Origin of the sequence: Bacteroides sp. ET71 (genome assembly GCF_023336905.1) — a bacterium.
Lineage (GTDB): Bacteria > Bacteroidota > Bacteroidia > Bacteroidales > Bacteroidaceae > Bacteroides.
Map to the genome: position 1 here is coordinate 1 of NZ_JAMBLS010000012.1, position 57,671 is coordinate 57,671.

Genomic DNA, 57,671 nt, shown 5'->3' on the forward strand with positions numbered 1-57,671 from the left:
TGATAACCAGAAAATAAAGCTCCGGAACTGTACACATGCTAAAGAGAAACGCTGATGACTGGTTATTTTTCATTACAAAAGAAAGGAACGGTCAGCCATGCCTCCACTAAATAGTCAGGTAGTAGATTGTATCATCCAAAGATAAGGAGTAACAAGGATTTAACGGCTGTTATAGAGTGAAGTAGCAGCCTGGTATTCCCAATACTTACACTCTTGTTTTACAATCCTTTATTTATCAAATCATTAGAAATGGTTTCTAGAAGAAAACCAGTAGAAACCGCCTGATTTTCCTTTTTCATAAGTATCTGCATTGCAGCAGAGAGCAGGTAAGGACCAAGTACAACCATATGCTTAGTTATGAAGCTTTTATAAGACACCGAGTTCGGCGGGGACTCTGGTAGTTTCCTACGTGGGTATGCATCAGCAGGAAGTTGAAATCCAGCCGAATGTGACAGTCCGGATGAAGACCAACGCCGAACTGCTGGACGAGGTGATGGTGGTGGCTTATGGTACGGCCAAGAAGTCATCGTTTACGGGTTCGGCTTCGACCATCAGTAATGAGAAACTGGAGTCACGTCCTATTACGAATGTGACGAAAGGTCTGGAAGGACAGGCTACGGGTATCTTGACGACTTCGGGTTCCGGCCAGCCGGGCGAATCGGCTTCGGTCATTATCCGTGGTTATGGCTCTATCAATGCTTCGTCAAACCCGTTGTATGTAGTGGACGGTATTCCTTACGATGGTTCTTTGTCGGACATCAATCCTTCTGATATTGAATCTATGACTATCTTGAAGGATGCTTCGGCCGGTGCGTTGTATGGTGCCCGCGGTGCCAATGGTGTGATTATGATTACAACCAAGCAGGGTAAAGAGGGTAAGACCAATGTGACGTGGCGTTCTACCGTAGGTTGGTCGTCGCGTGCCATTGATGAGTATGCCATGGTAGGACAGAAGGACTTCGTGCAGTTGACGTACGAGGCTCTGCGCAATGGCTATGCCTTTACCAACGGTTATACTTGGGCGGAGGCTGAGGCTGCTGCCCGCGAGGATTTAGGCGGAACGCTGGGCGGCGAACTGTATAATCCGTTCAAGAATTATACGTGGGATAATATTATTGATCCGGCCACAGGCATGGTACGTGCCGATGCTCAGTCTGCATGGAATGAAAACTGGATGGATGCTTTGTTGCAGAAACGGGCTTTCCGTCACGAGCATCAGTTCCAGTTGAGTGGTGGTACGGAGAAGACCAAGTATATGTTCTCACTGGGTTATGTGAACGAAGATGGTATCTTGACGACAACGAACTTCCAGCGTTACAGTGGCCGTGCCAATATCACGTCCGAGGTGACGGATTGGTTCAAGGCTAACTTGAATGTGTCGTTGGCTCATTCTTATACGAACTTCAGCCAGTACGACGGTTCCAGCACTTCCAATGTGTGGTATTCGGCACAGTTTGCTTCTCCCTTGTTCCCGATGTATGTGAAAGATGCTGATGGCAACAATGTGTTGGATGCCAACGGTAATCCGCAGTTGGACTATGGTGAGGGCGGACGTCCGGGCAGTTACACCGACTACAACCCCTTGGGTGGCTTGGTGGATGACAAGTCGAACGTGAAGAATGATGTGGCTGGTCTGCGTACCGGGCTCACCTTTGGCTCGGACAGTGATAAGTTTGGTGTGTTCAAAGGCTTGAAGCTGAGTGTGAACTTTGGTATGGACTATGTCAACCAGTTGCAGATGAACTATATGAACATGCATCATGGTAACCAGGCTGCTGCCGGTGGCTTGATTCAGAAGTACAATGCCCGCACGCAGAGCTATACGTTCAACCAGTTGCTGACGTGGAATCGTTCTTTCGGTTTGCATAGTTTCGACATCTTGGCCGGTCATGAGTTTTATGCATATAAATATGAATACCTGACAGCCGGTAAGACGAACCTGGTAGACGGCATTCTGGAACTCCGTCCTGGTACGACACTGTATGCAGCCGACTCTTATACGGACAACTACCGCATCGAGTCTTGGTTGGGTCGTTTCAACTATAACTTCGACGAGAAATATTATTTCGATGCTTCGGTACGTACCGATGGTTCTTCCCGCTTCTACAAAGACAATCGTTGGGGTACATTCTGGTCGGTAGGCGCTAACTGGCGTGTGTCGAAAGAAGCTTTCATGGAAGACGTAGACTGGCTGGACAACCTGTCGCTGAAACTCAGCTACGGACAGCAGGGTAACGACAACCTCCTGAATGGTGCATACCAGAACTTCTACGCTTGGCAGAGCCTTTATGACCTGAGTTGGGCGAATGAGGACATGATTGGTGCGTTCATCTCGACATTGGAGAACAGAGAAGTGTCGTGGGAAAAGAGCGGAAACTTCAACGTGGGCATTGAGGCTACGCTGTTGGATGGCCGCTTGAGCGTGAACGCCGAGTATTATAATAAGAAGACGACGGACATGCTGTTGAATTACCCGATGGCTACATCTACCGGCTTCAACGGTTACAGTGCCAACGTGGGCGACATGCGCAACAGTGGTTTCGAGTTTGAGATAAAGGCTACCCCTATTAAGACCAACGACTTGACGTGGAACATCACGTGGATGGGTTCTACGGTGAAGAACAAGGTGCTGAAGCTGACGGGCGAGTCGCCGGAAATCATCAGCGGCATTTACAGTATCAAGGAAGGTATGCCTATCAACACGTTCTATATCTCGAAGAGCGCAGGCGTAGACCCGGCTACGGGCGCACAGCTCTACTGGGTGTATGACACCGATGCGCAGGGCAACCGCGTGGGCGAAGAGTACATCAGCAGTGACTATGAGAAGGCTACCAACAGCAAGTACTATATGGGCAGCCGTATCCCCGACCTGTACGGAAGCATCTCCACCGATTTGTCTTGGAAGGGCATTGATTTCTCTATCCTGGCTTCTTACTCCATCGGCGGTAAGATATTCGACAGCCTGTACCAAGCTTCTATGGAGAACCTGTACTATAACAACGCCTGGAACGAACACGCTCTGCGCCGTTGGCAGAAGCCGGGCGACATCACCGACGTGCCGCGCATAGAGGTGGGTGGTGCATACGCCACGAGCGACCGTTTCCTAATAGATGCTTCTTACTTTGCCATCAAGAACATCACGCTGGGCTATACGCTGCCGAAGACTTGGATGAACAAGGCCCGGTTGAACTCCGTGCGTCTTTTCGCTTCGGTAGATAATCTGGCTATGTTCTCGCACTTGCAGGGTATGGACCCGCAGTACAACTTCAGCGGTTCTACCGATTATGTGTACACGCCGAACAAGACTTGGTCACTCGGCTTTGAAATCAACTTCTAATTCATTAACCTAACTAACGGAGAAAGAACAGATATGAAAAAGATATTCAACTATATGTTTGCCGCGCTGGTGGGCTGTGCCACGCTGACGTCTTGCCTGGACAGTGCACTCGAGACATCGCCGACCGATTCTATGTCCGGTGATGCCCTGCTGGGAAGTGCCAGCACGGCCATTATCCCCTTGAACGGTATATACCGCTCGATGTATGCTACTTGGTCGCCCCAGGCCAACGAGCACCAGAGTTTCGGCATCAGTTCGTACAACCTGATGGCCGACGTGATGGGCGAGGACATGATTCAGGCTGCGCAGGGCAGCGGCTGGTTCTGGTTCGACTGCTTGTATCAGGTGAAAAGCCGCTTTGAGAGCACGGCCTGGCGTTCGTACGACGTGTGGAACTGTTACTACACGTGGATTTCCAATGCCAACTACATCATCGACCGTGAGGAGACAATGACGGGCGATGCCGACGACGTGGCCTACATCATCGGCCAGGCATACGCCATCCGCGCTTATTCGTACTTCATGCTGGCACAGACGTTTGCCCGCACCTACGACGGCCACGAGGACGAGCCTTGCTGTCCTATCTACACCGAGCCTACGCAGGCCGGCACGCAGGGTAATCCTCGTTCGACGGTGCGCCAGGTGTACGAGCAAATCGTGTCGGACATGGATGAACATGCATTGCCGCTGCTCGAGGGCAAGGCACGCCAGCACATCACGCACATCAGTTATGCCGTGGCTTGCGGTCTGCGTGCCCGTATCGCCCTGGTGATGAACGATTGGACTACGGCTCGCCAGGCAGCTATCAATGCCATCAACGCTGCGGGCCAAGAGGGTCGCGGTATCTTGCCCGTGGCCAGCTTCCGTGGTCTGCATGACGCCAGTGCTGCCAACGTCATGTGGGGGGCGAGCATCATTGCCGACCAGACGGGTGCGTATGCCAGCTTCTTCAGCCACATGGATGCCTGTGACGAACTGGGACCGACGGCCGGTGCCTACGGTGCTTCTGCCCGCAAGCAGATCAGCCGCGACTTGTACAGCCTGATGAGTCCGACAGACACGCGCCGCGAGTGGTGGGACCCGAACAACGAGGAGAACGGTGAGGATGGCGGATACCAGCAGGAGAAGTTCAAATTCTCCAACCGCCAGACTTGGACGGGCGACTACATCTGGATGCGTGTGGAAGAGATGTACCTGATGCTGGCCGAGGCCGAGTGCCGCTTGGACAACGATGCGGATGCCATCAACTACCTGACCCAACTGATGGAGACGCGTGTAGAAGGCTATACGTGCACCAAGTCTGGGACATCGTTGGGCACGACGAGCAGCCAGCGCACGGGTTCGCTGCTGGAGGAAATCATCGACCAGCGCCGCATTGAGCTGTGGGGTGAGTTCGGCCGTATCTACGACCTGCGCCGTCTGCACCAGGGCTTCCGCCGCACGGCTGCCATGGGCTGGCCGCGTGCTGCGCTGCTGGACGGACGTCCTTCGGACAATCCTGAATCGTACATGTGGGTACTGACCATCCCGCAGACGGAGTTCGACGGCAACATCAACATGAATCCTTCGACCGACCAGAACCCGGTGGGCGACTTGGCCGATTAATTACTAACCTTCAAAAAAGACAATAGCATTATGAAGATACAAAACTATTTAGCAGGAATGTGTGCCGCCCTGGGGCTGCTGCTCAGCTCGTGCGAGCAGGACAACGAGAACGCCGTCTACGGGGGCAGCACCATGGGTGTGACCTTCGGGTTTAATTCACAATCGGTGAGCTTCCCGGCCGAGGGTTACGAGGGCTTTGACGTAGAGGTGATGCGTGCGCAGGCCGACGAGGCTGTGACGATTCCGCTTTCGGCTGTGATGTTGGAGCAGGATGCCGAGGGGAACACCGTTCAGACACCGGTGCCGTCGACCATTCAAGTGCCCTCCAGCGTCAGCTTCGCGGCTGGTGAGAAGTTTACTTCGTTCCATGTCAGCGTGGGCGACATCGAGTCGGGCATCACTTTCCGCCTGTATGTCACGATGGCTAACGAGGAGTATGCGCCGATAGACAACATCTCGTCCAAGACCATCAGCATCTACCGCGACTATACTTATAGTTCGATTGGTATGGGTATGTATGTGTCTAGTTTCTTCCAAGGGTATGGAGAAGTAGAAGTACAGAAAGCCGACCAGATAACCTGGTATAAAGCTATTGCTCCGGTAGAGGAAGGATATGATATTACATTCCAAGTCGCAGATGATGGCCGTACAGTGACGGTTGCGTCACAGGAAATAGTAAGCTCTTATGGGCAATATGGTGCTGTTTCCGTGGCCGGAAGTGGCGAATTGGAGAATGGGGTAATTACGGTAGACCTTGAGTTTACGGTTGTGCTAGACGGCCAGGTTGGTACCTTCGGTGTGTTCGAAGAGCAACTTGTTCTGCCTGAGGCCATGCCCACGGAGTAAGCGTGTCTTGCTTCCGCACGGAAGCAGATGAATAGGAAAGGGAGTGCATCCGGTGCGATGCACTCCCTTTTTCATGTTTCGGTCGATTAGCCTCGGAATCGTAGTCCGAGTATTGTAGCTTCATCCTAAACAGTTCGTCCGAAAGTCTTTCGGAGGCTCGTCCGAAGGTTTTTCGGAGGTTCGTCCGAAAGTTTTTCGGAGGTTCGTCCGAAGGCTTTTCGGAGGTTCGTCCGAAGAGCTGTCGTCCAGTCTATCGGCAGCCTTCGGCCAGCACTTCGATGAGGATGGGTTTCACGCCGCTGACGAAGCACTCTACGGCAATCACCATCAGGATGAGGCCCATGAGGCGCATCATGACGTTGTTGCCCGTCTCGCCCAGCAGGTCGACCAGGCGGGTGGAGGCACGCAGGATGAAGTAGGTGAGCAGGTAGATGAAGGCGATGCTGCCGATGAGCACTCCCTTCAGCTCGACGGTCGTGGCGTCTTGCATCAGCACGATGGCGTTGGCAATGGCGCCCGGGCCGCACAGCATGGGGATGCCCAGCGGGGTGATGGAGATGTCGTTGGCGTAGGTTTTGATTTCCTCGTCCTTCAGCTTCATGGGCGTGTAGCGTGCTTGCAGCATGTCGAAGCCAATCTTGAAGATGATGAAGCCTCCGGCGATGCGGAAGCCGTTGGTCGAGATGCCGAAGAACTTGAACAGGAATTGCCCGCCGAAGGTGAAGACCATGATGATGATGAAGGCCGTCAGCGTGGCGCGTGTCACGATGAAGCGGCGCTCTTTCTCCGTCATGCCCTGTGTCATGGTCAGGAAGACGGGCATCGTGCCCAGCGGGTTGGTCAGGGTGAAGAACGACGTCAGGCAGAGCAGGGCGAAAGGTAAGAGGGTGTCCATAGTTTATAAGAAATCTGTGAGTTCCGATAGGTCATGTATGCGGTAGGTGGGCCGGAAGGGCAGGGGAGTGCCGGTGTCGCTCCCGGGATGGTAGTACACCTGGTGCATGCCCACGCCCTGCGCCCCGGCGATATCCTTGTCCCAATCGTCGCCTATCATAAGCGATTCGTTCAGTTGCGACTGTGTGGCCGACAGGGCGAAGTGGAACAGTTCGGGCCAGGGCTTCAGCACGCCGATGTCTTCGGGCAGCACCACCTGGCGGAAGTATCCGTCGATGCCTGCCGCGCACATCTTGCGGTGCTGCAGCTCGCGGAAGCCATTGGACAGGATGTACAGGCGATAGTGTCCGGCCAGGTAGTCCAGCACTTCGCGGGCATGGGGCATCAGCTTGCGCTTGGTGGGAATTACGGCCAAGAAGTCTGCGGCAAAGCGTGCGGCCAGCGCAGCGTCCTCTACGCCCACTTGCAGGAGGGGGTAGAGGAAACGCTGGCGGTTGAGTTCTGTTTTCGTGACACGCCCTTGGCCGTATTCTTCCCACAACTGGGCGTTGCGCTGCCGGTAGAGCGAGTAGAAATGGTCGAACGAGTCGAAGTAGCGCCCGTAGCCATACTTGTCGTACATCTCGCGGAAGGTGTCGAGGGCATTCTCCGAGAAGGCCCACAGCGTATCGTCCAGGTCGAAGAACAGGTTTCTGTAACGGGTGTTCGCCACGCGGGTCTTTATTTCACTTGAATGACCAGATAGCGTGACACGCTCCAGAAGTTTGCGGGGTTGGTGATTTTCAGCGTCAGCAGTCCCTTGTTGTCTTTCTCCAGGGCGTACGAGCCGGCGGGATGGGTAGTCAGCAGGTCGGCAGCCTTGGAGTAGAGTTTGATTTCCTTCGTGGTGCGGATGTCTATCTGCGTGAAGTAATCTTTGTTCATCTTGGCGTCTTGCATCACTTCTCCTTTGCGGAACAGGCCTGTGTTGCTCAAGATGTGCTGGTCTTTCAGCTCTTTTTTGGTGCCGAAGACGAACCAGGCGGCGTTCAGTGCCTTGTCCTGCTGGACCACGGTGCGTGCCTTGGCTTCGTTTTCTGCGGTCAGGGTCTCTTTCTCGGCCTTCAGCCCGCTTACGGCGGCGTCCAGCTCTTGGATGCGGATGTTCTTAGAGGCCAGTTCGGCTTGCAGTTCTTCGATGCGTTGTGTCTTTTCCACCAGTTCCTGCGTCAACGATTCGACGGCCCTCTTCAGTTGTGCCGAGTTGTTGCGGCTCGACTTCAGCATCTCTTGCAGCTTGGCTATCTGTTCTTTGTTCTCTTGCATTTGTTTCTGGATGAATTCGATGTCGGCGGCAATCTGCTGTTTGGCGCTCAGCGAGCCTTCGGACAGTGAGCCGCGCTGCAAGTCCACGCGGTTTTCTGCGGCGTTGATTTGCCGGAACCCTTCTGAGATTTCGTTGAATGTTCCCATCATTTCGTCCAGTTCTGCATCCCGTTGGTTCAATGCGGCTTGCAGTGAATCATTTTCTGCCTGCAGGCGGCTCTTTCCGCCGCCGCTCAGGCCGTCGCACGAGGCCAGTAGGGCCGCGCATGCCATGGCTGTTAATACGAGTTTTTTCATACGTTTTGTTTTTATAAAGTGGGTTAATAGAGTAATGTCATCATTCGTTCATTCCGGCCACGACGATTACTATCTCGCCTCGGGGCTCGTGGGCTGTGAAGTGTTCGGCCAGTTCGGCCAGTGTGCCCCGTACGGTTTCTTCGTGCACCTTCGAGATTTCCCTGGAGACGGAGGCCTGGCGTTCGGCGCCCAGGCAGTCGGCCAACTGCGTCAGGGTTTTCACCAGCCGGTAGGGCGACTCGTAGAAAATCATGGTACGGTGCTCGGAGGCCAGTGCCTGCAGCCGCGTCATTCTTCCTTTTTTCTGTGGCAGGAAGCCTTCGAAGCAGAACCGCTCGTCGGGCAGTCCCGAGGCCACTATGGCCGGCACGAAGGCGGTGGCGCCGGGCAGGCATTGTACTTCGATGCCGTTGCGCACACATTCGCGCACCACCAGGAAGCCGGGGTCGGAGATGCCGGGTGTTCCGGCGTCTGAGATAAGGGCGACGGTTTCCCCTGCCTTTATTCTTGTTACAACACTTTCCACCGTTTTATGTTCATTGAACTTGTGGTGCGACTGCAAGGCGTTCTTGATTTCGAAGTGTTTCAGCAGGATGCCCGACGTGCGGGTGTCTTCCGCCAGAATGAGGTCGGCCTCTTTCAAGATGCGGATGGCGCGGAAGGTCATGTCTTCCAGGTTGCCCACGGGGGTGGGGACGATGTATAGCTTCCCTTGGTTGCTCATGGCTCGAAATATTTTTTCAGCAGTTCTTCAAATTCTGGTACGGCGGGGTTGTCTTCCGGCACGTGTATCGCTTGCACGAACAAGAGGCTCGCTTCTTCCAGGCAATGGGCGTCGTCCATGCGGGCAAGAAGCGCGTTCAGTGCAGACGTGTCTCCGCCGAACAGTTCGCGGGCAAAATGGAACGAGTCGTTCAGACTGAGGGCGTGGCGCAGTCCGCCCGCCGGGCGGATTCGTTCGGCCAGTATGGGTGAGCTGCCGGCAGGGGCCGCTTCGTGCACAGGCTCCTTGGCCGGGCGGGTATCTTCGTCTTCCTGCGGCAGAGGGGCAGCCTCTGCTTCTTCAGTGGTCGGGGTGGCGGCCGTTTGTGGCCGGTCGGCCGGGGAGGCTGGTTGGTGCAGGCTTTGTTTCAGTTCGTCCAGCCGTTGCTTCAGCCGTTCGATGCTGCGTTCGGCCACGGCCGTCAGCCGCGGGTCCGTCTCTGCCGGAAAAACTTGGAGCAGGCACTTCAGTTCGGCCACATCCAGTTCTATGTCGTTCAGAATGTCTTGCATAGTCGTAGTCTTGAACTCTTATGGCCACAAAAATAGAAATAAATAATGGAATAACTTTGGAAAGGCGGCAAAAGTCTTTGTTTGATTCTGTTTTTCTTCCTAAATGTTTGTATCCGGCGGAAAAATGGTATTTTTGCACCGTAACTCTACACATCTTTATTATTATGGTAGTATTTTCTGAAGACCACATACAGGAAACGCGGCGCCGGGGGCGCATCGAAGTCATCTGCGGCTCTATGTTCTCCGGCAAGACGGAAGAACTGATACGCCGCCTGAAGCGGGCGCAGTTTGCCCATCAGCGCGTGGAAATCTACAAACCGGCCATCGACACGCGCTATTCGGAAGAGGCGGTGGTGTCGCACGACAGCCATGCCATCTCTTCTACACCCATTGACTCTTCGGCCAGCATCTTGTTGTTCACCTCCGAGGTCGATGTGGTGGGCATTGACGAGGCGCAGTTTTTCGACTCCGGGCTGGTGGACGTGTGCAACCAACTGGCCAACAACGGTGTGCGTGTCATCGTAGCCGGGCTTGACATGGACTTCCTGGGCCGCCCGTTCGGCCCGATGCCGGCTCTGTGTGCCGTTGCCGACGAGGTGACCAAAGTGCACGCCATCTGTGTGAAGTGTGGCGAACTGGCCACCTTCTCCCACCGCACCGTGAGAAACGACAAGCAAGTGATGCTGGGCGAAACGCAAGAATACGAACCCTTGTGCAGAGAGTGCTACCAACGTGCCATTTCGGCCGACCGACAACAACAGCCCGAAGAAGCATAAACGAAAGACCAGACTATGGAACGCAAAAAGATTACATTCGACAGCTTTATTCGAGGCATCATCGTGGTGCTCATCATGGTCGCCATCCTGATGCTTTTCAACCGTCTGAGCAGCGTTCTGCTGCCTTTCTTTGTGGCATGGGTGATAGCCTACCTGGTCTATCCGCTGGTAACCTTTTTCCAGTATCGGCTCCGGCTGAAGAGCCGGGCGGTTTCCATCTTCTGCGCCCTGTTTGCCATCCTGCTGGTGGGTGGACTGGCTTTCTATCTGTTGGTGCCTCCCATGATTCAGGAATTTGCCCGCTTGAAAGATTTGTTGGTAGAATATTTCTCTAACGGCAACCGGGGCAGCACTGTCCCTTTGCAACTGTCCGAATTTCTGCGTGAACATATCGACATCCAGGAGCTGACGAAAGTCTTGAACAGCAGTGACATATTGGCCGCCCTGAAAGCAGCCCTGCCACGGGTCTGGGGGCTGCTGTCCGAATCCATCAATATCCTCTTTAGCTTCTTTACCGTGTTTATGGTCCTGCTGTACGTCGTTTTCATCTTGTTGGACTATGAAAGCATTGCCAATGGGTGGGTACATCTGGTTCCCAGGCGTTACCGTCCTATTGTGGTGGGCATCTGCAACGATGTGAAAGACGGCATGAACCGTTATTTCCGCGGGCAAGCATTGGTCGCCCTTTGCGTCGGAATTCTGCATGCGGTAGGATTTCTCATCATAGACTTCCCGCTGGCAGTCGGTTTAGGCCTGCTGATAGGTCTTTTGAATATGGTGCCCTATCTGCAAATCATTGGTTACATTCCCACCGTTATCCTGGCCATGTTGAAAGCAGCCGATACTGGTGGTAACTTCTGGCTCATCCTGCTGGGAGCTGTCATTGTGTTTGTGCTGGTGCAAGCCATCCAAGACATGATACTCGTTCCCCGCATTATGGGAAAAATAACCGGGCTGAATCCCGCCATTATTCTTCTCTCTCTTTCCGTATGGGGTTCCTTGATGGGGATGCTTGGCATGATCATCGCCCTTCCCCTGACCACCCTGATGCTCTCTTATTACCAAAGGTTCATTATAAATAAAGAAGATATCAGGGCCCGTCATCCTGCTGTTAATCAGGAAATTTCATCAGAAGAGGAAAAATAAATCAAAAAAAACATGCAAAAGCTATTGCAGATTTCGCAAAAATGCCTACCTTTGCACTCGCTTAACAGCAATAAGGTTTGATTCGCTAGCTCAGCAGGTAGAGCACAACACTTTTAATGTTGGGGTCTTGGGTTCGAGCCCCAAGCGGATCACCAAAAGAAAAGCCAAAAGGCGACAACAAAAGACAGGTCCTACAAAATCAATATTTTGTGGGACTTTTTTTATTGTCCTTTGGCGGCTTTGCTCACCCAAAAGCGGACATTGACGGACAAAAAATAGTACTCAATTCGTACTCCCGACAAGATTTTCAAAAAAGGGGTACGATTTGTCGGAAGTTGGCGGAACGCTGTCGTGGGAGGCCCTTTTTGAAGCGGGGCAAGGTAAAAAAGAACGGTAATATGCCTATCATGGCACGTATTACCATTGACGGGAAACTGGCGCAGTTCAACACCAAACTTGAAGTCAATCCCAAGAACTGGCAAGTCAAGACGGGAAAGGTGTCCGGACGTGGAGCGGAGTTTACCCGCATGAATGAAACGCTGGATGGTGTCAGAGTTATCCGGCATTAACTCTTAAAGAATCGTTTAGCTGGATATATCCGCATGAACTGCCATGTGGAGGACAGCAATCTTCGGGAAATAAACGTGGTGTCCGTCGGGGGCTTTTGCCTGCTTGTCCGTGAGAAGTTTCAGACGTGCGCAATTTGAGCTGCACAGCAAAGCCGATGTGGACGGAACTTTCTATCTTTGCGGGCAGAAGGATTGCTAATTATAGGAATATGGAAAAGTTAGATTTGTTTGACTGTTCGAACGTTCTCATTGCAAGTTATTTTACGGACGATAGGGGCTGTGCGCATGAAAATCGTGAGCATACGCTCATTTACATCTGTTCCGGGCTGTTGGAGATAGAGGAACGTGGAAAGAAGGTGTTTCTCCGGGCTGGCGACTGCACTTTCATGAGGCGCGACACCAGTTACACGGGGCGTAGTCTGGCTACCTTTAAACGCGATTTTGCGAAGATAAGCGACCTTTCTCCCCGGAAATGGCTCATACGGCGCAGGCTGGAGGCGGCGCATCAGCTTATCCAATCCGGCAAAAAGAAGGTGACGGACATCTGCTATGCGGTAGGCTTCAAAAACCTATCCCACTTTTCCAAGGTTTACAAAGAGATGTATGGCGCTTCTCCGGTAAATGGCTGTTGAGCCAAGCAACAAAGCAGATTGAGCCAAGCAACAAAGCCGTTGACGGGCGTTCGTCCTATCTTTGCACCGATGAAACCAATCTTATAAAGCAAGAGTATTATGGACGAAGATTTTCAGAGAAAAGAAGGATGCAGCCGGCGTGGCTTTTTGAAGACGGCTGCGGCGATTGGAACGGCGCTGGCCATCGGTCCGGTTATAGACCAAGCTATCGCATTTGGAGGAGAATCTGTGTACGCTTGATTTTCCTCTCTCTCACCCGAAGCCTGGAAGAAGTTGGAAGATGAAGTGGCCGCCATTCCCATTGTGGGCGACCGTTATAATGCCGAGCAGCAGAGACAAGTGCAGGGATGAAGGGCGAAGCCCCATTCCGTGCAGACTGTCCGAAAAGCACCCCGTTCTCTCGTCAGGGAGAAGCGGGGCGCTCTTGTTCGCCGGAAGGACGCTTCTTGTTCGGCAGAAGGACGGCTCTTGCGGAGTAGGGCAGGAGGCGCCGGGCATCCGCCTCATTCTGTTTTTGCTTCATGGGGCATTTCCGAGGGAATCTTTCCGATTGGCCATCCGTGATTGTTTCTCATGGTTCCTTTTAGACAAAAGCGGTTGCCATTTGTTTCATCCTGGTTTGACTGAAGGCGCATCGCTCGGGCTGAGAGTCAGGACTTCTGTACAGCCTTCAGGTTGGCCGACAGTCCTTCTAAGTCTCCGCTCGTTAGAAAAGGCAGAGACTCGCGTATCTTATCCACAGGCCAGTCCCACCACCTCCATGCTTGCAGTCGTTTGATGACTTCGGGGCTGAATCGTTTCCGTATCTCTTTGGCCGGAACGCCGCCTACTATGGCATACGGGGCTACGTCTTTGGTCACAACGGCCCTCGCGCCTATAATGGCTCCGTCGCCGATGTGTACGCCTGCCATGACCACAGCCTCATAGCCTATCCACACATCGTTGCCTATCGTGATGTCTCCTTTATGGTCCCAGGCAGAAGCCACGTCTTTCTTATCCAGCTCCCAATCGTCGTAAAACAAGGGAAAGGTATAGGTGGACAGAGACCTCAGTGTGTGGTTGGCACAGTTGAAGAGGAACTTCGCTCCGCAGGCAATGGAGCAGAACTTACCGATTATCAGCCGTTCGTGGTTTATGGGGTAATGATACAATACGTTGTTTTTCTCGAACAGTCGAGGGTCGGACCGGAAGTCGTTGTAGACAGTGAAGTCGCCGACCACGATGGAAGGGTCTTTTACTACGGCGTTCAGATAGACGGTTTGAAGGTCGTTGCTGCGGGGATATGTTTTTGTCATCATAGCTTTCAGTTCGTTTTCAGTATCGTTTGTATTTTAGATAAATGACAGACTGCATGCCAAGCAATATCACAAACACGTATTCTACGGCCCAATAAGCAGCCAGCGGGACATCGCGGGAACTTAATAGCCACAGGCAGAACAGGTAGGCAATGGTTGTTGTCACTTGGAAAGCGAATACCGTGCGTGTCGCCCCCGTTCCGGTTACAGCGTTCAGATAGACATAGCCGGGCAGTGCAAAGAAGTAATTCAACAGCATGACGGCCAATGGCGGCCAGGCAGCTTGCACGATGGCCGGAGTGTCCGTATAAGCTCCGATAATGGCCGGGTGGAAAAGCAAGGCGGAAATGATCAAGGGGATGCCCGCCAGATAGCCTAAGCGGATAATCCGGTGGCAAAGAGTGAACACGCTCTTTTTCTCGTTTGCTCCAAGTAGATTGCTAACCAGAGAACTGGTTACGGCGGCCAGCGCATTGACAATGACAGAGAATAAGGCAGAGATGCTCCGGATGATATTAGACACTGCCAGTTCTGTTTCTCCCAAGCGCTCGATTGCTAAGAAAAAGAGAAACCAGATAACCACACTCATGAAAAACTGGAGCATGCTCCACACCGACACCCTGAAAACTTCTTTCAGAATACTCATGTCAATACTGCAACGCAAGGCGTACTGCCTTCTGTCAACATGCCTGAGTAGGTACATAGTCAATACTGCCAAAGAGCACAACTCCGCCAGAGACGAGGCAATGGCAGCCCCCGATATATTCAAGCCGAGGCCGAAAATGAAGAGCCCATTCAGCGGGATATTTACCAATACAGCCGTAAGAGCCGCAATGTTCAGGGCTTTGGTTCGTGTGATGCCTACCAAAAAAGAACGCAAGGCAAGAAACGGAAAGGAAAAGAGCAATCCCCAGATGCGCCAGTCCAGATAGCGGATGACTGCGTGATATACTTCATCCGAGCTGATTAGAAATCTCAGCAGATAGGGGGAACACAAGCGGGATAGTAAACAAAGGCTGACGGCCAGCAGAGACAAAAACAACAGGCCTTGGAAGAAGGTTTTTCCTGTTTCCGCATACCGCTGCTCTCCGTTGCGGCGTGCGATTACTACTTGTAGTCCTAAGCTGAATCCGAATCCAAGCATGTAGATGGCCAAGAACCAGATTCCGGCAAGGGCTGACGCACCCAGTTCTACGGCGCCTACATGGCCTAAGAACAGGGCATCGGTAATGTTGATTAGTTGTTCCACCAGGATACTCATCATTACAGGAAAAGCGATGAGTCCTATTTCCTTATAGGTATAGTTCATTTGTTCAGAGCAATATGATGCGGTGAGCCATGCGGCCTGGCGCTGCATGACGTTTCGCGGATTTATGAATAGGGATAATGGCACGACATTCAGAGGCAAACTTATGCCAGAAGTTTGCCTTGTGGCTGAATAGCGTTAAAGAGAGGTGCTATTCATTGCGGGTAGCTATATGCACACTTGCCATTTCATATTGTTGAACAGTTGCATGGAAGAGTTATCGTGGGCAAATATAGGAAAAATGGCAGAACGTTGTGAGTTTTCTCCTCATTTTATGTCGGAGGGCCGATGCCGGGGGGTGGCACTAGCTTGGCCTCTCCCCGGGTTTGAACGTATCGGGGTGTGTGGGGAAAAGTTTTTAAAGTTCGTCCATCTCTTCTCCGCTACGTTCCATGATGCTGGCGGCCAGCTTGTCGGCTGCCTGTACGATAGATACCAGCGGGTATAGCTTTTGAGCCGTGTCGAAGCTGCGTTGGTCTTCGAAGCTGTTCATGTTGATTCCCCACGCACCCATGTGCCAGCGGATGGCCAGCATCTCGTCGTCGGTCATTTCGAGTCCGTTGCAAAGAAGCAGGATGACCGATTTTTCGCCGTGCCCCATGGGGAAGTTCCGGTAAGACACTTTGTAGCCTTCGCTGTCCTCCCACTGTCCCAGCGCGTTTTTCTTCTTTTTGACAGAGCGGATGTAGATGTCGCTTTTGCAAACATCGTGCAGCAGGCTGGCGATGATGACACTGTCTTTTTGCACTTCTTTCTCCAGGCCGGGTTCCAAACCTTTCATGCCTTCCCATATCATCAGGGCAGCCTTGCAGGTGTTGACCGAGTGCTGTAACAGTCCGCCTTCCGTATTCAGGTGATGGTTGGCCGATGCGGGAGCGGTGAAGAAGCCCATTTCTTCCAGGCCTTGGATAAGGTCTTCCACTCCGTCGCGCCCTGTGGAGCGCAGCAGTTCTAAAAATTCTTCTTTGCTCTTTTTAATGTCCATGGTGTGAATGGTTCTGAAAACGGCGGCAAGGTAGCAAGAAATTTGTGAATAGGCAAGCCGGAGGCGCAAATAATGTCCGTTTGCGGACAGGGGAATTGTCCGATAACGGACACCTCCCCCTCTCAGAAGCCATTCTGGGCACTTGGCATGGTCTTTGCCTGACGATGGGAGAACATTGTAAAGATAGAGAACATGAGAAAGATTTTATTCCTGGCCGTTTATCTGTGCATGCCCTTGGCAGTGTGTGCCCAAGCGGACACGTTGGGATACGAACGCGACATTACGTTGGACGAAGCCATTGCTTTGGCGCGGGTGCAGTCGGTAGATGCGGCTGTGGCCTTGAACGAATTGAAGACCGCTTATTGGGAATACAGGACGTTCCGGGCTAATCAGTTGCCGGAGGTGACCTTCACGGGGACGATACCCGACTACGGTAAGTCGTACAATTCCTATCAGAACTCGGATGGTTCGTACACCTTTGTGCGCAACAGTACGCTGGGCATGTCGGGGCAACTTTCCGTCACGCAGAACATCTGGCTGACGGGAGGAACGCTGTCGCTGAACTCGTCGTTGGACTATCTGCGCCAGTTGGGCAGCGGGGGGACCAGGCAATTCATGTCCGTCCCCGTCAGTCTGCAACTGACGCAACCCATCTTCGGGGTGAACACCATCAAGTGGGATAGACGCATCGAGCCTGTGCGCTATGCCGAGGCCAAAGCTGCGTTTATCACCGCCACCGAGGAGGTGACGATGAGCACCATCACGTATTTCTTCAACCTCCTCCTGGCCAAGGAGAGCCTGGCCACGGCGCGGCAGAACAAGGAGAACGCCGACCGCCTCTACGAAGTGGCCAAGGCCAAGCGCAAGATGGGGCAGATATCGGAGAACGACTTGCTGCAGTTGAAGCTCAACGCCCTGCAAGGGAAGGCTGACGTGACGGAGGCGGAGAGCAACCTGAACGCGCAGATGTTTCAGTTGCGCTCGTTCCTGGGTGTTTCCGAGCAGGAGAACCTGAACCCCATCGTGCCCGAAGCCGTGCCCGGCATCAACATAAGCTATGACGACGTGCTGGCCAAGGCCCTCGAACGTAACTCGTTTGCGCAGAACATACGCCGCCGGCAGCTCGAGGCCGACTACCAGGTGGCCACAGCCAAGGGAAACCTGCGCAGCATCAACCTCACGGCCAGCATCGGATATACGGGGATGAACCGCAACTTCCGCTCGGCCTATGACAACCTGGTGGACAATCAGGTGGTGGAAATCGGTTTCTCCATCCCCATCCTGGACTGGGGCAAACGGCGCGGGCAGGTAAAGGTGGCCAAGAGCAACCGCGAGCTGGAACTGTCGCGCATCAAGCAGGAGCAGATGAACTTCAACCAGAACATCTTCCTGCTGGTGGCCAACTTCAACAACCAGGCTCAGCAGCTTGGCATAGCCGAAGAGGCCGACCAGATTGCCGAGAAACGCTATAAGAGCAGCGTGGAGACCTTCATGATTGGCCGCATCAGTACCCTCGACCTGAACGATGCCCGCGACTCGAAGGACGAAGCGCGCCAGCAACACATCTCCGAGCTTTACTACTATTGGTATTATTTCTACCAAATCAGAAGCCTGACGCTTTGGGATTTCGAGCGCAACACAGCTTTGGAAGCCGACTTCGAGGACGTGGTCAGACGCTGACGCCATGCCATCCGTCCCCGCCGACTCCCTACCTCTTCCCCGTCGTGTAGTATGGGAGGGACAGTCATCCTGCTTACTGGTCAGAGCATTATTGCCGATGTTACCTATCATCATTGCCGATGATGCCCTATTGGGCATCCGGCCGAACGGCGTTGAGCCAGTACAAGAACCGCGTCGAGGATGCAGAAGAACGGGGCATCGCAGCAAATTCTTCCCGGCCGGGTGCGCAGAAACGCGAACTTTCACTACTTTTGTACACACAATTTGCAGAAAGAATAAGAGATATGATACTGATTATTGACGATGACAACATCGTGCGCTCCTCGCTGCTGTTCATGCTGAAGCGGGCGGGCTACGAGGCCAAAGCCGTCACCGGTCCCCGCGAGGCCATGGACGTGGTGCGCGTCGAGGCGCCGGAACTGATACTGATGGACATGAACTTCTCCCTGTCCACCAGCGGCGAAGAAGGGCTGACGCTGCTGAAGCAAGTCAAGTTGTTCCGTCCCGACGTGCCGGTCATCCTGATGACGGCCTGGGGCAGCATCCAACTGGCCGTCCAGGGGATGCGTGCCGGAGCTTTCGACTTCATCACCAAACCCTGGAACAATGCCGCCCTGCTGCAACGCATCGAAACCGCCCTCCAGCTTTCTCCACCCTCCGCCGGGACTCCGGCCGGGCCCGCCTTGAAGCTGGACAGGGGCCACATCGTGGGCAGCTCGAAGGGACTGACAGCCGTGCTGGACACCGTGGCCCGCATTGCTCCCACCAACGCCTCCGTGCTGGTCACAGGCGAAAGCGGGACAGGCAAGGAACTCATCGCAGAAGCCATCCACCGCAACAGCCGCCGGGCCTCGCAGCCCTTCGTCAAGGTCAACCTGGGCGGCATCTCGCAAAGCCTCTTCGAAAGCGAGATGTTCGGCCACAAGAAAGGTGCCTTTACCGATGCCGTGGCCGACCGCACGGGGCGTTTCGAACTGGCAGACCAGGGCACCATCTTCTTGGACGAGATTGGCGACCTTGACCTCTCGTGCCAGGTGAAGCTGCTGCGCGTGCTGCAAGACCAGACATTCGAAGTGCTGGGCGACAGCCGGCCACGCAAGGTCAACGTGCGGGTCGTCTCGGCCACCAACGCCGACCTGCGCCGCATGGTGGGTGAGCATACCTTCCGTGAAGACCTCTTCTATCGCATCAACCTGATAACCATCCATCTGCCGGCCCTGCGTGAACGCCGCGAAGACATACCGCTTCTGGCCCGCCACTTTGCCGACCGCCAGGCCGAGGCAAACGGCTTGCGCCGGACGGACTTTTCGGCCGACGCCCTCCAATTCTTGTCCGCCTTGCCCTATCCCGGCAATATCCGCGAACTGAAGAACCTGGTGGAACGCACCATCCTGGTCAGCAACAAACCCGTGCTGGATGCAGCCGACTTCGAAGCCCAATACCAGCCCCGCGAGGCAGGTGGGAGCCCGGAGAAAACAGGCGCTTTTGCCGGCATGACATTGAACGAGATTGAACGGCAGACCATTTTGCAGACCTTGGACTCGTACAAAGGAAATCTGACCCAGGTGGCTGCGGCATTGGGCATCAGTCGGGCTGCCCTTTATCGCCGCTTGGAGAAGTATGGGATTAGTGTAAACGATTAAAAACAACGTCGCGTGCGCATCAAGTTTTTCTTTTTCATACTTGTGCTTTTGCTGTTGGGGCTGGGCATCTATTGGGGAATTATCAGCCGCGACATCCCTCGCCTCTATCTCGTTTTGGGCGAAGGAGCTGTCATCCTGATTCTTTTCTATCTGTCCGTCTTCTACCGCAAGATAGTGAAGCCGTTGAACAGCATTGGCAACGGCATGGACCTGTTGCGCGAACAAGATTTCAGCAGCCGCCTCAGTCCGGTAGGGCAGTATGAAGCCGACCGCATCGTGAACATCTTCAACCGCATGATGGACCAACTGAAGAACGAACGCCTTCGGATGCGCGAACAGAACAGCTTTCTCGAATTGCTGATTCAGGCCTCGCCCATGGGAGTCATTATCCTGAACCTGAGCGAAAAAATCTCTCAACTGAATCCGATGGCCGTGAAGATGCTGGGCGTACATGCCGATTTAGCCGTCGGCAAACAACTGAAAACGCTGGACTCGTCCTTGGCTGCCGAACTGGATACGATTGACAACGAAGAAACCAAAATCGTGCGTCTGAACGATGCAAACGTCTACAAGTGTACCCGTTCCTATTTCATTGATTGTGGCTTCAAGCACCCCTTCTTCTTGATAGAGCGGATGACGGACGAAGTGATGCGTGTCGAAAAGAAAGCCTACGAGAAGGTTATCCGCATGATAGCCCACGAGGTGAACAACACGACGGCCGGCATCACTTCAACGTTGGATACCGTGGAACAGACTCTTGCCTCGGAGCAGGGCATGGAAGACCTCTGCGAAGTCATGCGTGTCTGTGTGGAGCGCTGCTTCTCGATGAGCCGTTTCATAACCCGCTTTGCCGATGTGGTGAAGATTCCCGAACCCAACCTGGTGCCGTTGTCTTTGAATGAGATGGCGGCCACTTGCAAACGCTTCATGGAGGGCATGTGTGCCGATGCCGGAATCAGCCTGACGTTGGAGTGCGACGAGCTGGCCAGGCCAGTCAAGATGGATGCGGCACTTTTCGAGCAAGTATTGGTGAACATCATCAAAAACGCAGCCGAGAGCATATCTTCTTCTGAAAGCGCGCGGCAAAACGGGCAAATCATCGTGCGGACGCAGTCTCCTGCTTCTATCGAAGTGGTGGATAACGGGCCGGGCATCAGCAAGGAGGTAGAATCGAAGCTGTTCACCCCTTTCTTTTCCACCAAACCCGATGGACAAGGCATCGGCTTGGTTTTCATCCGCGAAGTGTTGAGCAAGCATGGTTGTACATTTTCCTTGCGCACCTATGCCGACGGATTGACACGTTTCCGCATCCTCTTCCCGTTTCCTTGAACAAAGGGCAAATACGGCTTTTTCTGTAACTGTCCGGGAAACTGTTAACCGTTTTCTGGTTTTTTATTTGTTAAACAGTCGCAAAAAAAAGAAGAAATAGGTTTCTGTTCGGGAAAGAAGATGTAATTTTGCCGAACAATTTAGAAAAAGAAGTAAATATGGGAAAAGAACTGTCGGCCAGGATTCAGACCTCAATTCTTAATGCAGCAGAAAAGAAGGCTCTCGTATGGCTTGCCGAGAGGCAACCCCGATGGGTGACATCGGACTTACTGACTTACTTGGGGGTATTGGGTGCAGTGGTTTGCGCAGTAGGATGCATACTGTCTAACATAAACGTGAATTATCTGTGGATATCCTCGTTGGGCTTGGTTATTAATTGGTATGGCGACAGTCTGGACGGAACGTTGGCTCGCGTGCGTCATACGCAGCGGCCGTTATATGGTTTCTTCATCGATCATACGTTGGATGCCATTACCATTTGCATCATGTGCATAGGGTTTGGCCTGTCTTCGGCTTTTCGCCTGGATGTCACCCTGTTGGTGCTGGCTGGCTATCTGGTACTTTCTATTTATACTTATATCTGTACGATTCTGAAGGATGAGTTCCGGTTGACGTACAGCAGTTTCGGCCCTACCGAGTTCCGCTTGGTGGTCATCATTCTCAATACGATATACATGTACGTGCCGGGATCTTCCAATCGCTATATGGTTTGGGGATGTGATTTTGGAGTGTTCGATTTCATAGGCTTGGCCATTGCCGCATTTCTTTTTATCATTCATCTCTGTCAGTTTGCAAAAGACCGCAAGACCTTGTCTATGCGTGATCCTCTCAAACCCTATCATCCCGAAGATAAAGAATGAAGGCTGCTACCTTATTTAAAACCTATCTCGAGTTTCTGGTGACTCGTTTGTTCGGAACAGGTGTCGATACATTGGTGCTCTGGATATGTTCAGACTTTCTGTTCAGCTCTTACTGGACGGTCTATGTACTTTCTCCCATCATCTCGTTCGAATTTGCAGTTCTGAGCAATTTCTTATGGTCCTATTGTTGGATATGGAAAAGCCGTGTAGGCGAACGCAGTACGCGTGACTTTTGTTATCGTTTCTTTATCTTCAATCTTTCTTCGGGAGTCGGATTCCTGGTAAAGATGCTGTTCCTGCTGTTGTTCGAAAAGATTTTCGGCTGGGATGTTATTTATTGTAATTTTGCTGCATTGCTCATCTCCGGGCTATTCAATTACTTCTTGGCAGATGCTGTGGTGTTTCGTAAACGAGCCTTGGCCTCTTCGAAAACAGAATAAGGCCTTTAATCATTTTCCAGGGTCAGCAACATTTTCTTGGCTTCCAAGCCACCTGCATATCCTGTAAGTGTATGGTTGCTGCCAATAACCCGATGGCAGGGCACAAAGATGGAAATGGCGTTTGCACCGTTAGCGTTGGCTACGGCTCTTACGGCATTGGGAATATCCAATTGGCAAGCCAGCTCTCGGTATGAGACGGTCTTTCCGTAAGGAATTTCCAATAATTTGTTCCATACTTTCTTCTGAAAAACTGTACCTGTGAACAGCAGCGGCAGGTCGAAGTTGATTCGTTGTTTCCTGAAATACTCGTCCAATTGTCTGGAAGCTTTCAGGGTAATTTCCGAGGCTTCTTCTTCATAATCTGCCTGAAGGTTCCTTTGCAGTCTTTGATATATAGCCTCCTTATGCCTTCTTGTTACCCAATCGCAAAGACAAAGTTTGTCTTCGAATGAGCCAAGCATTAAGTCGCCGCAGGGTGAATGATACAGTTGCAGATAAATTGTGTTAAGACGTTTCATGTTGTTGACAGTAGCTTCGATTGGTGTGATTTTGTAATGCAAAGGCGGTGAAGCTTTATTCTGGCATATGCTTCACCGCCTTTTTTACTTGATTTCGATTTCTTCCTTCATGTCGATCTCTTCACCGTGTTGGTCGTAGAAGACATATTGCAGGAACGCGAGTTTCTGGTTCGGAATAATCTTAATGCCTAATCCGTACTTCATCTGCCATTTGCGTTTCAGCGACATGAGCCCCTGATTTACGTAGGCGGCGATATACGGGTGGATGTGTAATGAGAATTTCTTTATCTTCAGTTTGTTTACCAGGTAGTCTATTTTGCTCTCCAGCGTGTCCGTAAAGAGGATGGATGGTTTAATGGTTCCCTTTCCGAAACAAGTGGGACAAGTCTCTGCTGTATTGACATCCATAGCTGGACGTACGCGTTGGCGCGTGATTTGCATCAGCCCGAATTTACTGAGTGGCAGAATGTTGTGCCTAGCCCGGTCTTTCTGCATGTTCTGGCACATGCGTTCGTAAAGCTTTTGCCGGTTTTCGGCCAATGCCATATCGATGAAATCTACCACGATGATGCCGCCCATGTCTCTCAGGCGCAACTGACGTGCCAGCTCATCGGCAGCTCCTAGATTTACTTCCAATGCGTTGGCTTCTTGTCCGTTGGCATTCTTGGTTCGGTTACCGCTGTTTACGTCCACCACATGGAGTGCTTCCGTGTGTTCAATAATCAGGTAAGCACCACTTTTGTATGAAACGGTTCTGCCAAATGAAGACTTGATTTGTTTGGTGATGCCGAAATTGTCAAAGATGGGAAGTTTGCCTTTATACAATTTTACGATGTTGGCACGTTCGGGTGCTATTAGTGCCACGTAATCCTTTATTTCTTGAAATACAGCCTCGTTGTTTACGTGGATGCTCTCAAAAGAAGGATTAAACAAATCGCGCAGCAGCCCTACGGCACGGCTCGTTTCTTCGTAAATAAGTGTAGGAAACTTGGTGGCCTTCTGGATTTTTGCCACAGCGTCTTCCCAATGTTTGACCAAAACTTTAAGCTCTCCATCGAGTTCAGCCACGCGTTTGCCTTCAGCCACTGTGCGTACGATGACACCGAAGTTTTTAGGCTTTATGCTCATCAGCAATTGTTTTAGGCGTGCCCGTTCTTCACTCGACTTAATTTTTTGCGATACGGAAACCTTGTCGTTGAAAGGGATGAGCACCAGATATCTTCCGGCAAAAGAAAGTTCGGAAGTCAGCCTCGGCCCTTTGGTAGAAATAGGTTCCTTGACAATCTGTACCACTACTTCTTGCCCTACCTTTAGGGTATTGGATACCGTTCCGTCTTTTTCCAGATCGGGAAGTATGGTAGCTTTAGTGATGGGGGTAAGCTTTTTTTTGTCGCTTAAAGTTTGTTTTACGTATTTTTCCAGCGAGTTGAACTGAGGACCTAAGTCCTGGTAGTGAAGAAAAGCGTCTTTCTCATAACCTACGTCCACGAAGCAGGCATTCAGGCCTGGCATCAGTTTCCTGATGCGCCCTAAATACATGTTACCCACCGAGAAGGAGATATTTCTTCCTTCGCTTTGCAGTTCCACCAAGCTCTTGTCTTCCAACAAGGCGATGGTAACCTCTTTGGGTTGTACGTCTACAACGAGTTCGTTTGTCACAATGATTTCGCTTTTAGTTTGAATGAGTTGTACCGCCTCTGGCGGTTGTTACATACTGTTATTATTATTATTTGCTTAAACAAAGAACAAACTCGCGAAATTTTGATTCACAAGTTTGTTCTTTGTTTGCCTTTTGACTTAGAAATTACTTCTTGCTTTTGTGCCTGTTCTTTCTCAGTCTTTTTTTACGCTTGTGCGTAGACATTTTATGTCTTTTTTTCTTCTTACCGCTTGGCATAGTTCTTACATTTTATGAGTTAATACTATTGTTTATTATTTTTTCACTGAAAGAGTGAAAGTCTTGGCAGGTTTAAAGGCCGGAATATTGTGTTCCGGAATAATGATAGTAGTGTTCTTAGAAATGTTGCGAGCGGTCTTTTGTGCTCTTTTCTTCACAATAAAACTGCCAAATCCGCGGAGATAAACGTTCTCATCTTTTGCTAAAGATGATTTTACTGCCTCCATGAACGCTTCTACAGTTGCAAGCACAGTGACTTTGTCAATCCCGGTGTTTTTTGTAATTTCGTTTACAATATCAGCTTTAGTCATTTTTCTTTAAAAAAAATATTATTACTAATGTGTTCCTAATTTTTTGGACTGCAAATATATAGCTTTTCGACGGCTCTTAAAAATATATTTCGGACTATTTTTTCAGAAAGTAGTTGATTTGTAAGCTATCTTGTTGATTAATAAGATATTCCTGAATTAGAAGATACGAAGGAAAAACTCCTTCTTAGGGAAAAGTGATGGCATACAACTTGTTTTCTTCTGACTGGCAAGCTGATAGGAAGAGAACCGTGCAATATCTGCATGATGTCGGGCTGTTGCTTTGTCTGTTCCAGGCGAAAACGCAAATTTTGTAGAGCTGCTCTTTTTCACCCGTCAATATGGCATAACAAGAAGAATGAGGATTTCAGGTTGCATACTTGGAACTGCTGATGATGCTATGGCTGTGTCATATTTATCATCATGCTCAAATCCCTCTTTAGAGTTCTTAAATCCCTCTTTAGCTTTGTCAAGAGCCACTTCAGGTGCTTAATCTATTTTTCCAACAGGTCCTTTAAGAATGTGTCCAGTTCCTCGTCCAATCCCTTCAGTAGTTCGTCGTTCAGCAGCAGGGTATCATCGTCCATCAGCAACAGTTCGGCAATGGTTTCTTTGTCATCGTCTACTAGAACGAAGGAGTAAGGCTTCATCAGTGCCAGCTTATCCAGGTCGCCGGCAGTCTTCATGTTGTTTAACAGCGTGGATAAGACACGTTCCACGTCGGTGTAAAAGTCGTCGCCGTCGTAGTTTGTCCATTCGTCGATGGTTATGGCGGCCAGTTGATTGTCGTCATCGTCAAAAAGCAGCAATTCGCCCGATTCGGGGTGTGCTTGCAGGTGAATGTCCGTTACGATGGTTTCCTCGCAACCATGGTACTTGCTAATGGCTTCTTCGATGGCTTTTTCTATTTGTGTTAAAGATGACTGGCTTAATTTCATATGTTTCTTTGCTAATTGATTGGTGTCAAAGGTACGGATTTTCCTTGGAATATCCTTGGAAAACGATTGATTTAAGCGGTCAAGGCAGTTCTTTTAGCTGCTTTTTTCCGGTCGCCGATGATGGCGTCTTTGTTTTCCACTGCCCATTCTATCAGAGCATTGATATGTGGAATCAGCGAATGTGCCCGGGCTGTCAGTGCATATTCCACTCGAGGAGGCACTTCTGGATAAACTGTGCGGGTGATGTAGCCGTCTTCTTCCAAAGCACGGAGGGTAACGGTCAACATTTTCTGGGAGATGTCGGGTATTTCGCGTTGCAATTCTTTGAATCGTATAGCTTGTTTGTCAGAGCGGTCTAAAGTATAGATGACCAATAGTGACCATTTATCGCTGATGCGTGCCAGGATGTTTCGTATGGGACATTCTGGGTGTTGTGAATCCTCGATGATTGTTCTGTTCATAAAAGATTGTATTTCATATCGGTCTACAAAGGTAAGCAAACTTCTTTTGAATATCAATGGGGAAAATTTTTTTTCAAAAAAGTGCAATTCTTAACCCGTTCACATACAGCAATGCTTGCCTGTTTGTAACAGCCTGACATTTAGGCTTCTACTTGCAAGAGCGAAAAATGTGTATTATGAAAATATAAGAGTATGAAGAAAGTAGCATTGATTGGAGCAAGCGGATTCGTAGGAACTGTTATTCTGAATGAGTTAATGAGGGGGACAAAGTGGCTGCTGCAGTCATTTACAGAAAGACCTCGGTTTTACCGAGGTCTTTTTTATTTGTAAGGTGGAATCAGACGATGGACGTCCGCTTCACGAAGTCGATAATTTCCGGGATATATCCGAAAGCCATGCTCACCACCGTGTCGGCTGCGCCGTAATAGACAGCCACGCGCTGTCCGTCTTGCACGGCTGCACAGGGGAATACTACGTTGGGCACGTCCCCTTGCAACTCGTAAGGGGCAGCAGGCCCAATCAGATATTCCTGGGTGCGGTACAATACTTTGGCGGGATTGTCGGTGTCGAGAATGGCTGCTCCCATAGCATAGCGGAAGCCGTTGCACGTAGTAATCACGCCGTGATAGAACAAGAGCCAGCCTTCTTCCGTTAGGAATGGCACGGAACCTGCCCCAATCTTGGTGCATTGCCAGGCACTCTGTTCGAAGGGCGTTACCTTCATCACACAGCGGTGCTCGCCCCAATATTTCATGTCCGGGCTATAACTGATGTAGATATCGCCGAAGGGTGTATGTCCATTGTCGCTCGGTCGGCTCAGCATGGCATATTTCCCGTCGATTTTCTGTGGAAACAATACGCCGTTTCGGTTGAAGGGCAGAAAGGCGTTCTCGCATTGGAAGAACTCCTTGAAATCAAATGTGTATCCGATTCCAATAGTCGGGCCGTTGTAGCCATTACACCAGGTTATCCAATAGCGGTCTTCTATCCACGTCACTCGTGGGTCGTATTTATAGTCCGAATCAATCATTTCCGTGTTTCCCGGCTTAAACTGAATCGGGTTGTGCTGTATGTCCCAATGGATGCCATCTTTGCTGAATCCTGCGAAAATGTTCATCTGCACGGCTTTGTTGTCACAGCGGAATACTCCGGCAAAGCCATCTCCAAAAGGCACTACTGCGCTGTTGAAAATGCTGTTGGACGACGGGATGTCATAGCGCCCGATGATGGGATTTTTAGAATATCTCCACATCACGTCCGTGCATCCGGCCGGGCGTTCTTCCCAAGGAATATTAATTTGTTTGCTCATAATGTTATACTATGGTTGGTTAATCATTTCATTCTCTCTCACCTTTCAATAACGAGCCGTCGGTGGCATATTTGAATGGTACGAAATAAGTCATCAGAAAAGCCGGAATGGTAGCTATCAGCACGAAGATGAAAAACGGTTCATAACCTCCGGGCTTGTCGAACCATTTGCCCAACGTTTCGCATACCCAGCCGCTCATCATGCCCGGCAACATCACTCCCAGGTTCATGATGCCCGAAGCAAATGCATAGTGTGCCATTGGGTGCTTGCCGGGTGCCACCTGCTGCATCATAAATAGTGTCAGTCCGACGAACCCGAATCCATACCCGAAATATTCGAACACAATACCTCCGGCAATCAGTACGTGGCTTTCCGGCTGGAAAGTGGCCAGCAGGGCATAGACCACGAACGGCAGGTTGAAGATGCAGCAGAGTGAAAACAGTGTCTTTTTCAATCCCCGTGCCGAGATATAATACCCCGCCAGCAGCGAACCCAGCACAAAGGCCGCTGCCCCGTATATGCCGTAATACAGCCCGATTTCTTTCTCACTCAGGCCCAATCCGCCCATTGCCCTGTCTGCTTTCAGAAACAAGGGCACAATCTTCATCACAAAACCCTCGGCAAAACGGTAAAGTATGATGAACAGCAAGTAATAGACGATATGGCTTTTGCGGAAGAAGTCCGTCAACACGCCTATCAGTTCCCGCATCACCTGCCGGGCATTCCGGCTATTTTCGCCTTTCTTTTGAGGAGTGGATGGCAGCATAAAGATGTGATAGATGCCCAGCAATACCATTGTGCCGCAAAGCATGGCCATGATAATCATCCATGCCTTTTGGTTAGCAGCCAAGACCACTGCACTCTCCTGGCTTCCTTGGCTGAAATGTTCGATGACTATCCCCGCCACATAAACCAATCCACCGGTAGCTATAACCTTGGCGATATTGTAAAAGGCGCCTTGCCAACCGATGTATTTGGCTTGCTCGGAAGAGGAAAGCTCGCTCATATACACCCCGTCACAAGCGATATCATGAGTAGCGCCGCTGAAGGCGATGATAGCCAGTAATGCTATGGATATGCTGAAAAAGTGGGGCAGGTTCAGCGAAAAGGCCACCAGCCCGAAAGTGACGCCCGTAATTAACTGCGTGGTTACCACAAAAAACTTTTTGGTCTTGAATAATTCAAGGAAAGGGCTCCACAACGGCTTCAGTGTCCAAGGCAGCAAGATGAGGGAAGTCCAGAAGGTAATCAGCTTATCATCCACTCCCAGCCCCTTGAACATCAGTACCGTCACCATGTTCAGCACGACAAAGGGAAGTCCCATTGCAAAATAAGCGGTCGGTACCCATGTAATAGGACTTCGGCGGTTGCTTGCGTTATTCTGATTGTTTTTCATGACCGTTAGTTTAGCTTACTTCTTCCTTTCTTTACTGAACGAGTAGGGAGCATCGTCCGCAGAGATTCCTCGATGCCTGTTCGGCTCATCTCCCATAGAGATTTCGATTCTTCCTCCCTGTTGCAGCATGGAATGAGTCACGTAATTTCGCGTATAGTTTTGCCCGTTTACGGTCATGGACTCGATGTACAGGTTCTTTTCGCTGTTTTCCGGTGCTTGGATAAGCAATGTATTTCCGTTTTCAAAATGCAAGGTCGCTTTTTGGAATAGCGGTGCCCCCATGACATATTGGTCGGTGCCCGGGCACACAGGATAGAAGCCCAATGCGGAAAACACATACCAGGCAGAAGTTTGTCCGTTGTCTTCATCTCCGCAATAGCCGTCGGGAGTAGGAGAGTACATCCTGTTCATCACCTGGCGCAACCAATATTGCGCTTTCCAAGGTTGTTTCGCATAGTTATACAGATAAATCATGTGTTGCACCGGTTGGTTTCCGTGCGCATAATTTCCCATATTCATCACAGTCATCTCACGGATTTCATGGATGGGGAAACCGTAATAACTGTCGTCAAATAGAGGAGGAACAGCAAATACCGAGTCCATCATCTGCACAAACATCTCGTCTCCTCCCATTAAGTCAATCAGTCCCTGTGGGTCATGGAATACTGACCATGAGTAATGCCAACTGTTCCCTTCAGTAAAAGCATCGCCCCATTTCAGGGGAGAGAACGGCGATTGGAAAGAGCCGTCGGCATTTTTGCCACGCATCAGCTTGCTTTCCGCATCAAACAGGTTCTGGTAGTTCATCGCACGCTGGGCAAACCGTTCTATTTCTTTCTGTGGACGGTTCAAGGCTTTGGCCAACTGATAGATGCACCAGTCATCGTAGGCATATTCCAACGTGCGGGCCGCATTTTCATTAATGCCTACATTGTAGGGCACATAACCCAACTTATTGTAATATTCATGGCCTAAACGTCCGGTTGAAGACACTTCCGGATGTACGTGTTCCGTGCCGTAAAGCAAACCTTTATAAAGTGTTTCCACGTCTTCTACTTTCACCCCTTTTAGATAAGCATCAACCAATACAGAAGCAGAATTGTTGCCTACCATACAGCCCCGGTGTCCCGGACTGGCCCATTCAGGAAAGAAGTTACTTTCTTTATAGGTATTTATCAATCCCTCTTGAATCTCCTTGTTGACAGAAGGATACATTAGGTTCAGCAGCGGAAACAGGCAACGGAACGTATCCCAGAATCCGGTATCTGTATACATATAGCCAGGCAATACCTGCCCGTTGTAGGGACTGTAATGAACGATTTGTCCATTTCGGTCTATTTCATAAAATTTGCGTGGAAATAATAAGGAGCGATATAGGCAGGAATAGAACGTGCGGTATTGGTCCAAGTTGCCACCTTCTACTTCGATGCGTCCCAATACTTTGTTCCAAGCTTCGCGGCCTTCTTGCACCAGCGTGTCGAAAGAATCATCGCCCAGTTCTGTCAGGTTTTGCATGGCCTGTTCATAACTGATGAAAGAAGATGCCACACGCACATGTACCGATTCACCCTTGTGGGTACTGAAGCCTATGACTGCTCCTGCGTGATGAGCCTGTTGTTCTGTTCCGTTTTCAACGAATACACTATCGTTTACAGTAGCCTGGTAAGTGAAAGGCTTGTCAAACTCCAATACGAAATAATTCTTGAAGTTGGCTGGAACTCCACCGCTGTTGCGGGTCGAATACCCTATAATCCGTCTGTTTTCTTTGTCTATCTTTACGTATGAGCCTTTGTCGAAGGCATCTATCACAATATACGATTGTTTGTTTTCAGGGAAGGTAAAGCGGAACATGGCAGCCCGTTCAGTCGGCGTCATTTCTGTTACGATGTCATAGTCTGCCAGATACACCTTGTAATAATAAGCCTTGGCTTCTTCGCCCTTGTGCGAGAACCAACTGGCTCGTTTCTCTTCATCAAATTCCGCTTTCCCCACCATCGGCATGATGGAAAACTGCCCATAATCATTAATCCAAGGGCTGGGCTGATGAGTCTGTTTGAAACCACGTATTTTGTTGGCCGTATAAGTATATTGCCAGCCGTCTCCCATCTTTCCGGTTTGGGGTGTCCAGAAGTTCATTCCCCAAGGGCGTGCAATGGCCGGATAGGTATTACCCGTAGACAATTCAAATGTAGATTGAGTTCCTACCAATGGATTCACGTAGTCTGCATAATCCTTTGCCTGGGCAAGACTGATGAATCCGGCAAGCAAAAACGTTACTAACGAATATTTTTTCATGGTCATTTTATGTTTGATGTTTTTGTTCCCCATTGAGTGGGTTTGTTGGTCATCACGATTTCAAGAGTACCTCCAGACACGATGTCCTTGTGATGGAAGAACGGTTCGTTTAAAGATTTCCCGTTCAATGTCGCCGATTCGATATATTTATTTTCACTCGAATTGTTTTGGGTGATGATTTTGAATGTTTCTTTATTGGGCAGATGAATAACAGCCTGGTCAAAAATCGGACGCCCGATTGAATAGACCGGTTTGCCGGGACATACCTGATAGAATCCCATAGCATTCAGAATATACCAGGCCGACATTTGGCCACAGTCTTCGTTGCCCGACAGTCCGTCAGGGGCGTTGCGGTATTGCTCTTTCAGCACCTGGTCTATCAGCTCCTGAGTCTTCCACGGGCGGTGGATGTAGTTATATAGGTGGATGACGTGGTGACTGGGTTCATTGCCATGTGCATATTGCCCGATTAAACCGCTAATGTCTGCAGAGACCAATTCCCCTTCGATGGTTGAATCTTCTGTGAACAGCGAATCCAGTTTGCCGGCGAAAGCTTCTTCTCCTCCCATCAGTTCTACCAGGCCTTCCACATCTTGTGGTACGAACCATGTCCATTGCCAGGCATTTCCTTCGCAATAATCGTCATTCCGGTGGTTGGATGCTTTCGGATTAAAAGGAGTGCGCCAGTTGCCTTCCGAATCAACCCCTCTCATGAATCGGACAGAAGGATCGAAATAAAGAGTATAGGCTTTGGCGAATTTGGAATATTCTTCATACTTTTTATGATCGCCGGTGGCTTTTGCCAATATCGAGATGCAGTAATCATCGTAGGCATATTCCAATGCTTTGGCTACCGATTCATTCTCTTTGTCGCAGGGAATATAGCCGATTGTATTTTTGTAATATTTGGCTTGAGGCATCAGGTGTGGCAATACGGCTGGAGGACAAACGATGCCCGTCGTATCATATTCGGCAGCCCGCAAGCAAGCATCGTAAGCTTCTTGCAGGTCGAAATCGGCATATCCTTTGGTATAAGCATCTGCAATCAGAGACACCGCATGATAACCAATCATCGTTCCTGTATAATTAGACGCCAGGTCCCACATGGGGAATATGCCTCCTTCCTGGCTTTTCAGCAGCAGCGACCGGATAAAGTCATTATTCAGTTGCGGGTCGATGATGGAAAGCAAGGGGTGCAAAGCGCGGAAAGTGTCCCACAACGAAAAGGTGGTATATACCGGCTTATTGACATCCCCCTGGTGAATCTTCTGGTTCATTCCCCAATATCTTCCGTCCACATCAGTAAAGAGGTTCGGACTGATGGCTGTGTGATACATGGCCGTATAGAAGATATTTTTATCCACTTCGTTAGGGGTTGATACGTCGATTTTAGCCAGATATTGGTTCCAAGCCTTACGGGCGTTTGCGTGTACCCGTTCGAAATCCCATTCCGGAATTTCTGCTTCCAGGTTCTTTTGGGCGCCCTCAGTGTCGACGGCCGAGAAGCCTACCTTTACCAGTACCTGTTCATCCTTTTCTGTATGGAAGTTTAGCAAGACCTTGCAACGGGGTTGTCTCTTTCCGTTCCGGTCTGTCAACGTATCCCGCACGATGGTAGAAGTAAATGGTTTGGAGAATTTGGCATAGAAATTGGCTCGTTGGTCGAAAGCCCAATATTTGGTCAGCTTATAACCTTTGATTTCCGTATCGCTCACTACCTCTACCTGCATGTCCAGGTTATCTTGGTGTTGTATGGAGTAGTCCATATCTAAAATGAAGCCGGCTTTTTCCGCTTCAGGGAAAGTATAGCGGTGCAACGCTGCCCGTTGGGTAGCGGTCAATTCTGCTTTGACCTGGTAGCGCTCCAGAAATACCGAGTAATATCCAGGTGTTGCCACCTCGTTCTCGTGCGAGAAAGGGGAAGCATAAGGAAGAGTCTGCGATGAATAATCTTGCGGATCATACTGTTGTTGCCCTACTGTCGGCATCAGTAAAAAGTCGCCGTAATCGGCACATCCTGTTCCGCTGACGTGTGTATGCGAAAAACCGTTGATGGTGGAATCCGCATAATAATATCCTGAGCAGGCATCCCAACCGTCGATACGGGTATCAGGACTGGGTTGAATCATTCCGTGAGGCACCACGGCACCTGGAAAAGTGTGTCCGTGTCCTCCTGTTCCGATTAGAGGGTTCACATACGAAGTATAGTCGGTATTCTGTTCCTCTTTCGTACACGATGACAGACAGAATATTCCTCCGCACAAACTTATCGCAATGGCAGCAACTGCATTTTTCATTTTACTTGGGCTTTAAGATTAATAATATTTTATTCCGGGGATATGAAAACGATATCCTTGTGTTTCCTGTACTTGATGTGAAGTGTATGTTTCAGGGCATCCAGCATGTCTGTGGCCGTTCCCTTCTTCTTTAATTCGCCGGAATAGGTCGATGTTTTCTCCACTCCTGGCGAAAGAATCACTTTTACGTCATATACTTCTTCCAGTAATTGGGCAATTTGAGTGATGCTTGCATTTTGCAACTTAACCATGCTGCTGTGCCATACGGCATCCAGCATGGCGTTTGTATCCATCACTTTCATCTTGCCTGTATCTTTGTTCAGTTCCACCTTTTGTCCCGGCGAGAGTGTGATGGCACCCTCTTCATGTGTTCCTGAAGCTTTTACTTCTCCTTCCAGCAAAGACACCTCCACTATTCTGTCAGTCTGTGTACTCCTGAAATTGAATTTAGTGCCGAGTACCGCCACGTTCATGTCTTTACTGCTGACAATGAAGGGCCTGTGCTTGTCTTTGGTTACTTCAAAGTACGCTTCGCCGGACAGTTTCAGTTGCCTGTGTCCTTTCTCAAATTGTTCCGGATATTGCAGGACCGAATTTTCATTCAGCCAAACCCAACTGCTGTCGGGCAGCAGAAACTCTTTAACCTCCCCATCTGCCGTAGCCAATGTTTTCCATTCTTGTTGCAGATTATGGGTGAAATACCACATTCCTAATCCGCAGGAAGTGATGAGCAGCGTAACGGCTGCCGCATACTTGGTCCATGTCCGGAGGCGGAAAACTTTCCGGCCTCTGTTTTCTTCCTGTCTTAGCTCCTCCTGTCTTATCCGGTTGAAAAGCCGTTCTTCAGCTTCCTGTGTTTTGAACTGTTCGGTTCCACTGCTCCGTTTCCCCAGGAAATACAGTTCTTCCCATTCGAAAAGTTGCCGTGCATGCTCTTCCGATTCATTGGCCCAACGGATTACATGCAATTTTTCTTCTTCGTTGCATGTACCGTTCAAATAGCGTACGATTATTTTGTAGTCAATATTACCCATCTTTTTACCTAAAACTAACTCTTATATTATCCTTTTTCTATACAAGAGAACAAGTGTGGTCAAAGAAATACTTACGTGATGTCTGTTAAAAAGACGTTTTTTCTTAAAAAAAGTCACCACCATGTTTTCCCGGGCGAGCTTCCCATCTCAATATCCAGCGTTCCGCCTTCCATGATTTGTTGGTGCGTGATGTAGCTTTTGCCTAATGGTTGTCCATTCAGTTTTACAGATTGGATGTAGGTGTTCTCCGGGTTCATGTTGTGAGCTGTTATTTTGAATGTTTTTCCGTTTGTCAGTTGCAGAACCGTTTCCGGGAACAGGGGGCTGCCTATTTCATATTCTCCGGATACGGGGTTGACCGGATAAAATCCCATGGCGCTGAACACGTACCAGGCAGACATCTGTCCGCAGTCTTCATTGCCACACAGTCCGGCCGGTGTGTTCGTATAGAGGGTTGTCATGATTTGCCGGAGGTATTTTTGTCCTTTCCACGGTTGGTTTACCTTATTATATAGGTAGGCTACGTGGTGTCCCGGCTCATTTCCGTGTGCATATTGCCCTATCATGCCTGTGCTGAAGATGGGCAACTTGCTCTTGTCCGAAGGCTGGAACGTGAACATGCTGTCCAGTTTCTGCGCAAAGCGTTCTTGTCCGCCGGACAAGGCTATCAGTCCGTTGATATCGTGTTGTACAGACCAGAAATATTGCCATCCGTTGCTTTCACAGATGTGCGGCGTATAGTCTTCCGCTTGGAAATCTTTGACGAATTGTCCGGCTTTGTCTTTGGGCTGCATGAATGTAGAGGTCGGATTGTACACGTTCCGGTAATTCTGCGAGCGGGCGTAAAACTCTTCCGCTATATCTTTTTTCCCCATTTTGTCTGCCATGACGGCAATGCAATAATCGTCGAAAGCATATTCCAAGGTTTTGGAGAGCGACCAGTCGTCCCCTCCGGAGGGATTGTCCAAATCGAAGGGAACATACCCATTCTTCTTGTAGAAGCCGATGCCCCGGTAGTTGTCCAGATTGGCCGTCGCCACACAGGCAGCCAAGGCTTTTTCTGCATCAAAATCGCCTATACCTTTCAGGTAAGCGTCGGCAATCACGGCTACGGCATGATAGCCTATCATCATGTCTGTTTCGCTTCCGTAGAAATTCCATACGGGCAATCTTCCGTTTTGCTCGGAAAAAGCCAACAGCGATTTGACCATGTCGTTCACCCGTTCCGGTTGTGTCAGTGTGAAGAGAGGGTGTGCGGCCCGGTAGGTGTCCCACAGCGAGAAGGTGCTGTAATGGGTCCAGCCGTCGGTCTGGTGGTTTTTCCCGTCGGGTCCGTAATACTGCCCGTCCACATCGTCATAAATGGTAGGTGCCAGCATGCTGTGGTATAGGGCTGTGTAGAAAACCACCTTTTCGTCGTGGTTGTCTGTTTTTATCTGTATATTTCCCAGGGCCTTGTTCCAGGCAGCTTCCGCTTTTTGCCGGTAAGTGTCGAAATCATTGTCCGGCGCTTCGGCTCTCAGGTTTCTTTCCGCTCCTTCCATGCTGACGCCTGACAGGGCGGTGACAAGGGTTATCTGTTCTCCTTGCTGCGTGGAATAGTCGAAGCGGGCTATTGTCCCTGTCCCGATGCGTTTCCCGTCTTTTTCCAAGGCTGTGGTGTCGAGCGACATTTGGGTGAAGGGGCGTGAGAAGCGTGTGCAGAAATAGATTTTCTGGTTGCGGGCCCATCCGTCAGAATAGCGGTAGCCGCGGATGGTCACCGAGTCTATCACTTCGATGTGCGAGTCTTGCGTAGCGTCCCAGTTCATCGCTTTGGCCAGATTCAGGAAGATGGCCGACTGTGCCTGCGGGAATGTATAGCGTTGGATGCCGCAGCGTTCGGTGGCAGTCAGTTCTACGTTGATGTCATAATCGGTCAGCCTGACCTGGTAATATCCGGCAGAAGCCTGCTCGTCTTGATGGGAGAAACGGGAATGAATCCCCAGGGGGGCTTCTGCTTCCTCATAAGGCAGGGTGACAGGCAGGAACGAAATGTCATACAAGTCTCCGGCTCCTGTGCCCGACAAATGGGTATGGCTGAAACCGGCTATGGTGCTGTCCGGATAAAAGTAGCCGGCAATCCTGTCCCATCCGGGCAGGCCGTTGTCCGGACTTAGTTGTACCATCCCGAAAGGCACTTGTGCCCCCGGATAGGTGTTCCCCGTAAAATCGGTGCCAATCAGGGGATTGACCAGTGAGGCATAATCTTCATTCGTGCTTTTCGGCTGGTTGGTACAAGCAGCGAATAGAAGGCCGGCCAACCACAATGCGGACGTGGAAAGTTTCATAATAAGATTTTTTTTCTTCTATTTTTTTGTAAAGAAACAGATTTCTGCTGAAAAACACTTAGCGGATTCTCTTATTTTAACAAATTAAAACGTTGCATGTTCGTATTTGATTCGTTCCTTCTTCGTTTCTAAGGACTCGGGGCAGGAACGAATTTGGTACGACTTTGGAACGAACTTGGTACGACTTTGGTCGGGACGTTTCCAGGCGATTTTTTGTCTTGTTTTATTTTTCGGGAATAATTGTATTTTCATGAAAAAATCCTAACTTTGGGGCGCGTATCTACATGTTTGTCGGCAAGACGCGTGCCTGTCGATTTTTTATCATTTTCCGGGTAAGTGTTTTTGGGGGTTGGCTTGTTATATGTCATATTGGTGAAGAATAATCATTGCATTGCCAGTTTGTTTGTTGAGAAGGAGGCAGAACCAGACCATGAAAAATAGTTTTGAAGAGGATTATAGGATGTTGTTTCGGCGTTATTATGCCGGATTGTCTTTCTATGCTTCGCGGCTTGTAGGGGAAGATGATGCGGAGGATATTGTGCAGGACGTGTTCATGGAAATCTGGAAGCGGAAGGACGATATCGAACTGGGTGAGCAGGCGCAGTCTCTTCTTTACAGGTCGGTTTATGCCCGTGCCATTAATCTTATCAATCACCGTGCCGTGGTGGAAAAATACAATGCGGAAGAGGCGGAGTTGTTGAAGAAGAAGATGGAATATTACGAGCCGGATCGTTCGGAGGTGTTGAAGCGCATTGAAAACCGTGAATTGCGCGTGGAGATTTATAAAGCCATCAACGCCTTGCCGGACAAATGCAGGGAGGTGTTCAAGCTGAGTTATCTGTATGATATGAAGAACAAGGAGATTGCCGATGCCTTGAATATCTCGGCTCGGACGGTGGAGGCGCACATGTATAAGGCTTTGAAGATTTTGCGCGGGGCGCTGGCTCATCTGCGCGGGATGCTCTTGCTTCTTTTATTTTTTCTCCAAGGATTTGTAGATTAGAAAATGAAAAATTAGATAAGCTCTTAAGAGTCCGTTTGAATTTCCATTGGCTCTGTCATTCTGAGCGAAGTGAAGAATCTCCCTATGTGCCGGGCGTATTCGGGAGATGTTTCGACTTCGCTGCGCTCCGCTCAACATGACAGAGAAAGCGGTTCTGAATGCTCCATTGGTTCTGTCATTCTGAACGCAGTGAAGAATCTTACTATGTGCCGAGTGTATTCAGGAGATGTTTCGACTCCGCTTTGCTGCGCTCAACATGACAGAGAACACGGTTGCTAAATGCCCCCATTGGCTCTGTCATTCTGAACGAAGTGAAGAATCTCCCTATGTGCTGGGCGTATTCAGGAGATATTTCGACTTCTCAATGCTCCGCTCAACATGACAGAGAAAGTAATTTCTGAACGGTCTCTGAACGGCCTCGAATATTTTTCGGAAAAAAACTTTTTGAGAGGATAAGTGTTTTCCCGAAGACGGCTGTTATAAGAGTGTTATCCAAATCGGAATAACAGCTAAAAATACTAGTAAAATGTAATGTATAACCTTAAAAAGTTCAGTATGAGAAGCAAAAACTCGTGCAGACGCTCGTTGATTCGAGCGATGGTGGTTGCGGCCATGCTGACTGCCTCGACGCAGTTCGCATCCGCCCAACTGAATGTCTCTTTATCTAATTCCACTGTCGGGACGATGATAAAGCAGATTCAATCTCAATCCCAGTATCGTTTTTTCTATGACGATGAATTAGAGTCAATCCCGGTAGCGACTTTGAAACTGACAGACGCGTCTATTGAAGAAGTGCTGGAGAAGGCTTTGGCCGGCAAGAACATTTCGTACAAGGTGGACGAGAATGTCGTATATCTGTCCAAGCCGGGTGAGCAGGCACCTCAGGAACCGAAGCAGGAAAAGCCTTCCAAAAAGGTGACCGGGACAATCGTGGACAGCAACGGCGAGCCGCTGATTGGTGTTTCTATTGTGGTGAAAGGTACTACAAGCGGTACGATTACCGACATCGACGGCAATTACACGCTGACAGTGCCCGAAGATGCTACCCTGCAATTTTCTTACGTGGGTTTCCGTAATGAGGAGATGTCCGTATCGGGACAAGATGCCCTCAACCTGACGATGGTGGAAGACACGAAGCTGCTGGATGAAGTGGTGGTGACGGCCTTGGGTATCAAACGCTCGGAGAAGGCCCTGTCTTACAACGTGCAGGAAGTGAAGTCCGACGCTGTGACGACCAACAAGGATGCTAACTTCATCAACGCCTTGAGCGGTAAGGTGGCCGGTGTGAACATCAATGCCTCTTCTTCCGGTGTGGGTGGTGTATCAAAAGTTGTGATGCGTGGTACGAAGTCCATCATGCAGTCGTCCAACGCCTTGTATGTCATCGACGGTGTGCCTGTCTTCACGGGACGTTCCAGCTCGGACGACCGGACTGAGTTCGACTCAAGGGGCAGTTCAGAGCCTATCGCCGACCTTAATCCCGAGGATATTGAGTCGATGTCTGTGTTGACGGGTGCGGCCGCTGCCGCCCTTTACGGTTCAGATGCCGCCAACGGTGCCATCATCATTACGACCAAAAAGGGACAGGCCGGCAAACTGAGCATCACGGTGAGCAGCAATACCGAGTTTTCCAGACCTTTCGTGATGCCTGAGTTCCAGAACCGCTACGGCACGGGCAACGGAGGCGTATATTCTACTACGGGTACCAGCAGTTGGGGCGCACGGCTGAATGCTGCCAACTCTTATGGCTATGACCCGAAATCCGATTATTTCCAGACGGGTATCATAGGTACGGAGAGCATCTCGCTGTCTACGGGTACGGAAAAGAACCAGACGTATGCTTCGGCTGCTGCCTTGAACTCGAAGGGTATCGTGCCCAACAACAAATACAACCGCTATAACTTTACGGTGCGCAACACGACGTCGTTTCTTAACGACAAGATGAAACTGGACATCGGTGCCAGCTATATCTTGCAGAACGACCGTAACATGACCAACCAGGGTCTGTACAACAACCCGCTGGTGGGCGCCTATCTGTTCCCGCGTGGCAATGATTGGGCCGACATCGAGATGTACGAGCGTTATGATCCGGCACGTAAAATCTACACGCAATATTGGCCGGTGGGCGATGCTGGCATGACCATGCAGAATCCTTACTGGATTAACTACCGCAACTTGCGCGAGAACAAGAAGGAACGCTACATGCTGAATGCCGGGCTGAGCTATGAAATCTTCGACTGGTTGAGTGTTTCGGGCCGTGTACGCGTGGACAACTCTATCAATGACTATACGCAGAAGTTCTATGCCACGACCAATACGCAGTTGACGGGCGACTCCAACAACGGTTATTATGGCATTACCCGTACCACGGACAAGCAGTTGTACGCCGACTTCCTGGTAAACATCAACAAGACGTTTAACGAAGACTGGTCGCTGTCGGCCAATATCGGTGCATCTATCTCCGACGTGCGTCAGGATGCCATGGCGGTCGAAGGGCCCATTGCCGACGGTTCCAGCCGTTTTGCCGACGAACCGGTGGGATTGACCAACTGGTTCAACATTCAGAACTTGAGCCGTACAAGTACCCGTATGCAGAGCGGATACCGTGAACAGACGCAGTCTATCTTCGCTTCGGCCGAACTGGGTTACAAGAACACCTATTACCTGACGCTGACGGGACGTAACGACTGGCCTTCTCAGTTGGCCGGGCCTAATTCCAGCAGCAAGTCTTTCTTCTATCCTTCGGTGGGTGTGTCTGTGCTCCTTTCCGAACTGATGCCGAACCTCAACAAAGATTACTTGTCTTACCTGAAGGTGCGTGGTTCGTGGGCATCCGTAGGTACTCCGTTCCAGCGCTATCTGGCCAATCCGCGCTATACCTGGAACGGCAGCCAGTGGAGCCAGTTGACAACGTACCCCATGTATAACCTGAAGCCGGAACGCACCGAGTCGTTCGAAGTAGGTTTGACCATGCGCTTCCTGAAGGACTTCAACCTGGACGTGACGTATTACAATGCCAAAACCAAGAACCAGACGTTTGACCCGCAGTTGTCCGTCAGTGGTTATTCGAGAATTTATGTGCAGACGGGTGCTGTGCGCAACCAGGGTCTGGAACTTTCTTTGAGCTACTCGCATACGTGGAACAAGTTCACGTGGGACAGCGGTTTTACTTATTCGATGAACCGCAATAAGATTCTGGAGCTGGCAGACAATGCAGTCAATCCTGCTACCGGCGAACTTTTCTCGGCCGGCGACTTGAATGTGGGTGGCTTGGGTGAAGCCCGTTTCCGTCTGCGTGAAGGCGGCAGCATGGGCGACCTTTATTCGCAGATTGATTTGGTCCGCGACAGCGAAGGAAAAATCTATGTGGATCCCAACGGGAATGTGGCTACGCGTACCATTGAAAATCCGGATAATTATATCAAGTTGGGCAGCGTACTCCCGAAGGGTAACCTGGCTTGGCGCAATACCTTCCGTTGGAACGGCATCGACTTGGGCTTCATGGTTTCGGCCCGCTTGGGTGGCATCGTGTTCTCGCGCACACAGGCTATTCTGGATTACTATGGCGTGTCCGAGGCTACGGCGGCTGCGCGCGACCAAGGCTATGTCAGCATCAACGGCGGCGACCAGGTTGTCCCGGAAAACTGGTACAACGTAGTGGCCGGAGGTACTTCCATTCCTCAGTATTACACGTATTCGGCAACGAATGTCCGCTTGCAGGAAGTTTCGTTGGGCTATACCATCCCGAGAAAGAAGTTGCGTGACATTTGCGACATCCGTGTGGCCATTGTAGGACGCAACCTCTGGATGATTTACAACAAGGCTCCTTTCGACCCCGAATCGGTGGCTACGACAGACAACTTCTATCAGGGAATCGATTATTTCATGATGCCGGCTCTGCGCAACGTGGGTGTAAACGTTAGTTTCAAATTTTAATCAGTAGATAGGTATGAAAAGATATATAGTAAACACATTGATGTGGGGTGTCCTGGCATTGGGAGCTTCCGGATGTACGGAGAAATACTTGGACATCAACTCCAACCCTTATGAACCGGGAGACTTGAATCCGGACGACTATGCGTTGGGTTCGGCCATGAACAACTTGGCGGGCACCGTAGTGTCGGCAGACGTCAATACGGCGCAGTTTACGGACTGTCTGTTGGGTGGGCCTTGCGGCGGTTATTTTGCCGATTCCGGCGCTTGGGCATTTTCGATATCCAATTTCAATGCTACGAATGACTGGACGCGCGTGTTCATGATGAGTGACCAGATTATCCCGGTATTGTATTCGAACTTGAACCAGGTGCAGATTGTTTCGCAGAATACGGACAATCCGGTGCCCTATGCCATAGCCATGATTATCAAGGTGGCTGCGATGAGCCGTGTTACGGACACATACGGCCCGATTCCTTATACGCAGATTGGCGTCGATGGTCGGGTGACGGTGCCTTATGATTCGCAAGAGACTGTTTACAATGCTTTCTTCGACGAACTGGATGAAGCAATCGCTACCTTGAGCGAGAACAGCTCTTCGGCTTTGGTGCCCACCGCCGACTATGTGTACAGCGGTAATGTGCAGCAGTGGATTAAGTTTGCCAATTCGCTGAAACTTCGCCTGGCCATGCGTATTTCGTATGCCAATCCGGCTAAGGCCCGGGAGATGGCGGAAAGTGCCGTCAACCAAGAGTTCGGTGTCATCGAGAGCAACGAAGACAATGCGGCCTGGCATTATTTTGGCAGCATCACCAATCCGTTGTTCACGGCTATCAACTACAACGGCGACGAAAGCCGTCCGTCGGCTGAAATCGTGTGCTACATGAACGGCTACAACGACAACCGCCGTGCCAGCTATTTTGTGAATGAAGACGGGGCGTTCGATTCCGATGTCTATGTCGGCTTGCGCCGTAGCATTGACCGTACCGATGAGGCCCGTGCTTATTTCCCGAGCTATTCGGCCATCAACATTTCCGCGAACGATGCCATCCAGTGGATGAATGCGGCCGAAGTGGCTTTCTTGCGTGCAGAAGGCGTGGCTGTGTTCGGGTTCAACCTGGGTGGGACAGCCAAGGATTTCTACGAACAGGGCATCCGTCTTTCTTTCGCGCAATGGGGTGCCAGCGGCGAAGACGACTACATCGAAGACGACCGGAGCGTGCCGCAAACTTACACCGACCCTGCGGGACTCAACTCTTATGCTTCTACCATCAGCGACATTACCATCAAATGGGATGAAAGCGCTTCTACCGAAGAGAAGCAGGAACGCATCATCACGCAGAAGTGGATTGCCAACTGGATGCTGGGCAGCGAGGCTTGGGCCGACTATCGCCGCACAGGTTATCCGCGCCTGATACCTGCCCCGGCAGCCGGCAACAAGAGCGGAGGCGTGGTGGACAGCAACCGCGGTGCGCGCCGTATGCCTTATCCGAGCGAAGAGAATGCTAACAACTACGAGAACGTGCAGTATGCCCGCGACCATTATCTGAACGGACCGGACAATATGGCTACCGACGTTTGGTGGGCTTGCAAGTAATGGAAAACCTTTAAAAACATGGATATTATGAAGAAGTATAAACAACTGATTAAGTGTTTGATGATGGCTGTGCTGGCCGTTCCGGCGCTGTCGTCGTGCTCGGACTGGACGGACACGGAATCCTTGGAGTTCGACTACGTGCTTCCTTCGGAGCAGGACCCGGATGCCTACAATGCTTACCTGGGGTTGCTGAGGGAGTATAAGCAGTCGCAGCACAAGATAATGATAGCAAAGTTTGACAACAGCGGAGACCTGGTAAGCGGACAATCTGACCGTTTGGCTGCGTTGCCCGACAGCATTGATTACGTGGTGTTGCAGGAAGCAGACAATCTGAAGTCGCTCTTGGTACAAGATATGAATGACATCCGCCAGCAGAAGGGCACCCGTACACTCTATGCCATCAGTTATGCCGATGCGTTGGCCAAGTACCAGGCCATTCTGGATGAGGAGGGGGCTGCCGCCCAAGACCCGGAAGCACAGGCGGACGGAGAGGGCGAGGAACAGCCCGAAACACCGGCCGTAGACCGCTTCCTGGAAGTGGCTGCCCAATATGTGAACGACAGGCTGGCGCTGTATGACAAGTATGGCTATGACGGTATCGTGGTGATTTATAGCGACCCCGCTTATCCGGCCGGATTGTCGGAAGAAGAGTATGCCCAGTTGCAGGCCCGCCAGGAAGCTTTTTTTGCTCCCATCCAGGCATGGGCGGAGAGTCATCAGGAGGCGGCTTTCATTTTCGAGGGTTATCCGCAGAATGTCATCGACCCCGCTGTATTCACGCAGGCTGATTACGTGGTGGTGACGATGCTTGACGCCGTTTCGTCCGATGAACTGGTGTGGGCTGCCGAAATGGCTTTGACCGAAGGCGTGCCTTCTGATCGCATTGTCTTTGGCGTAACCATTCCCGACATGACCGATGACAAAGCTACCGACGGCTATTGGGGCTCGGACTATGCCGTGGTTGGAGCAGCCTACACGGTCATTTCGGCAAACGGCTCTTTCACCAAAGCCGGGCTTTGTGTGGACAATGTAGAGGATGATTATTTCAATGTGGATTATATTTATCCGCACGTCCGTGAGGCAATACAAATTATGAACTAACTTTTCTAATGGATAAACACCATGAAACTGAAAAAACTGAATATAATGCTCTTGGCATCCGTGGCGTTGGCCATGAGCGGATGCAAGACCAATGATGAGTTGGACAAGCATCATTTCGACAACAAGCTTTTTGTAGACGTGGAAACTCCGGTGACCAACCTGGTGTTTGAGGCGGCAGGTGAGCCGGAATCGACTACGCAGGAACTTTACCTGGCTACGGCCATCGAGGCGGAAAATACCATTACGGCGCGTTTCGCCGCGGCGCCTTCCAAGGTGTCTGTGTATAATGCTTCCTATGGGACGGATGCCGTAGAGTTGCCGTCGGACATGTGTGTCATCGAATCGCCGGAGGCTACCATAGACGCCGGAGCTACAAGGTCTAATGCTGTGACGGTATCGTTTGTCAACCTGGAGACGCTGAACCGTGACCTGACCTACGTGATGCCGGTAGAGGTGACGGATGTGCAGGGCATCGGTGTGCTGGCTTCGAAAAACACGACTTACTTCGTGTTCAAGGGCGCATCGCTGATCAACGTGGTGGCCGACATCGCGCAGAACTACCTGCCGATTACCTGGACAAGCACGGATTTGGTGCGCAACATGAGCGCCATCACCGTGGAAGCTCTGATACGGGTACGCGACTTCGGTACGGTAGACGGACTGAAGGGTGAAGCCATGAGCACCATCTTCGGCATCGAAGGTACCTTCCTGGTGCGTATCGGTGACAGCGGATTCCCGCAGAACCAGGTGCAGTTGGTGAACCCGGGCGGTAACTTCCCGGACGCTAACTCTGCCTTGGGACTGCCCACCAACGAATGGGTACATGTGGCTGTGGTATATGACACGACGACGGGCGACCGCATCATCTATACGAATGGTGAGGAGGTGGCTCATGACACGGGTGCTACCAGAAGCGTGAGCCTGACAAGCAATTGCTACATAGGCTATGCGTGGAACGACCAGCGTTGGCTGGAAGGCGAGATTTCGGAAGTACGCGTATGGAACGTGCAGCGCACGCAGGAAGAAATCGCTTCCCACATCTACCAGGTAGACCCGGAGACGGCCGAAGGCTTGGTGGCTTACTGGAAGTTTGACGAAGGTGCCGGACGCAACATCCATGATTACAGTGGCAACGGCAATGACATCACGGCCAACAGTGACCTGACATGGACAGAGGTGGCTTTGCCCGAGAGTGGAAATTAACAGGTAACAGATTTAAACCGAATGACGATTATGAAACATACAATCAAACAATACTTGCTGGCGTGGCCGTTGGCCATGCTGGCCCTGGCGATGGGCACGTCGTGCGAAGACGCCATTGTGCGCTCGGACAGTGAATCGCCTTATGCGGACATGATACGCCTGGAAGGCAAGCTGGTCGACGTAGAGACGCTGCGCAACAGCGCCGTGGTGGAGATGCGTGCCGATGAATATACGGCCGATGTCATGTTCAAGTTGTCCACCCGTCCCAACAAGGGCGTGGACATCCGGGTAGCCGTGGATGAGGCGTATGCACAGACGTACAACACGCTGCACGAGACGGACTACGAGCTGTTTCCCACAGCCAACGTCAGCCTGAATAACGGTGGTGCCTATGTGTTGGCTCCCGATGACCAGAAGCTGCCGGACATCCGGGTGACGCTGACTGCCTTTGCGGACATGCAGGAAGACCAGACGTATATTGTGCCGCTGACGGTGACCACCTCTACCGAAGGGGTGACGTTGAGCGAGGAGATGCAGCACATGGTGCTCCTGGTGAAGGACTACCGCAACATGCCGAACCACGACAAGGGCCCGGATGCGGTGCAGACGGTGCTCTATTTCGAGGTGAACGACGTGAACCCGCTGAACGCCCTGGAGTTTGTGACCGAGAGCGGCAAGTACTTCTTCGACCACGTGGTGCTCTTTGCCGCCAACATCAACTGGGATGCCGAGCGTAAGCGCGTCTATGTCTACAACAACCCGAACGTGCAGTTCCTCTTGGATAACAACGAGGAATACTTGCAGCCGCTGCGCAAGGCCGGCATGAAGGTGATTGTCAGCATCCTGGGTAACCACGACCAAGCAGGTGTGGCCCAACTTTCCGACTGGGGTGCCCGTGAGTTTGCCCGTGAACTGGCTGCTTATTGCGATGCCTACAACTTGGACGGTGTGACATTTGATGATGAGTATTCCTCTTCCCCGGATTTGGACAATCCTTGGTTGACTTCTCGGAGTTATGCTGCTGCTGCCCGTTTGGTATATGAGTGCAAGCGGGCGATGCCTGATAAGATTGTATCTGTTTTTAGTTACGAACATATGAATACGAGCGGTTTCATGTCGATTGACGGCACAGAACCGGGTGATTATATTGACTATGCGGTAGGTGATTATTCTGCATGGGGTGACTATTTTACCTATTTTTATCATGAGACTTTGGATAAGAAGCAATGTTCCGGAATGTCCATTGAGTTGAACTTAGGACGTGGCGATTCAAGCGAATCTACGGCACGAAGCCGGAAGGAAGAGGGGTATGGTTATTACATGTTCTTTGCATTGAATCCTAATCAGTATTCTTCCCGAGTTTCCCGTTGTCAAAATGTTTGCCGTGGTTTGTATGACGAAGAATTAGTTTATCCGTCTTATTACTACCCCAAAAACAGCACAGTGCGTACATTTCTTAATTGATATTTGACTTTTAAAAAGAACCAAAGATGAAACAACTGAAATATTATATGATGATGTTGGCGGCGCTCTTGACTTTCGGGAGCTGCTCCGACGATGACGACCCTGCCGGTGAAGCGGGTGCGGGCACGCAGATTTCGTTGTCATCCAATACGCTTCAGGTAGGCGAAGCGGGTGGCACGGTTTCGGTAACAGTGACCAGTGATGCCGATTGGCGGTTGGCCGGGATTTGCGATTGGGCACGTCCTTCGGCCACGGAAGGCCAAAGCGGCGATGAGGTGACCTTTACGGTAGATAAGAATACGACCGGTGAGAAACTCAGCACGACTTTCAAGTTCTTCACGGGTGCCAGCGTGGCTCCGCTGGTCATTGAGTCGGTGATGGGCAATACGTTTGCCTTGTCCAGCGAAGAGACAATGGAAGTAGAGCAGGCCGGTGGTCAAGTAGTAATCAAGTTGAAGAGTAACATTGCAAACCTGGACGTGGCTTTCGGTGAAGGCGGTGCCGAATGGTTGACATTCGACCGTCAGAGCTCGTTCGCCGATGAGCAATTGGTCATCCTGAATGTAAGTGCCAACGAAGGTTACTTGGAGCGCTTTGCCACGGTTACGGTTTCCAGTTCATTGGTGGAAGAAACAGCTCAAGTCACAATAAGCCAAGCTCCGACTGAAATGTTTGAGGTTACTCAAGAAAATTTGGAAGATGACATGATTATTGGCGATTTGTCGGCACAGACCATTCAATTCCAGGTAGTTACTAACTTGGAGTTTACTGCAAGTATTACAGAAGGAAGTGAGTGGATTTCTGAACCCCAAATTTCTGAACCGGTAACTGCAGAAAACGGCTTATCTACCTATACGGTTTCTGTTAATTTGGAGAGTAGTACAATTACGCGTGCAGGTAGTATAACATTCAATGCTAATGGAACTCAATCTTATTCTATAATTCAAAAAGATCCGAATGTAGAATTGGTGGAAATCTCAAGCGATTTCTCGGATGAACTGGTAGATATGGGTTGGATTCTTCCTATTGGAGAGCGTTTCATTGTTCTTGACGCAGGATTGAATGCTACTGTTTTTGACGTAAATGTTGGTTGGAGTGGTATTGAAGATTTGACAGGAATAGACCAATTCCCTAATCTGGAGACGATTCAAATATCTTGTAGCTATTATTTGGAAACATTCGATATTTCTGGTTTGCATAAGGTGAATACGCTTAACTTGAGTTATGCTAGCAGTGTTGAACTTTATAATCTTGGTGATAATCCGATTGTATCTATCAATTACGATGATTATGTAGGTTCTACTACACCCATCAGTGTTAAGTTTGTCAGTGAAAAGCTGGAAACTTTAAATTGTAATATATCTGATTGGGAGTGGGATGGTTCTATTGAAACCATAGATGTCTCTGAATGTCCGGCATTGAAGACCTTGGTGGCAGATCAATGTAGCTCTTATTTGGAAACCATCATCGTCAAGGAAGGCCAGAACATCGATATCACGAAGCCTGACGATGTGGCAATAGAGTATAGATAACTCGCTTAATCTATATATATCATTGCAGATCCGCCTCCCTGCTTGCGGCATAGCCGTGGGTGGGGAGGCTTTTTTGTGCCCGTCCGTGGCAGGCTGTCCCTGTCACCCCTCGATTTTGTTCAACCGACGGGGGGGGAAATGCACGGGGAAGTGCGCATTGGGGTGGGGCAGAGGTGTCCCACCTTTTGTTTCGGATGTCCCCCTTCCTCTCGGTACTATGGTATATCCCCTGTATAGGGGACAGGTATATCCTCTATATAGAGGACAGATATATCCCCTACGTAGGGGATAGGTATATCCTCTATATAGGGGATGGGGTGTGGGAAGGGAGGGATGTGCATCTGGATGTCGCAGGCGATGAGTGTCCCTTACCTTGCGGGTGGTGTGGCGGCAACCGGTTATTCTTCGGGGAGAACCTGTACGGGCTGTTCGTCGGTGCGGGGCGTCTGTGTGAGGCGATTCCGGCTTCTGTATTGCGTGCTGACCCGCAGCGTCCACAGCCCCGGCGTCACCTCGGGCGGCAGGATGAAGTAGAGCGTCTTCGGCTCGTTGGGCATGACTTCGGTGGGCGGGATGAAGACGGTGCGCCCGTCGTCGGCCGAGGTGAGGGTGATGCCCACGTCGGGGTGCGTGCCCCGCAGCTTGAGGTTAAGGCCGCCCACCATGCAGGTCTGACCGGCGCAGAGGGGGCGTCGTTGGCCGTCGGCGTCGCAGGGGGCGAGCCTACGAAGGTGATGAGAGGACCCACGGGGGCGGGTTGGCTGAAGAGGGTGAGCTGCGTGTCGTTCATGGCCTGGTGGAGCAGGGGGCCTTGCTCGATGGCGGCATAGACCGAGATGCGGTCGCGGTCGATGGGGGCGGTCAGCTCTTCGGGTTTCAGCGTGCCGCGGGCCATGGGGATGGAGCGGAAGTAGGGTGTGTTGACCACGAAGCCTTGGGCGTTGGCTTCGGCCATCACCTTCCAGGCTGTTTGCAGGACGCTGAGCGCCTGGGCGGGTTCGATGTTGAGGCGCGAGGCCACGTGGCTGGCCACTTCTTCGGTGTCGATGCGGGTGCTTTGCAAGTGGACGCGCAGGTAATAGGCGTCCGTGCCTGTGCGTCTGGACTGCAGGTAGTCGCGGTAAGCCTTCAGGCGGAGCTGGGGTTTGATGGGGCGGGACATGGGGTTGGTGGGTGCTTTAGGGTTATTCCTCAAACCGTTGCATCTGTGCCTTCAGCCGTGCCATGCCTTTCTGGCGCTCTTGCAGCTCTTGCAGGTAGCGGTAGGCCAGTACGTAGTACGACAGGTCGGAGGGGTCGATGTCGTCGGCATCCATCTTCTCGGTACGTCCTTTGGCCTGGGCGTGTGCGGCTTGCACGGCTTTCTCTGCCCATTGGATGGCGGTGTCTATGTCGTCCTGCATCTCATAGCCCAGGGCGATGTTGCAGGCGGCATATATCTTCTGCTTTCCCTTCTTCTGGTCGTACAGGCGTTTCCACAGGGTGATGGCTTCGGGCCAGTTCTGTTCGCGGACGTAGACGGCGGCATCGCGCATGTCCACCGTGCCCCCGGTGAAGAGATAGCGTGTGGCCGTCACCCAATGGGGCAGCAGGTAGCGGGCAGGCGACGCGCCGGCAAAGTCGGAGGCGGCCTCTATCAGCTCTTTCTGCGGGACTATGGGAGCCTGTGTCCTGTCTGCCGGCAGGTTGGGCTCTTCCCAATAGATGCTGTCGAGGCAGTGGATGGTGCCTGCGGGGCCTTGGCGGCCGGGCAGGTAGATGCGGCAGGTGGTGTAGGTCTTGACGTCTACCGTGCCGTAGTGCAGGGGGATTTCGGGGATGTAGTGCAGGCGGGTGGTGGAGCGCAGTTGCACGTCTTCCACGGCGATGAGGAAGTCTGCCTTTAAGTCGCGAATCAGCTCGTCAGCCTCTTCGGTCGACAGGGTGCTTTCGCGGGGCACCGTGTCGTGGGCTCGCAGGGCCGAGTCGCAGATGATGACCTGGTCGAAGTAGTTGCCTTCGGCCAGTGCCTCGGCCAGTGCTTCGGTGGCAATGGCGGCGTTGCCCGTATGTACTTCACTCTTCCGGGCTATCTCGTCGGGTGCCGGTAGCGTGTCGTTGTCTGCGGGTACCAGGCCTGTCCCGAACGCAGAAGGCATGTTGTTTACCACAGCCACACTGCGTAGCGTGGCAGGAAAACTGGCCTCGGCGGGCAGCATATAGTCGATGGAGAGCGGTTGTATGCTCTGGCAGGCGGCCAGCAGCCCGGTCAGGGCCATCAGGGGGAGGATGATGTAGTTTCTTCTCATGGTGCACACTGTATTTGCGGACAAAAATACGCTTTTGCGGGGAAAAATAAAAGAGGGTGTGCCCGGAAATAAGAAGGCACACCCTACTGTTTGGAGAATTGCGTACGGAGGCTTACAGGTTCTTTCCGTGGCAGTTCTTATACTTCTTTCCGCTTCCGCAGGGGCAGGGGTCGTTGCGTCCCACAGTTTTCTGCACGCGGATGGGCTCGCGTTTGGGCTTCTCGCGCGTGTCTTGTGCGGCGGCGGCCTGTTGGTTCGGGTCGCTCAGGTCCTGCTTCTGCTCCTGGTATTTGCTCATGTCCTGACGCTGCTCGGGAGCGGCCTGGCGCACCTCTTGCGGTTCGCGCACCGGTATCTGTCCGCGCATCAGGATGGAGATGGTCTGGTTGTTTATCTTGTCCACCATGGCGTCGAACAGGTTGACCGACTCCAGTTTGTAGATGAGCAACGGGTCTTTCTGTTCGTAGCTGGCGTTCTGTACGGAGTGCTTCAGCTCGTCCAGCTCACGCAGGTTTTCCTTCCAGGCCTCGTCGATGACGTGCAGCAGGATGGCTTTCTCGAACGACTTCACCACCTCCTTGCACTCGCTCTCGTAAGCGGCCTTCAGGTTGCACGAGATGTTGTACACGCGCTTGCCGTCGGTGATGGGAATCAGGATGTTCTGGTAGAACGCCCCCTGGTTCTCGTACACTTGCTTGATGACGGGGTAGGCAACTTGCGCCATGCGGTCGGTCTTGCGCTTGAACAGTTCCATGGCAGCGTTGAAAGTCTTGTCGAGCAAGGCTTCTTTCTTTTCGTTGCGGAACTCTTCTTCGGTGAAGGGCGGCTCCATGGCCAGGGTTTGCAGGCAGTCCATCTTGCAGTTCTCGTAATCGGGAGCCGTGACTGCGTTGGCGCAACGGTCTTCTACCATCTTGACGATGTCCATGCCGATGCGTTCGCCCATCAAGGCGTGGCGGCGTTTGGCGTAGACTACGGTACGCTGTTTGTTCATCACGTCGTCATACTCCAGCAAGCGCTTGCGGATGCCGAAGTTGTTTTCTTCTACCTTCTTCTGGGCCCGCTCAATGGACTTGGATATCATGCTGTGCTCAATCATCTCGCCCTCCTTGAAGCCCAGCTTGTCCATGACGCTGGCAATGCGTTCGGACGAGAACAGGCGCATCAGGTCGTCTTCCAGCGACACGAAGAATACAGACGAGCCCGGGTCTCCCTGACGTCCGGCACGTCCGCGCAACTGGCGGTCTACACGGCGTGACTCGTGGCGCTCCGTGCCGATGATGGCCAGACCTCCGGCGGCCTTCACCTCGGGGCTCAGCTTGATGTCGGTACCACGGCCGGCCATATTCGTGGCGATGGTCACCGTGCTACTCTGTCCGGCTTTGGCCACAATCTCAGCCTCCTTCTGGTGCAGCTTGGCGTTCAATACGTTGTGCGGAATCTTGCGCATGTCCAGCATCTTGCTCAGCATCTCGGAGATTTCCACCGACGTCGTACCTACCAGGACAGGGCGTCCGGCGGCTACCATCTTTTCAATTTCCTCGATGACGGCTTTATACTTTTCGCGCTTCGTCTTATAGACGCGGTCGTTCATGTCGATTCTTGCGATGGGGCGGTTGGTCGGGATGACCACCACGTCCAGCTTGTAGATGTCCCAGAACTCGCCGGCTTCCGTCTCGGCCGTACCGGTCATACCGGCCAGCTTGTGGTACATACGGAAGTAGTTCTGCAGGGTAATGGTGGCGAAGGTCTGTGTGGCGGCTTCCACTTTCACGCCTTCCTTGGCTTCGATGGCCTGGTGCAGACCGTCGGAATAGCGGCGGCCTTCCATGATACGGCCTGTCTGCTCGTCCACAATCTTCACCTGTCCGTCGATGACCACGTATTCATCGTCTTTCTCGAACATCGTGTAAGCCTTCAGCAGTTGGTTGATGGTGTGCACGCGTTCGGACTTGATGGCGTAGTTGGTCAGCAGCTCGTCTTTCTTGGCCAGGCGTTCTTCGTCCGACAACTGGGTCTCGTTCTCCAAAGCGGAAAGCTGGGCGGTGATGTCTGGCAGTACGAAGAACTCGGGGTCGGAGGTCTTGCCGCTGATGAGGTCTACGCCCTTGTCGGTCAGGTCTACGCTGTTCAGTTTCTCGTCAATGACGAAGTAGAGCGGGTCGGTCACCTCGTGCATGCGGCGGTTGTTCTGCTCCATGTAGATTTCCTCGGTCTTGAGCATACCGGCCTTAATGCCTTGCTCGCTCAGGAACTTGATAAGGGGCTTGTTCTTGGGCAGTGCCTTGTGGCTGCGGTAGAGGGCGAGGAAGCCTTCCTCCTGCTGCTTCTTGTCGTCCGAGGCGATGAGGCGGCGGGCATCGGCCAGGTATTGGGTAGCCAGTTTCTTCTGGGCTTCCACCAGGCGTTCTACCAAGGGCTTCAGTTGCTCGAACAGTTGGTCGTCGCCCTTGGGTACGGGGCCGGAGATAATCAACGGGGTACGGGCATCGTCAATCAGCACGGAGTCCACCTCGTCGACGATGGCGTAGTTGTGCTGGCGTTGTACCAGGTCTTTGGGGCTGATGGCCATGTTGTCGCGCAGGTAGTCGAAGCCGAACTCGTTGTTCGTACCGAAGGTGATGTCTGCCAGGTAGGCTTTGCGGCGGGCGTCAGAGTTGGGCTGGTACTTGTCAATGCAATCCACGCTCAGGCCGTGGAACATGTAGAGCGGTCCCATCCATTCGGAGTCACGCTTGGACAGGTAGTCGTTCACCGTCACCACGTGTACGCCGTTGCCGGTCAGGGCGTTGAGGAAGACGGGCAAGGTGGCGACCAGGGTCTTACCTTCACCCGTGGCCATTTCGGCAATCTTGCCTTTGTGCAATACCACGCCACCGAACAACTGCACATCGTAGTGCACCATGTTCCACGTCACCTCGTTGCCGCCTGCCTGCCAGTGGTTCACGTAGATGGCCTTGTCGTCTTCGATGCGCACGAAGTCCTTGGTGGCGGCCAACTGTCGGTCGAAGTCGGTGGCTGTCACTACGATTTCCTCGTTTTCCGAGAAGCGGCGTGCCGTGTCTTTTACAATGGCAAAGGCAGTGGGCAGCACTTCGTCCAAGGCTTTCTCGTAGATGTCGAGTATTTCTTTCTCTATTTTGTCTATTTGGTTGAAGAGTGCTTCGCGATCTTCCAGCTCGGTGCTTTCTACTTTGGCTTTCAGTTCGTCCACTTTAGCCCGCTGTTCGGCAGCCGAGTTGCGGATGTATGTTTTCAGTTCTTGTGTTTTGGCACGCAGGGCGTCGTTGTCCAGTTTTTCTATTTCCGGATAGACGGCTTTCACCTTGTTCACCCACGGCTGAATCTCTTTCATGTCGCGTGTAGACTTGTTGCCGAAAATCGAGCTTAAAAATTCGTTGAATCCCATTCTTGTTGTATATGTTTTTTGTTATTATTCTATCGGTTGGCCGCGTGATGTGAAACGGCGCGGCAAAGTTACTTAATTCGTTACAGATAACCCGCATAAACGCTTATAAAATCTGCTGGAAAGATGCAGAAAACGTGCGTCTGTCGGGATTGCCGGAAGGTGGAAAAGCCTTCTCAGAAGTCAAGGGGAAGTTCCGTGCAGGCATTGGGTGCCCGGATGCGCAAGGCACTGGCCAGGGTGGGGGCGATGCGTGCTGCGCTGACGGGGATGCGGATGGTCTCTGCCTGGATGCCGCTGCCCCATAAGATGAGGGGTGAGGGTATGTTGGCGGTGCGGACGGTGTGGTGTTCCGCGCCGTTTTCTTGCATGATGGTCCAGCCGGGCAGTACTTCTATGAGGAGGTCGCCCGAGCGGAGGCGGTGGTAGCTGTTGCGTATGCGGTCTGCCTGTGGCGACCATGAGCCTAAGAGCAGGCGGTGGGCGGAGTAGACTTCGTTGACTCCGCTGAATTGTACCAAAAACTCGGCGGCTTTCTCCTGAAGCTCTGTCAGGTTCAGTTGCTTTTCTTCGATGAGTTTATGGTTCAGGTAGATTTGCTGGTCGTAGTAGGCTTCCACGTATTTCCCTTCGCCGTAGGTGGCCATGAGGTACATGTTGAGCAGCGTGGCGCAGCGGTTCAGGTAAAACTCGCCGCCGGGTATGTGGTAGATGTCCGTGTCGGCCGGTTGTGGTTCGGTATGCCCCGTGGCAGTGAGGCAGAAGAGCACGTTGCGCAGTCCCACTTGGCGGTCCAGCAGGTCCAGCAGGTCGGCGATGCTGCGGTCTATGCGGACGTAGGTATCTTGTATCTCGGCCGATTGCGACAGGGTTGGGGCGGGGTGAAAGATGCCTGCGTAGTAGGTGAGCGATAAGAGGTCGGGGATGCTGTCGCGCCCCACTTGGCTTTGTTTCAGCAGTTCGGCTGCCAGGCGGTTGACTTCATCGTTGATGAAGGGTGTGCGTGTCAGCCGGCGGTATTTGTTGATTCCTTCGCCGGTCAGTCCGTAGCGGAAGGATTCGGTCGTCTCGCCCGGCAGGCAGTTGTAGCGTTCGGGTGAATAGAGCGGTGTCCACATCATGGCGCGGGTGTGGATGTCCGGCGCGTTGTTTTCGTTGAAGCCGTCTACCCACCACGGCAGGTTTTCGTAATAAGTGGTGCTGCACCATTTGCCCGTCTGCGTATTGAGCCAGAAAGCTCCGTTGCCCGCGTGGCCGGCTGCCAGGACGGCTGCTTCGCGGAAGGGGGCGATGGCATAGACCAGGCTGCGGTTGCGGGTGGCGATGCGCAGTTCGTCGGCTACGGTCGAGGTCAGCAGCCGGGCGGGTGAGGTGTTTTCTTTTGTATAGTTGCCCATGAAGGCGGGATCGTCCACGCAATTGATGGGGCGTAGGGTCTGCGCATCCATCCAGTTTTCGCCGATGATGCCGTGGACGGACGGGGTGCTGCCCGTGTAGAGCGTGGCCAGGGCCGAGGCACGGTCGGCGTTGGCAAAGGGCATTTCGGTCTGGCAAAAGACTTTTCCTTCGCGCATCAGCCGGCGGAAGCCTTTGTCGCCGTACAAGGGGGCGAAGTGCTCCAGGTAGTCGGTGCGCAATTGGTCTACCGTCAGCATCACCACCAGTTTGGGGATAACCGGTTGTGGCTGGGCCTGGAGGCTGCTGAAGGTCAAAGCCAAGATGGATGTAATCAGTCCTTTTTTCATTGTTGTTTTCTTTTTGCAAGAAGAAGGTTGCCTATGCTGCGGATGTACAAACTTAGTGCCAAAGGTACGACCGTTAGGGGAAATTCTTGCGGAATAAGCGCCCAAAATGCCATAAATAAAGTTAAAACAAGTACATTCGCCCCTAAATAGAGGTTGCACCGCTGCTTTCGTTCGTCGTAGATGACCCACGGCAGGCAAAGGAGGTGCAGGGGGTGGAAGACGAAAAGCAGGTAATTGGGACTCATGCAAGGGTGTTGGGACAGGAAGACGAGGAAGGCCAGTATGCAGCCCGCCAGGCCGGCCGTGGTGAACAGTACGGCGTCAAACACCCAGAAGGATTTCCGGCGGCGGAGGCCATAGTACGTCAGAAGCGCGGTCATTCCGAACACGAGCCACGCCCAAAGTTCGGGAGAGGGAAGGCTGTCGTGCGCGGGAGATTTTTCGAGTGCTTTCAGCATCAGTCCTTCGTTCGCGACCAGCGGGCGCGTATGCCCTGCAGAATCGGTGATTTGTGCGTGGGAGAAGTAGTCTTTCAGGCAGAAAGGCACGAACATCTGTGTTCGCCGGTTGATGGGCTTGTCTGCTTCGCTGCCCAGGCAGAGGTTCATGGCCAGGCGCGACCACGGGTGTCCCTGGCTGTACTGGTCGATGAGGTCGCGGAAGGTGGTGTCCGTGGCGGCGTCCATGTCTGCCCCGTAGTCCACGCTGCCTTGCACGGCCTCTTCCACCTTGTCGCGCGGGCGGGTGGAGCAGTTGTCGTAGAAGAAGTTGTAGCGGTAGACGCGGTTTTCGGGTCGGAAGTTCTCTTCCAGCAGACCGATGAGGCGCAGCTTCTCTTCCTGCGTCAAGTTGAGGGTTTGCTTCCACACGTCGCGCCCGTGGTAGTAGTAGGCATAGTTGAAATAGTCGGTCGGCTCCCGGTCTAAGCGGTAGTCCGTCTCGCCCAAGGCGAAACGCAGGACGAACCCGCCCGAGCTGAAATCGAAGATGCCGTAGTTGTACACCACGTCCGTCCCCCGTGTCAAATTCTCGCACCGGATGGCCGTGTGTCCGAAGAGGCTATATATCTCGTCGCCCGCCGCGCAGGTCAGCAGACTGATGCGCAACGAGTCGCCCGGCTCAGCGCTTACTTCCGTCGCCCGTCCGGGGGCTGCGGAAAACCACAGGACCAACAGGGCGATGAGGCATTTTATGGAAAGATAGCGGCGTTTCTGTTTCATGGGCGCAAAGATAGGCTTTTGCTTGCTTTTTTCAAATAATATTCCTTATATTTGCCCAATCAAAACGTATGTCATGAATATCTATAAGCCTGAAATAGCTGAACTTCTGCGGTTGGTGGAGCTGCGTTATCCCAAATCGTTGAACACGTCGACCGATTTTGACGAGTTCTCCTTGT

At 51.6% G+C, this 57,671-nt stretch carries 44 protein-coding genes, 1 tRNA gene and 3 pseudogenes (1 of these 48 running past the window's edge); 23 read left to right on the forward strand and 25 right to left on the reverse strand.

What is annotated here, in order from left to right; all coding sequences use genetic code 11:
* Positions 1-376 precede the first annotated feature (376 nt).
* The 3 genes and pseudogenes from M3090_RS08070 to M3090_RS08080 form a co-directional block, all read left to right on the forward strand.
* Positions 377-3,337 (forward strand): annotated as a pseudogene (locus M3090_RS08070) (SusC/RagA family TonB-linked outer membrane protein); the annotation flags it as partial.
* 33 nt (positions 3,338-3,370) lie between these two features.
* Entirely contained in the window at positions 3,371-4,942 is a 1,572-nt protein-coding gene (locus M3090_RS08075) for a RagB/SusD family nutrient uptake outer membrane protein (RefSeq protein ID WP_249055125.1), read from the forward strand.
* Between the two features lie 30 nt (positions 4,943-4,972).
* Positions 4,973-5,788: a hypothetical protein gene (locus M3090_RS08080; RefSeq protein WP_249055126.1), complete on the forward strand. Its 816-nt coding sequence runs from the start codon at positions 4,973-4,975 to the stop codon at positions 5,786-5,788.
* A 250-nt stretch (positions 5,789-6,038) separates the two neighbouring features.
* Here the strand turns inward: M3090_RS08080 and M3090_RS08085 are convergent, their stop codons facing one another.
* From M3090_RS08085 to M3090_RS08105, 5 genes are read right to left on the reverse strand one after another with little or no spacing between them, the layout of a single operon-like run.
* Complete coding sequence (locus M3090_RS08085; RefSeq protein WP_249055127.1) at positions 6,039-6,683, reverse strand: MarC family protein; 645 nt, start codon at positions 6,681-6,683, stop codon at positions 6,039-6,041.
* Between the two features lie 3 nt (positions 6,684-6,686).
* Positions 6,687-7,394, reverse strand: a complete 708-nt coding sequence (locus M3090_RS08090; protein WP_249055128.1) for a YjjG family noncanonical pyrimidine nucleotidase — start codon at positions 7,392-7,394, stop codon at positions 6,687-6,689.
* 8 nt (positions 7,395-7,402) lie between these two features.
* A complete protein-coding gene (locus M3090_RS08095) occupies positions 7,403-8,284 on the reverse strand; it encodes a hypothetical protein (RefSeq protein WP_249055129.1) in 882 nt (293 codons plus the stop codon).
* 40 nt (positions 8,285-8,324) lie between these two features.
* A complete protein-coding gene (gene rsmI / locus M3090_RS08100; protein WP_249055130.1) occupies positions 8,325-9,008 on the reverse strand; it encodes a 16S rRNA (cytidine(1402)-2'-O)-methyltransferase in 684 nt (227 codons plus the stop codon).
* Complete coding sequence (locus tag M3090_RS08105) at positions 9,005-9,559, reverse strand: hypothetical protein (RefSeq protein ID WP_249055131.1); 555 nt, start codon at positions 9,557-9,559, stop codon at positions 9,005-9,007. Before M3090_RS08105 ends, rsmI begins: the two co-directional genes overlap by 4 nt.
* A 164-nt stretch (positions 9,560-9,723) precedes the next feature.
* Here M3090_RS08105 and M3090_RS08110 point away from each other — a divergent pair, with 164 nt between their 5' ends.
* The 7 genes and pseudogenes from M3090_RS08110 to M3090_RS15910 form a co-directional block, all read left to right on the forward strand.
* A complete protein-coding gene (locus M3090_RS08110; RefSeq protein WP_249055132.1) occupies positions 9,724-10,335 on the forward strand; it encodes a thymidine kinase in 612 nt (203 codons plus the stop codon).
* A 15-nt stretch (positions 10,336-10,350) separates the two neighbouring features.
* The gene (locus tag M3090_RS08115; protein ID WP_249055133.1) at positions 10,351-11,481 is read left to right on the forward strand and encodes an AI-2E family transporter; all 1,131 of its coding nucleotides are present in this window, start codon (positions 10,351-10,353) and stop codon (positions 11,479-11,481) included.
* Between the two features lie 79 nt (positions 11,482-11,560).
* A tRNA-Lys gene (locus M3090_RS08120) sits at positions 11,561-11,636 on the forward strand.
* On the forward strand, positions 11,598-12,050 hold the full coding sequence (locus M3090_RS15850; protein ID WP_262918870.1) for an Arm DNA-binding domain-containing protein: 453 nt from the start codon (positions 11,598-11,600) through the stop codon (positions 12,048-12,050). The genes M3090_RS08120 and M3090_RS15850 overlap by 39 nt, the downstream gene beginning before the upstream one ends.
* 209 nt (positions 12,051-12,259) lie before the next feature.
* Entirely contained in the window at positions 12,260-12,682 is a 423-nt protein-coding gene (locus tag M3090_RS08130; RefSeq protein ID WP_249055135.1) for a helix-turn-helix domain-containing protein, read from the forward strand.
* A 99-nt stretch (positions 12,683-12,781) separates the two neighbouring features.
* Complete coding sequence (locus M3090_RS08135; protein WP_249055136.1) at positions 12,782-12,922, forward strand: twin-arginine translocation signal domain-containing protein; 141 nt, start codon at positions 12,782-12,784, stop codon at positions 12,920-12,922.
* Positions 12,882-13,033: pseudogene (locus tag M3090_RS15910) on the forward strand (aldo/keto reductase); the annotation flags it as partial. The gene M3090_RS08135 and the pseudogene M3090_RS15910, both read left to right, overlap by 41 nt.
* A 299-nt stretch (positions 13,034-13,332) precedes the next feature.
* On the opposite strand, the gene M3090_RS08140 reads toward M3090_RS15910, so the two are convergent.
* The 3 genes from M3090_RS08140 to M3090_RS08150 form a co-directional block, all read right to left on the reverse strand.
* Positions 13,333-13,980, reverse strand: coding sequence for a CatB-related O-acetyltransferase (locus M3090_RS08140; protein ID WP_249055137.1), 648 nt, complete (start codon positions 13,978-13,980; stop codon positions 13,333-13,335).
* A 16-nt stretch (positions 13,981-13,996) separates the two neighbouring features.
* Positions 13,997-15,286, reverse strand: coding sequence for an MATE family efflux transporter (locus M3090_RS08145; RefSeq protein ID WP_249055138.1), 1,290 nt, complete (start codon positions 15,284-15,286; stop codon positions 13,997-13,999).
* 355 nt (positions 15,287-15,641) lie between these two features.
* Complete coding sequence (locus M3090_RS08150; protein WP_249055139.1) at positions 15,642-16,268, reverse strand: HD domain-containing protein; 627 nt, start codon at positions 16,266-16,268, stop codon at positions 15,642-15,644.
* A gap of 192 nt (positions 16,269-16,460) precedes the next feature.
* On the opposite strand from M3090_RS08150, the gene M3090_RS08155 reads away from it, so the two are divergent.
* The 5 genes from M3090_RS08155 (at position 16,461) to M3090_RS08175 (ending at position 22,220) form a co-directional block, all read left to right on the forward strand.
* On the forward strand, positions 16,461-17,948 hold the full coding sequence (locus M3090_RS08155) for a TolC family protein (protein ID WP_249055140.1): 1,488 nt from the start codon (positions 16,461-16,463) through the stop codon (positions 17,946-17,948).
* A gap of 284 nt (positions 17,949-18,232) precedes the next feature.
* Entirely contained in the window at positions 18,233-19,591 is a 1,359-nt protein-coding gene (locus M3090_RS08160) for a sigma-54-dependent transcriptional regulator (protein WP_249055141.1), read from the forward strand.
* Positions 19,592-19,603: 12 nt separating this feature from the next.
* Positions 19,604-20,920: a sensor histidine kinase gene (locus M3090_RS08165; protein WP_249055142.1), complete on the forward strand. Its 1,317-nt coding sequence runs from the start codon at positions 19,604-19,606 to the stop codon at positions 20,918-20,920.
* Between the two features lie 158 nt (positions 20,921-21,078).
* Complete coding sequence (locus tag M3090_RS08170; RefSeq protein WP_249055143.1) at positions 21,079-21,780, forward strand: CDP-alcohol phosphatidyltransferase family protein; 702 nt, start codon at positions 21,079-21,081, stop codon at positions 21,778-21,780.
* A complete protein-coding gene (locus M3090_RS08175) occupies positions 21,777-22,220 on the forward strand; it encodes a GtrA family protein (protein WP_249055144.1) in 444 nt (147 codons plus the stop codon). Before M3090_RS08170 ends, M3090_RS08175 begins: the two co-directional genes overlap by 4 nt.
* A 5-nt stretch (positions 22,221-22,225) precedes the next feature.
* On the opposite strand, the gene M3090_RS08180 is transcribed toward M3090_RS08175, so the two are convergent.
* From M3090_RS08180 to M3090_RS08230, 11 genes are all read right to left on the reverse strand, one after another.
* Entirely contained in the window at positions 22,226-22,738 is a 513-nt protein-coding gene (locus tag M3090_RS08180) for a methylated-DNA--[protein]-cysteine S-methyltransferase (protein WP_249055145.1), read from the reverse strand.
* A gap of 84 nt (positions 22,739-22,822) precedes the next feature.
* A complete protein-coding gene (locus M3090_RS08185) occupies positions 22,823-24,397 on the reverse strand; it encodes a ribonuclease E/G (protein ID WP_249055146.1) in 1,575 nt (524 codons plus the stop codon).
* 273 nt (positions 24,398-24,670) lie between these two features.
* Positions 24,671-24,946, reverse strand: coding sequence for an HU family DNA-binding protein (locus M3090_RS08190; RefSeq protein ID WP_087340396.1), 276 nt, complete (start codon positions 24,944-24,946; stop codon positions 24,671-24,673).
* A gap of 491 nt (positions 24,947-25,437) precedes the next feature.
* Positions 25,438-25,881 (reverse strand): hypothetical protein, encoded by a 444-nt coding sequence (locus M3090_RS08195; protein WP_249055147.1) that lies wholly within the window; start codon positions 25,879-25,881, stop codon positions 25,438-25,440.
* 71 nt (positions 25,882-25,952) lie between these two features.
* Positions 25,953-26,342 carry a winged helix-turn-helix transcriptional regulator gene (locus M3090_RS08200; RefSeq protein ID WP_249055148.1) on the reverse strand — a complete coding sequence of 130 codons (390 nt, stop codon included), beginning with the start codon at positions 26,340-26,342 and terminating at the stop codon, positions 25,953-25,955.
* 337 nt (positions 26,343-26,679) lie between these two features.
* Positions 26,680-27,651: a glycoside hydrolase family 130 protein gene (locus M3090_RS08205; protein WP_249055149.1), complete on the reverse strand. Its 972-nt coding sequence runs from the start codon at positions 27,649-27,651 to the stop codon at positions 26,680-26,682.
* 28 nt (positions 27,652-27,679) lie between these two features.
* A complete protein-coding gene (locus tag M3090_RS08210; protein WP_249055150.1) occupies positions 27,680-29,047 on the reverse strand; it encodes an MFS transporter in 1,368 nt (455 codons plus the stop codon).
* Between the two features lie 15 nt (positions 29,048-29,062).
* Positions 29,063-31,342, reverse strand: a complete 2,280-nt coding sequence (locus tag M3090_RS08215) for a GH92 family glycosyl hydrolase (RefSeq protein WP_249055151.1) — start codon at positions 31,340-31,342, stop codon at positions 29,063-29,065.
* Between the two features lie 2 nt (positions 31,343-31,344).
* On the reverse strand, positions 31,345-33,639 hold the full coding sequence (locus tag M3090_RS08220) for a GH92 family glycosyl hydrolase (protein ID WP_249055152.1): 2,295 nt from the start codon (positions 33,637-33,639) through the stop codon (positions 31,345-31,347).
* 29 nt (positions 33,640-33,668) lie between these two features.
* The gene (locus M3090_RS08225) at positions 33,669-34,673 is read right to left on the reverse strand and encodes a FecR family protein (protein ID WP_249055153.1); all 1,005 of its coding nucleotides are present in this window, start codon (positions 34,671-34,673) and stop codon (positions 33,669-33,671) included.
* A gap of 113 nt (positions 34,674-34,786) precedes the next feature.
* Entirely contained in the window at positions 34,787-37,003 is a 2,217-nt protein-coding gene (locus M3090_RS08230; RefSeq protein WP_249055154.1) for a GH92 family glycosyl hydrolase, read from the reverse strand.
* Positions 37,004-37,433: 430 nt separating this feature from the next.
* On the opposite strand from M3090_RS08230, the gene M3090_RS08235 reads away from it, so the two are divergent.
* From M3090_RS08235 to M3090_RS08265, 7 genes are all read left to right on the forward strand, one after another.
* Positions 37,434-38,006 carry an RNA polymerase sigma-70 factor gene (locus M3090_RS08235; RefSeq protein WP_249055155.1) on the forward strand — a complete coding sequence of 191 codons (573 nt, stop codon included), beginning with the start codon at positions 37,434-37,436 and terminating at the stop codon, positions 38,004-38,006.
* 555 nt (positions 38,007-38,561) lie between these two features.
* The gene (locus tag M3090_RS08240; RefSeq protein WP_249055156.1) at positions 38,562-41,942 is read left to right on the forward strand and encodes a TonB-dependent receptor; all 3,381 of its coding nucleotides are present in this window, start codon (positions 38,562-38,564) and stop codon (positions 41,940-41,942) included.
* Between the two features lie 13 nt (positions 41,943-41,955).
* Complete coding sequence (locus tag M3090_RS08245) at positions 41,956-43,536, forward strand: RagB/SusD family nutrient uptake outer membrane protein (protein WP_249055157.1); 1,581 nt, start codon at positions 41,956-41,958, stop codon at positions 43,534-43,536.
* 27 nt (positions 43,537-43,563) lie between these two features.
* The gene (locus M3090_RS08250) at positions 43,564-44,637 is read left to right on the forward strand and encodes a glycoside hydrolase family 18 (RefSeq protein WP_249055158.1); all 1,074 of its coding nucleotides are present in this window, start codon (positions 43,564-43,566) and stop codon (positions 44,635-44,637) included.
* A 21-nt stretch (positions 44,638-44,658) separates the two neighbouring features.
* Complete coding sequence (locus tag M3090_RS08255) at positions 44,659-45,840, forward strand: DUF1735 and LamG domain-containing protein (RefSeq protein ID WP_249055159.1); 1,182 nt, start codon at positions 44,659-44,661, stop codon at positions 45,838-45,840.
* 30 nt (positions 45,841-45,870) lie between these two features.
* Positions 45,871-47,304, forward strand: a complete 1,434-nt coding sequence (locus tag M3090_RS08260) for a BT_3987 domain-containing protein (protein WP_249055160.1) — start codon at positions 45,871-45,873, stop codon at positions 47,302-47,304.
* A gap of 26 nt (positions 47,305-47,330) precedes the next feature.
* Positions 47,331-48,836, forward strand: a complete 1,506-nt coding sequence (locus M3090_RS08265) for a BACON domain-containing protein (protein WP_249055161.1) — start codon at positions 47,331-47,333, stop codon at positions 48,834-48,836.
* Between the two features lie 398 nt (positions 48,837-49,234).
* Here M3090_RS08265 and M3090_RS08270 read toward each other — a convergent pair whose 3' ends face one another.
* The 6 genes and pseudogenes from M3090_RS08270 to M3090_RS08295 all read right to left on the reverse strand — a co-directional run bounded on the left by M3090_RS08270 (position 49,235) and on the right by M3090_RS08295 (position 57,495).
* On the reverse strand, positions 49,235-49,501 hold the full coding sequence (locus M3090_RS08270) for a DUF4469 domain-containing protein (RefSeq protein ID WP_249055162.1): 267 nt from the start codon (positions 49,499-49,501) through the stop codon (positions 49,235-49,237).
* A 119-nt stretch (positions 49,502-49,620) separates the two neighbouring features.
* A pseudogene (locus M3090_RS08275) lies at positions 49,621-49,998 on the reverse strand (hypothetical protein); the annotation flags it as partial.
* A gap of 22 nt (positions 49,999-50,020) precedes the next feature.
* A complete protein-coding gene (locus M3090_RS08280) occupies positions 50,021-51,124 on the reverse strand; it encodes a DUF6340 family protein (protein ID WP_249055163.1) in 1,104 nt (367 codons plus the stop codon).
* A gap of 112 nt (positions 51,125-51,236) precedes the next feature.
* A complete protein-coding gene (gene secA / locus M3090_RS08285) occupies positions 51,237-54,533 on the reverse strand; it encodes a preprotein translocase subunit SecA (RefSeq protein ID WP_249055164.1) in 3,297 nt (1,098 codons plus the stop codon).
* Between the two features lie 173 nt (positions 54,534-54,706).
* Positions 54,707-56,275: an alkaline phosphatase family protein gene (locus M3090_RS08290; RefSeq protein WP_249055165.1), complete on the reverse strand. Its 1,569-nt coding sequence runs from the start codon at positions 56,273-56,275 to the stop codon at positions 54,707-54,709.
* A complete protein-coding gene (locus M3090_RS08295) occupies positions 56,272-57,495 on the reverse strand; it encodes a DUF4105 domain-containing protein (protein ID WP_249055166.1) in 1,224 nt (407 codons plus the stop codon). The genes M3090_RS08290 and M3090_RS08295 overlap by 4 nt, the downstream gene beginning before the upstream one ends.
* A gap of 73 nt (positions 57,496-57,568) precedes the next feature.
* Here M3090_RS08295 and M3090_RS08300 point away from each other — a divergent pair, with 73 nt between their 5' ends.
* Positions 57,569-57,671 carry the start of a hypothetical protein gene (locus tag M3090_RS08300; RefSeq protein WP_249055167.1) on the forward strand. The gene runs 476 nt beyond the window's last position, so the window shows 103 of its 579 coding nt (coding positions 1-103); the start codon lies at positions 57,569-57,571; its stop codon lies off the right edge, out of view.

Bases quoted from the DNA above. Each gene is read 5' to 3' on its own strand.
- M3090_RS08140 (WP_249055137.1), bottom strand. From the start codon at position 13,980: ATGATGACAAAAACATATCCCCGCAGCAACGACCTTCAAACCGTCTAT.
- M3090_RS08175 (WP_249055144.1), top strand. From the start codon at position 21,777: ATGAAGGCTGCTACCTTATTTAAAACCTATCTCGAGTTTCTGGTGACT.
- M3090_RS08130 (WP_249055135.1), top strand. From the start codon at position 12,260: ATGGAAAAGTTAGATTTGTTTGACTGTTCGAACGTTCTCATTGCAAGT.
- M3090_RS08110 (WP_249055132.1), top strand. From the start codon at position 9,724: ATGGTAGTATTTTCTGAAGACCACATACAGGAAACGCGGCGCCGGGGG.
- M3090_RS08085 (WP_249055127.1), bottom strand. From the start codon at position 6,683: ATGGACACCCTCTTACCTTTCGCCCTGCTCTGCCTGACGTCGTTCTTC.
- M3090_RS08230 (WP_249055154.1), bottom strand. From the start codon at position 37,003: ATGAAACTTTCCACGTCCGCATTGTGGTTGGCCGGCCTTCTATTCGCT.
- M3090_RS08105 (WP_249055131.1), bottom strand. From the start codon at position 9,559: ATGCAAGACATTCTGAACGACATAGAACTGGATGTGGCCGAACTGAAG.
- M3090_RS08210 (WP_249055150.1), bottom strand. From the start codon at position 29,047: ATGAAAAACAATCAGAATAACGCAAGCAACCGCCGAAGTCCTATTACA.
- M3090_RS08145 (WP_249055138.1), bottom strand. From the start codon at position 15,286: ATGAACTATACCTATAAGGAAATAGGACTCATCGCTTTTCCTGTAATG.
- M3090_RS08270 (WP_249055162.1), bottom strand. From the start codon at position 49,501: ATGGTGGGCGGCCTTAACCTCAAGCTGCGGGGCACGCACCCCGACGTG.
- M3090_RS08200 (WP_249055148.1), bottom strand. From the start codon at position 26,342: ATGAACAGAACAATCATCGAGGATTCACAACACCCAGAATGTCCCATA.
- M3090_RS08135 (WP_249055136.1), top strand. From the start codon at position 12,782: ATGGACGAAGATTTTCAGAGAAAAGAAGGATGCAGCCGGCGTGGCTTT.
- M3090_RS08260 (WP_249055160.1), top strand. From the start codon at position 45,871: ATGAAACATACAATCAAACAATACTTGCTGGCGTGGCCGTTGGCCATG.
- M3090_RS08150 (WP_249055139.1), bottom strand. From the start codon at position 16,268: ATGGACATTAAAAAGAGCAAAGAAGAATTTTTAGAACTGCTGCGCTCC.
- M3090_RS08235 (WP_249055155.1), top strand. From the start codon at position 37,434: ATGAAAAATAGTTTTGAAGAGGATTATAGGATGTTGTTTCGGCGTTAT.
- M3090_RS08205 (WP_249055149.1), bottom strand. From the start codon at position 27,651: ATGAGCAAACAAATTAATATTCCTTGGGAAGAACGCCCGGCCGGATGC.
- M3090_RS08160 (WP_249055141.1), top strand. From the start codon at position 18,233: ATGATACTGATTATTGACGATGACAACATCGTGCGCTCCTCGCTGCTG.
- M3090_RS08225 (WP_249055153.1), bottom strand. From the start codon at position 34,673: ATGGGTAATATTGACTACAAAATAATCGTACGCTATTTGAACGGTACA.
- M3090_RS08220 (WP_249055152.1), bottom strand. From the start codon at position 33,639: ATGAAAAATGCAGTTGCTGCCATTGCGATAAGTTTGTGCGGAGGAATA.
- M3090_RS08190 (WP_087340396.1), bottom strand. From the start codon at position 24,946: ATGACTAAAGCTGATATTGTAAACGAAATTACAAAAAACACCGGGATT.
- M3090_RS08180 (WP_249055145.1), bottom strand. From the start codon at position 22,738: ATGAAACGTCTTAACACAATTTATCTGCAACTGTATCATTCACCCTGC.
- M3090_RS08075 (WP_249055125.1), top strand. From the start codon at position 3,371: ATGAAAAAGATATTCAACTATATGTTTGCCGCGCTGGTGGGCTGTGCC.
- M3090_RS08245 (WP_249055157.1), top strand. From the start codon at position 41,956: ATGAAAAGATATATAGTAAACACATTGATGTGGGGTGTCCTGGCATTG.
- M3090_RS08080 (WP_249055126.1), top strand. From the start codon at position 4,973: ATGAAGATACAAAACTATTTAGCAGGAATGTGTGCCGCCCTGGGGCTG.
- M3090_RS08295 (WP_249055166.1), bottom strand. From the start codon at position 57,495: ATGAAACAGAAACGCCGCTATCTTTCCATAAAATGCCTCATCGCCCTG.
- M3090_RS15850 (WP_262918870.1), top strand. From the start codon at position 11,598: ATGTTGGGGTCTTGGGTTCGAGCCCCAAGCGGATCACCAAAAGAAAAG.
- M3090_RS08095 (WP_249055129.1), bottom strand. From the start codon at position 8,284: ATGAAAAAACTCGTATTAACAGCCATGGCATGCGCGGCCCTACTGGCC.
- M3090_RS08215 (WP_249055151.1), bottom strand. From the start codon at position 31,342: ATGAAAAAATATTCGTTAGTAACGTTTTTGCTTGCCGGATTCATCAGT.
- secA (WP_249055164.1), bottom strand. From the start codon at position 54,533: ATGGGATTCAACGAATTTTTAAGCTCGATTTTCGGCAACAAGTCTACA.
- M3090_RS08240 (WP_249055156.1), top strand. From the start codon at position 38,562: ATGAGAAGCAAAAACTCGTGCAGACGCTCGTTGATTCGAGCGATGGTG.
- M3090_RS08250 (WP_249055158.1), top strand. From the start codon at position 43,564: ATGAAGAAGTATAAACAACTGATTAAGTGTTTGATGATGGCTGTGCTG.
- M3090_RS08255 (WP_249055159.1), top strand. From the start codon at position 44,659: ATGAAACTGAAAAAACTGAATATAATGCTCTTGGCATCCGTGGCGTTG.
- M3090_RS08290 (WP_249055165.1), bottom strand. From the start codon at position 56,275: ATGAAAAAAGGACTGATTACATCCATCTTGGCTTTGACCTTCAGCAGC.
- M3090_RS08155 (WP_249055140.1), top strand. From the start codon at position 16,461: ATGAGAAAGATTTTATTCCTGGCCGTTTATCTGTGCATGCCCTTGGCA.
- M3090_RS08195 (WP_249055147.1), bottom strand. From the start codon at position 25,881: ATGAAATTAAGCCAGTCATCTTTAACACAAATAGAAAAAGCCATCGAA.
- M3090_RS08280 (WP_249055163.1), bottom strand. From the start codon at position 51,124: ATGAGAAGAAACTACATCATCCTCCCCCTGATGGCCCTGACCGGGCTG.
- M3090_RS08265 (WP_249055161.1), top strand. From the start codon at position 47,331: ATGAAACAACTGAAATATTATATGATGATGTTGGCGGCGCTCTTGACT.
- rsmI (WP_249055130.1), bottom strand. From the start codon at position 9,008: ATGAGCAACCAAGGGAAGCTATACATCGTCCCCACCCCCGTGGGCAAC.
- M3090_RS08170 (WP_249055143.1), top strand. From the start codon at position 21,079: ATGGGAAAAGAACTGTCGGCCAGGATTCAGACCTCAATTCTTAATGCA.
- M3090_RS08115 (WP_249055133.1), top strand. From the start codon at position 10,351: ATGGAACGCAAAAAGATTACATTCGACAGCTTTATTCGAGGCATCATC.